Source organism: Sphingomonas sp. YR710, assembly GCF_900101455.1.
GTDB lineage: Bacteria > Pseudomonadota > Alphaproteobacteria > Sphingomonadales > Sphingomonadaceae > Rhizorhabdus.
Genome location: NZ_FMZJ01000010.1, coordinates 55,783 through 113,453 on the forward strand (window position 1 = coordinate 55,783; position 57,671 = coordinate 113,453).

Annotated in this window: 49 protein-coding genes, 1 pseudogene and 1 riboswitch (1 of these 51 running past the window's edge); of the genes and pseudogenes, 21 read left to right on the forward strand and 29 right to left on the reverse strand. The window is 64.6% G+C overall.

The window, feature by feature from the left end:
- The 3 genes from addB to trxA form a co-directional block, all read left to right on the forward strand.
- Positions 1-2,447, forward strand: the 3' portion of a protein-coding gene (addB, locus tag BLS13_RS12890) for a double-strand break repair protein AddB (RefSeq protein ID WP_093452662.1). The gene continues 520 nt to the left of window position 1, outside the view; only the last 2,447 of its 2,967 coding nucleotides appear in the window; its start codon lies beyond the left edge, outside the window; the stop codon is at positions 2,445-2,447.
- A 152-nt stretch (positions 2,448-2,599) separates the two neighbouring features.
- Positions 2,600-6,022, forward strand: coding sequence for a double-strand break repair helicase AddA (addA, locus tag BLS13_RS12895; RefSeq protein WP_093452663.1), 3,423 nt, complete (start codon positions 2,600-2,602; stop codon positions 6,020-6,022).
- A 78-nt stretch (positions 6,023-6,100) separates the two neighbouring features.
- Complete coding sequence (trxA, locus tag BLS13_RS12900) at positions 6,101-6,421, forward strand: thioredoxin TrxA (RefSeq protein WP_093452665.1); 321 nt, start codon at positions 6,101-6,103, stop codon at positions 6,419-6,421.
- 143 nt (positions 6,422-6,564) lie between these two features.
- Here trxA and BLS13_RS12905 read toward each other — a convergent pair whose 3' ends face one another.
- The 3 genes from BLS13_RS12905 to argJ are packed head-to-tail and all read right to left on the reverse strand — an operon-like array spanning position 6,565 to position 9,207.
- Positions 6,565-7,365 carry an inositol monophosphatase family protein gene (locus BLS13_RS12905; protein ID WP_093452666.1) on the reverse strand — a complete coding sequence of 267 codons (801 nt, stop codon included), beginning with the start codon at positions 7,363-7,365 and terminating at the stop codon, positions 6,565-6,567.
- A gap of 3 nt (positions 7,366-7,368) precedes the next feature.
- Positions 7,369-7,980, reverse strand: coding sequence for a glutathione S-transferase family protein (locus tag BLS13_RS12910; RefSeq protein ID WP_093452668.1), 612 nt, complete (start codon positions 7,978-7,980; stop codon positions 7,369-7,371).
- 3 nt (positions 7,981-7,983) lie between these two features.
- A complete protein-coding gene (gene argJ / locus BLS13_RS12915) occupies positions 7,984-9,207 on the reverse strand; it encodes a bifunctional glutamate N-acetyltransferase/amino-acid acetyltransferase ArgJ (protein WP_093452669.1) in 1,224 nt (407 codons plus the stop codon).
- Between the two features lie 72 nt (positions 9,208-9,279).
- On the opposite strand from argJ, the gene BLS13_RS12920 reads away from it, so the two are divergent.
- Positions 9,280-10,386, forward strand: coding sequence for a hypothetical protein (locus BLS13_RS12920; protein WP_093452828.1), 1,107 nt, complete (start codon positions 9,280-9,282; stop codon positions 10,384-10,386).
- On the opposite strand, the gene BLS13_RS12925 is transcribed toward BLS13_RS12920, so the two are convergent.
- The 7 genes from BLS13_RS12925 to BLS13_RS12955 form a co-directional block, all read right to left on the reverse strand.
- Entirely contained in the window at positions 10,375-11,112 is a 738-nt protein-coding gene (locus tag BLS13_RS12925) for a Fic family protein (RefSeq protein ID WP_093452671.1), read from the reverse strand. The two genes, BLS13_RS12920 and BLS13_RS12925, sit on opposite strands and share 12 nt — an antisense overlap.
- Before the next feature lie 56 nt (positions 11,113-11,168).
- A complete protein-coding gene (locus BLS13_RS12930; protein ID WP_093452672.1) occupies positions 11,169-11,774 on the reverse strand; it encodes a DUF938 domain-containing protein in 606 nt (201 codons plus the stop codon).
- Positions 11,771-13,339 carry an aminomethyl-transferring glycine dehydrogenase subunit GcvPB gene (gene gcvPB / locus BLS13_RS12935; RefSeq protein WP_093452674.1) on the reverse strand — a complete coding sequence of 523 codons (1,569 nt, stop codon included), beginning with the start codon at positions 13,337-13,339 and terminating at the stop codon, positions 11,771-11,773. Before gcvPB ends, BLS13_RS12930 begins: the two co-directional genes overlap by 4 nt.
- The gene (gene gcvPA, locus BLS13_RS12940) at positions 13,336-14,706 is read right to left on the reverse strand and encodes an aminomethyl-transferring glycine dehydrogenase subunit GcvPA (protein WP_093452675.1); all 1,371 of its coding nucleotides are present in this window, start codon (positions 14,704-14,706) and stop codon (positions 13,336-13,338) included. Before gcvPA ends, gcvPB begins: the two co-directional genes overlap by 4 nt.
- 159 nt (positions 14,707-14,865) lie before the next feature.
- Entirely contained in the window at positions 14,866-15,237 is a 372-nt protein-coding gene (gcvH, locus tag BLS13_RS12945; protein ID WP_093452677.1) for a glycine cleavage system protein GcvH, read from the reverse strand.
- 1 nt (position 15,238) lies between these two features.
- Positions 15,239-16,357, reverse strand: a complete 1,119-nt coding sequence (gene gcvT / locus BLS13_RS12950; RefSeq protein WP_093452678.1) for a glycine cleavage system aminomethyltransferase GcvT — start codon at positions 16,355-16,357, stop codon at positions 15,239-15,241.
- 178 nt (positions 16,358-16,535) lie between these two features.
- Positions 16,536-16,631, reverse strand: a riboswitch (glycine riboswitch).
- A gap of 215 nt (positions 16,632-16,846) precedes the next feature.
- The gene (locus tag BLS13_RS12955; RefSeq protein WP_256325858.1) at positions 16,847-17,503 is read right to left on the reverse strand and encodes a hypothetical protein; all 657 of its coding nucleotides are present in this window, start codon (positions 17,501-17,503) and stop codon (positions 16,847-16,849) included.
- 189 nt (positions 17,504-17,692) lie between these two features.
- Here BLS13_RS12955 and ispH point away from each other — a divergent pair, with 189 nt between their 5' ends.
- The 3 genes from ispH to rnhA are packed head-to-tail and all read left to right on the forward strand — an operon-like array spanning position 17,693 to position 20,067.
- Positions 17,693-18,649, forward strand: a complete 957-nt coding sequence (ispH, locus tag BLS13_RS12960) for a 4-hydroxy-3-methylbut-2-enyl diphosphate reductase (RefSeq protein WP_093452680.1) — start codon at positions 17,693-17,695, stop codon at positions 18,647-18,649.
- A gap of 3 nt (positions 18,650-18,652) precedes the next feature.
- Positions 18,653-19,615 (forward strand): homoserine kinase, encoded by a 963-nt coding sequence (thrB, locus tag BLS13_RS12965; RefSeq protein ID WP_093452681.1) that lies wholly within the window; start codon positions 18,653-18,655, stop codon positions 19,613-19,615.
- A complete protein-coding gene (gene rnhA, locus BLS13_RS12970) occupies positions 19,612-20,067 on the forward strand; it encodes a ribonuclease HI (protein ID WP_037522655.1) in 456 nt (151 codons plus the stop codon). The genes thrB and rnhA overlap by 4 nt, the downstream gene beginning before the upstream one ends.
- Here the strand turns inward: rnhA and BLS13_RS12975 are convergent.
- The 6 genes from BLS13_RS12975 to BLS13_RS13000 form a co-directional block, all read right to left on the reverse strand.
- Positions 20,055-22,100: an ATP-binding protein gene (locus BLS13_RS12975; RefSeq protein WP_256325859.1), complete on the reverse strand. Its 2,046-nt coding sequence runs from the start codon at positions 22,098-22,100 to the stop codon at positions 20,055-20,057. The two genes, rnhA and BLS13_RS12975, sit on opposite strands and share 13 nt — an antisense overlap.
- A gap of 135 nt (positions 22,101-22,235) precedes the next feature.
- The gene (locus tag BLS13_RS12980; RefSeq protein ID WP_176943577.1) at positions 22,236-22,595 is read right to left on the reverse strand and encodes a YbaN family protein; all 360 of its coding nucleotides are present in this window, start codon (positions 22,593-22,595) and stop codon (positions 22,236-22,238) included.
- A gap of 13 nt (positions 22,596-22,608) precedes the next feature.
- A complete protein-coding gene (secA, locus tag BLS13_RS12985) occupies positions 22,609-25,323 on the reverse strand; it encodes a preprotein translocase subunit SecA (protein ID WP_093452833.1) in 2,715 nt (904 codons plus the stop codon).
- A gap of 123 nt (positions 25,324-25,446) precedes the next feature.
- Positions 25,447-25,995, reverse strand: a complete 549-nt coding sequence (gene rsmD, locus BLS13_RS12990) for a 16S rRNA (guanine(966)-N(2))-methyltransferase RsmD (protein WP_093452683.1) — start codon at positions 25,993-25,995, stop codon at positions 25,447-25,449.
- Between the two features lie 5 nt (positions 25,996-26,000).
- A complete protein-coding gene (locus tag BLS13_RS12995; protein WP_037522966.1) occupies positions 26,001-26,747 on the reverse strand; it encodes a pseudouridine synthase in 747 nt (248 codons plus the stop codon).
- 114 nt (positions 26,748-26,861) lie between these two features.
- Positions 26,862-27,923 (reverse strand): cache domain-containing protein, encoded by a 1,062-nt coding sequence (locus BLS13_RS13000; protein ID WP_093452684.1) that lies wholly within the window; start codon positions 27,921-27,923, stop codon positions 26,862-26,864.
- A gap of 168 nt (positions 27,924-28,091) precedes the next feature.
- On the opposite strand from BLS13_RS13000, the gene pgi reads away from it, so the two are divergent.
- A complete protein-coding gene (gene pgi, locus BLS13_RS13005; RefSeq protein ID WP_093452686.1) occupies positions 28,092-29,591 on the forward strand; it encodes a glucose-6-phosphate isomerase in 1,500 nt (499 codons plus the stop codon).
- A 120-nt stretch (positions 29,592-29,711) separates the two neighbouring features.
- Positions 29,712-31,058 (forward strand): glutathione-disulfide reductase, encoded by a 1,347-nt coding sequence (gene gor, locus BLS13_RS13010; RefSeq protein ID WP_093452687.1) that lies wholly within the window; start codon positions 29,712-29,714, stop codon positions 31,056-31,058.
- Between the two features lie 102 nt (positions 31,059-31,160).
- Here gor and BLS13_RS21215 read toward each other — a convergent pair.
- The 6 genes and pseudogenes from BLS13_RS21215 to BLS13_RS13040 form a co-directional block, all read right to left on the reverse strand.
- A pseudogene (locus tag BLS13_RS21215) lies at positions 31,161-31,235 on the reverse strand (glutamate synthase central domain-containing protein); the annotation flags it as partial.
- 384 nt (positions 31,236-31,619) lie between these two features.
- A complete protein-coding gene (locus BLS13_RS13020) occupies positions 31,620-31,829 on the reverse strand; it encodes a hypothetical protein (protein WP_037522672.1) in 210 nt (69 codons plus the stop codon).
- Between the two features lie 12 nt (positions 31,830-31,841).
- Entirely contained in the window at positions 31,842-32,387 is a 546-nt protein-coding gene (locus tag BLS13_RS21055; RefSeq protein ID WP_256325861.1) for a hypothetical protein, read from the reverse strand.
- Positions 32,335-33,960, reverse strand: a complete 1,626-nt coding sequence (gene groL, locus BLS13_RS13030) for a chaperonin GroEL (protein ID WP_093452690.1) — start codon at positions 33,958-33,960, stop codon at positions 32,335-32,337. The genes BLS13_RS21055 and groL overlap by 53 nt, the downstream gene beginning before the upstream one ends.
- 44 nt (positions 33,961-34,004) lie before the next feature.
- Positions 34,005-34,292, reverse strand: coding sequence for a co-chaperone GroES (locus BLS13_RS13035; protein ID WP_093452692.1), 288 nt, complete (start codon positions 34,290-34,292; stop codon positions 34,005-34,007).
- 423 nt (positions 34,293-34,715) lie between these two features.
- Positions 34,716-35,537, reverse strand: coding sequence for a transglutaminase-like domain-containing protein (locus tag BLS13_RS13040; RefSeq protein WP_093452836.1), 822 nt, complete (start codon positions 35,535-35,537; stop codon positions 34,716-34,718).
- 199 nt (positions 35,538-35,736) lie between these two features.
- On the opposite strand from BLS13_RS13040, the gene BLS13_RS13045 reads away from it, so the two are divergent.
- Together BLS13_RS13045 and BLS13_RS13050 are read left to right on the forward strand one after the other, a co-directional pair.
- Positions 35,737-36,480 carry an SDR family oxidoreductase gene (locus BLS13_RS13045; protein ID WP_093452693.1) on the forward strand — a complete coding sequence of 248 codons (744 nt, stop codon included), beginning with the start codon at positions 35,737-35,739 and terminating at the stop codon, positions 36,478-36,480.
- 119 nt (positions 36,481-36,599) lie between these two features.
- Positions 36,600-37,370, forward strand: coding sequence for a hypothetical protein (locus tag BLS13_RS13050; RefSeq protein ID WP_256325862.1), 771 nt, complete (start codon positions 36,600-36,602; stop codon positions 37,368-37,370).
- A 12-nt stretch (positions 37,371-37,382) separates the two neighbouring features.
- On the opposite strand, the gene BLS13_RS13055 is transcribed toward BLS13_RS13050, so the two are convergent.
- The 4 genes from BLS13_RS13055 to acs all read right to left on the reverse strand — a co-directional run bounded on the left by BLS13_RS13055 (position 37,383) and on the right by acs (position 42,543).
- Complete coding sequence (locus tag BLS13_RS13055; protein ID WP_093452695.1) at positions 37,383-37,799, reverse strand: c-type cytochrome; 417 nt, start codon at positions 37,797-37,799, stop codon at positions 37,383-37,385.
- Positions 37,799-39,385, reverse strand: a complete 1,587-nt coding sequence (locus BLS13_RS13060) for a flavin monoamine oxidase family protein (RefSeq protein WP_093452696.1) — start codon at positions 39,383-39,385, stop codon at positions 37,799-37,801. The genes BLS13_RS13055 and BLS13_RS13060 overlap by 1 nt, the downstream gene beginning before the upstream one ends.
- 51 nt (positions 39,386-39,436) lie before the next feature.
- Positions 39,437-39,931, reverse strand: coding sequence for a RidA family protein (locus tag BLS13_RS13065; protein ID WP_218123287.1), 495 nt, complete (start codon positions 39,929-39,931; stop codon positions 39,437-39,439).
- 677 nt (positions 39,932-40,608) lie between these two features.
- Positions 40,609-42,543: an acetate--CoA ligase gene (gene acs, locus BLS13_RS13075; RefSeq protein ID WP_093452701.1), complete on the reverse strand. Its 1,935-nt coding sequence runs from the start codon at positions 42,541-42,543 to the stop codon at positions 40,609-40,611.
- A 183-nt stretch (positions 42,544-42,726) separates the two neighbouring features.
- Between acs and BLS13_RS13080 the strand changes: the two genes are divergently transcribed.
- From BLS13_RS13080 to BLS13_RS13090, 3 genes are read left to right on the forward strand one after another with little or no spacing between them, the layout of a single operon-like run.
- Complete coding sequence (locus BLS13_RS13080; RefSeq protein ID WP_093452840.1) at positions 42,727-44,595, forward strand: ABC-F family ATP-binding cassette domain-containing protein; 1,869 nt, start codon at positions 42,727-42,729, stop codon at positions 44,593-44,595.
- 55 nt (positions 44,596-44,650) lie between these two features.
- The gene (locus BLS13_RS13085) at positions 44,651-44,941 is read left to right on the forward strand and encodes a type II toxin-antitoxin system ParD family antitoxin (protein WP_093452702.1); all 291 of its coding nucleotides are present in this window, start codon (positions 44,651-44,653) and stop codon (positions 44,939-44,941) included.
- Positions 44,938-45,222 (forward strand): type II toxin-antitoxin system RelE/ParE family toxin, encoded by a 285-nt coding sequence (locus BLS13_RS13090; protein WP_176943578.1) that lies wholly within the window; start codon positions 44,938-44,940, stop codon positions 45,220-45,222. Before BLS13_RS13085 ends, BLS13_RS13090 begins: the two co-directional genes overlap by 4 nt.
- Positions 45,223-45,238: 16 nt before the next feature.
- Here the strand turns inward: BLS13_RS13090 and BLS13_RS13095 are convergent, their stop codons facing one another.
- Positions 45,239-45,694 (reverse strand): YaiI/YqxD family protein, encoded by a 456-nt coding sequence (locus BLS13_RS13095; protein ID WP_093452704.1) that lies wholly within the window; start codon positions 45,692-45,694, stop codon positions 45,239-45,241.
- Positions 45,691-47,469: a DEAD/DEAH box helicase gene (locus BLS13_RS13100; RefSeq protein WP_093452705.1), complete on the reverse strand. Its 1,779-nt coding sequence runs from the start codon at positions 47,467-47,469 to the stop codon at positions 45,691-45,693. Before BLS13_RS13100 ends, BLS13_RS13095 begins: the two co-directional genes overlap by 4 nt.
- A gap of 183 nt (positions 47,470-47,652) precedes the next feature.
- On the opposite strand from BLS13_RS13100, the gene BLS13_RS13105 reads away from it, so the two are divergent.
- Positions 47,653-49,122 (forward strand): pyruvate kinase, encoded by a 1,470-nt coding sequence (locus BLS13_RS13105; protein ID WP_093452707.1) that lies wholly within the window; start codon positions 47,653-47,655, stop codon positions 49,120-49,122.
- 80 nt (positions 49,123-49,202) lie between these two features.
- Positions 49,203-50,330 carry an acyltransferase family protein gene (locus tag BLS13_RS13110; RefSeq protein ID WP_256325863.1) on the forward strand — a complete coding sequence of 376 codons (1,128 nt, stop codon included), beginning with the start codon at positions 49,203-49,205 and terminating at the stop codon, positions 50,328-50,330.
- On the opposite strand, the gene BLS13_RS13115 is transcribed toward BLS13_RS13110, so the two are convergent.
- Positions 50,325-51,527 carry a BaiN/RdsA family NAD(P)/FAD-dependent oxidoreductase gene (locus BLS13_RS13115; protein ID WP_093452708.1) on the reverse strand — a complete coding sequence of 401 codons (1,203 nt, stop codon included), beginning with the start codon at positions 51,525-51,527 and terminating at the stop codon, positions 50,325-50,327. The two genes, BLS13_RS13110 and BLS13_RS13115, sit on opposite strands and share 6 nt — an antisense overlap.
- 215 nt (positions 51,528-51,742) lie before the next feature.
- Between BLS13_RS13115 and BLS13_RS13120 the strand changes: the two genes are divergently transcribed.
- The 5 genes from BLS13_RS13120 (at position 51,743) to BLS13_RS13140 (ending at position 57,636) form a co-directional block, all read left to right on the forward strand.
- On the forward strand, positions 51,743-52,570 hold the full coding sequence (locus BLS13_RS13120; protein WP_093452710.1) for an alpha/beta fold hydrolase: 828 nt from the start codon (positions 51,743-51,745) through the stop codon (positions 52,568-52,570).
- A gap of 93 nt (positions 52,571-52,663) precedes the next feature.
- Complete coding sequence (locus BLS13_RS13125; protein WP_093452711.1) at positions 52,664-54,247, forward strand: peptide chain release factor 3; 1,584 nt, start codon at positions 52,664-52,666, stop codon at positions 54,245-54,247.
- Positions 54,248-54,376: 129 nt separating this feature from the next.
- Positions 54,377-55,867, forward strand: a complete 1,491-nt coding sequence (locus BLS13_RS13130) for a methyl-accepting chemotaxis protein (RefSeq protein WP_093452713.1) — start codon at positions 54,377-54,379, stop codon at positions 55,865-55,867.
- 165 nt (positions 55,868-56,032) lie between these two features.
- Complete coding sequence (locus BLS13_RS13135; protein ID WP_371128204.1) at positions 56,033-57,043, forward strand: L,D-transpeptidase family protein; 1,011 nt, start codon at positions 56,033-56,035, stop codon at positions 57,041-57,043.
- The gene (locus BLS13_RS13140; RefSeq protein ID WP_093452716.1) at positions 57,040-57,636 is read left to right on the forward strand and encodes a M23 family metallopeptidase; all 597 of its coding nucleotides are present in this window, start codon (positions 57,040-57,042) and stop codon (positions 57,634-57,636) included. Before BLS13_RS13135 ends, BLS13_RS13140 begins: the two co-directional genes overlap by 4 nt.
- Positions 57,637-57,671 lie beyond the last annotated feature (35 nt).

Here is a 57,671-nt window from a genome sequence, read left to right on the forward strand (position 1 = left end):
TCCTGACCCGCTGGCCGGCCGAACTGGCTTTGCGCGGCCGGATCGACGCGGCGGACCGGCGCAATCGCCTGCTCGATCGTGTTGTCCGCCGCTGGCGCGCTCAGCCGCCGGCAGGGTTCATTGTTGCGGCCGGTATCACCGCGACCTCGCCTGCCGTTGCGCGCCTGCTCGGCGTCGTTGCCCGCCTGCCGGGCGCTATGGTCGTGCTGCCCGGGGTCGACATCGTCTCGCCATCTGCGGAATGGGATGCGCTCGGTCCGCACGAACCGCCGCAGGACGGCATGGCCGCGCGGCGATCGATCGAAACCCACCCGCAGTTTCAGCTGAAGCTGCTGCTTGACCGGATGGGGGTTGGCCGCGCCGAAATTCAGCGCTGGCAGTGGGGCGGCGGACAGGGCCGCGATGCTCGGCCGGTGCGGACGCGGGCGATCGCCAATGCGCTGGCACCGGCCGAGTTCACCAACAAGTGGCAGGATCTCAAGCCGGTCGAGCGGCGTGCGAGCGGGATCCGTGCGATCGAACTGGCGACACCGGCGGAGGAGGCGCAGACGATCGCGCTCGCGCTGCGTCAGGCGATCGAGACGCCGGGCCGCACGGCGGCGTTGGTGACGCCCGATCGCACGCTGGCGCGGCGGGTCGCGGCGCATCTCGCGCGCTGGAACATCGTGGCGGACGACAGCGCCGGCACGCCATTGTCGCTGATGCCGGCCGGCACGCTGCTGCTGGGGATCGCCGAATCCGCCGCCGAATCCTTCGCGCCCGTGCCGCTGCTGGCGCTTCTCAAGCATCCGCTGGTGCGCCGTGGCCCGGCCCGCGGGGCGTGGCTCGATGGCGTTCGGCTGCTCGATCGCGCGCTGCGCGGGCCGCGCCCGCCGGCCGGACTCGACGGCATCAGCCGCTATCTTGCGGATGGCGATCGCCACGCGCAGCGCGCCCGGGCGCCGGCGCAAAGCTGGTGGGGCGAAGTGCGCGAATTGCTGGCGCCGCTGGAGCAATTCTATTCGTCGGCGGGAGATCTGGGCGCGCTGCTTGCCGCGATCCGCGAAGCCGCGACCCTGCTCGCGGGCGATGCCGCCTGGTCCGGACCCGATGGTCGCGGTGCGGCGGATCTGCTTGCCGATCTCGAATCGTCCGCACCGCTCGGTCCGCCCACGTGCGAGCCGGCGGCTCTGGCGCCGATCCTGCGCCGGATGATGGACAGGGTTGCGATCCGGCCGCCGCAGGGCGGGCATCCCCGCCTCTCGATCTGGGGTCTGCTCGAGGCGCGGCTGCAGCATGCCGATCTGATGGTGTTGGGCGGGCTCAACGAAGGCATCTGGCCGGCGGCGCCCAGCCCCGATCCGTGGCTCGCGCCGCGCGTCCGCGCCGAGCTTGGCCTGCCTGGCCTCGATCGGCGCATCGGATTGTCGGCGCACGATCTTGCGATGGCGCTGGGCGCGCGGGATGTGATCATCACCCGCGCCCGGCGCGATGATCGCGCGCCCACCATCGCCTCGCGCTTCTGGCTGCGGTTCGAGGCAATGACCGGTGGGATGACGCGCGAACATCGGCTGAAAGGCTGGGCATCGGCGCTTGACCGCCCGATGGACTATATGCCGGCGGCCCGCCCGGCCCCGAGCCCCCCGGTTGCCGATCGCCCGACCCGGATCGCCGTCACCAAGCTCGACCGGCTCAAGGCCGATCCGTTCGCTTTCTATGCCGATACGATGCTCCATCTCTATCCGATGGACGCGGTCGACGCCGATCCCAGCCCCGCGTGGCGGGGCAGCGCGGTTCATGCGGTGTTCGAGGCGTGGATGAAGGAGGATGGCTGCGATCCCGATCGCCTGCTGTCGCGCGCGCATCGCCTGCTCGACGATATGGCGGCGCATGTCGTGATGAAGGCGCTGTGGGAGCCGCGGCTGATCGAGGCGCTCGAATGGGTCGCGGCGCGGATGCGCGAGCTGCAGGCCGAGGGGCGCCGGCCGATCGCCGCCGAGATCGAAGGGCGTACCGATATTGCCGGGATCATCCTCACCGGCAAGGTCGACCGTATCGATCGGATGGCCGACGGGAGCCTCGCGATCGTCGATTACAAGACCGGCGTTCCGCCCAGCGCCGCGCAGGTCGAGGCCGGCTATTCGATGCAGCTTGGACTGCTCGGGCTGATCGCGGAGAAGCATGGCTTCAAGGATATCGACGGGCTGCCGACCGCCTTCGAATATTGGTCGCTCGGCCGCTCGCGCGATGGCCGGCTCGGCTATGATGCGAGCCCGGTGGGCAAGAAGGATGGCGTCGCGGCGGCGGACTTCACGGCGCTGTCTGCGCGCGTGCTCACCGAGGCGGTCGAAAAATGGCTGACCGGATCGGCGCCGTTTACCGCCAAACTGATCGCGGACTATGCGCCTTATGCGGACTACGACCAGTTGATGCGGCTCGACGAATGGTATGGCCGCGCCGATGGCTGAGCGTCTTTTTCATTGCTCCCCGAGCTTGCTCGGGGAGGGGGACCGCTCGAAGAGCGGTGGAGGGACATGCGGAACCGCTTCGCAAACCCCTCCGTCAGCGCTTCGCGCTGCCACATCCCCGAGCAAGCTCGGGGATGGATGGGGAGGACCGCATGGCTAACCGTCTCAAGCGCCTCATTCCGCTCAAGGGCGAGCAGCTTGCCGCGTCCAACCCCGATGACCTCGTCTGGCTTTCGGCATCGGCCGGCACCGGCAAGACGCATGTGCTGACCGCGCGCGTGTTGCGGCTGCTGCTCGATGGTGTGCGCCCCGAAACGATCCTGTGTCTCACCTTCACCAAGGCGGGGGCCGCCGAAATGGCGGATCGCATCCATGCGCGTCTGGCGCATTGGGCGCGGCTCGATGACAAAAGGCTGCGCAGCGACCTGCTCAGCCTCAGCGATCGCGCGCCCGAGGACGACAAGGTCGCCGAGGCGCGCCGGCTGTTCGCGCGCGTGCTCGACGCACCGGGCGGCGGTCTGCGGATCCAGACGATCCATGCCTTCTGCCAGACCCTGCTCGCCGGATTTCCCGACGAAGCGGGGCTCGTGCCCGGCTTTCGCCCGCTTGAAGGGCGGGAGGAGGTGGCGCTGGCACGACGCACTTTGGCCGAGATGCTGGCGTCGGCGGAGCGCGGGGGCGATCTGCCGCTGATCCGCGACGTGCAGGCGCTCAGCCGGCGGCTCGGCGAGCAGAAGGCCGAAAGCTATCTGATGGCCTGCGCCCGCGCGCCCGATGCGATGGCGGCGCTGGGCGTGCGCGAGGGGATAGAGCCGCGGCTGAAAATGGCGCTCGGCGTGCCGCTTGGCGATGTCGAAGCTGTGATCGAGGCCGGCTGCGCCGACGATGCGTTCGATCTCGCCTGCCTGCGTGCGATCGCCACCGCCAATGCGGCATGGGGCACGAAGACCGGGCTGGCCGATGCCGATCGCGCGGTCGCCTTCCTGCTGGCGTCGCCGTCGGCGCGCGCGGCGATGCTCGACGACATCATCGGGCTCGCGCTGACCAAGGCGGGCGAGCCGCGCAAATATTCGCAGAAGCTGATCGATGCCGAGCCGCTTTATGCCGATCATTGCGGCCGGCTTGCGGCCAGCGTTCGGCATCTCACCGGGTTGCGCCTGCGCGCGGCGCTTGCGATCGTGCTGGCGGCCGGGTTGCGGGCCGGGCAGACCTATGCCGCGGCCTATGCTTCGGCCAAACGCACCGCCGGTGTCGTCGATTTCGACGATCTGATCCGCAAGACGGTTGCTTTGCTCGATACGCCGGGCATGGGTGACTGGGTTCGCTACAAGCTCGATCAGGCGACCGATCATATCCTCGTCGATGAGGCGCAGGATACCAACGTCAATCAATGGTCGATCGTCGCCGCGCTCGCCGCCGAATATTTCGCGGGTGAAGGCGCGCGTGGCTGGGCCAACCGCACGATTTTCACCGTCGGCGATTTCAAGCAGGCTATCTTCGGCTTCCAGGGCACCGATCCGGCGGCGTTCAGCGCCGCCCGCATCGGTTTCGGCCGCAAGGCCGAGGAAGGCGGGCGCGAATTTCTTGATCTCTCGCTCGATCGCAGCTTCCGTTCGACACCGCCGATCCTCGAGCTGGTCGACCAGATCATCACCGATCTCGGCGGCGAGCAGCTGGGGCTGGACATCTATCCGGAACCGCATCTGAGCGCGCGCGCGCATTTGCCGGGCACCGTCACCTTGTGGAAGCCGCTGTCGATCTTGGCCAGCGATGATGGCGAGGATGCGGGCGAAGAAGGCTGGATCGACGATGCCACGCGCATCTACGCCACCCGGCTGGCGCGACAGATCCGGCAGTGGCTCGATGCACGGCTGTGGCTCGCGGGCAAGGGCCGCGCGCTGCGGCCCGAGGACATATTGATCCTCGTGCGCCGCCGCGCCGGGCTCGCCTCGCTGATCGTCGCGCGGCTGCATGCCGAGGGGGTGCCGGTCGCCGGCGTCGATCGGCTGCGGCTGACCGCGCCGCTGGCGGTCCGCGATCTGCTGGCGGCGATCCGCTTCGCGGTCCAGCGCGAGGATGATCTGAGCCTCGCGTCGCTGCTGGTTTCGCCCTTATTTGGTTGGAGCCAGGACGATCTCTACCGCGTCGGCTTCGGCCGCAAGGGCAGCCTGATCGATGCGATCCGGGCGAGCGGCGTTCATGCCGACACGCTCGCCGGGCTGGATGACATATTGGGCCGCGCCGATTTCACGACGCCCTATCGCTTCCTCGAACATATCCTCACCGGTCCGCTCCAGGGCCGCCACAAGCTGCTGCGCCGGCTGGGGCAGGAGGCGCGCGATCCGATTGAGGAATTGCTCAACGCCGCGCTCCAGTTCGAATCGGGGGTGACGGCCTCGCTGCAGCGCTTCCTCGACTGGTTCGATCGCGGCGACGTCGAGATCACCCGCGATCCCTCCGCACCGATGGATGCGGTGCGGGTGATGACGGTGCACGGCTCGAAAGGATTGCAGGCGCCTCTGGTGATCCTCGCCGATGCGACCGGCAATCCCGATGCCAATCCCGGATCGACCTTGCGCTGGCAGGTTGCCGATGGCGAGCCGGCCGTGCCGATCTTCCGCCCCAAAAAGGCCGAGATGGTCGAGGAACTGCGTCGCGATGCCGACATCGCCGAGGCCCGCGAGAAGCAGGAACATTGGCGCCTGCTCTATGTCGCGCTCACCCGCGCCGAAGAGCATCTCGTCATTGGCGGCCCGCTGGGCGTGCGTGCCAAAGGCGTGCCGCCGGCATCGAGCTGGTATCAGGCCGTCGAGAACGCGATGGCGGCGCTTGGATGCGAAGCGGCAGACGACGATATCTGGGAGGAGGCCCGGCATTTTCATGGCCGCGACCGGGTTGTCGCGGTCGAACGCATCACCGCCCGTCCGCCGCAAGCGCCGATCCTGATCGCGGAGCCCGACTGGTTGCGCAGGCCGGCGCCGATCGAGGCGCGCCCGCCGCGCCCGCTCGCACCTTCATCGCTCGGAACCGATGACGTCGCCGATCCGCCGCCCGGCCCGGCGATGCGCGAGGCGGCACGGCGCGGCGCGCTGTTGCACGGTCTGTTCGAACGGCTGCCCGCGGTCGCGCCGTCGGCCCGCGCCGCCGCGGCCGATCGCTGGCTCGCGGGCTCGGCCGGCGTTGCCGACGCCGCTTATCGCGCATCGATGGTCGACGATGCCTGCCGCATCATCGCCGATCCCGCCTTTGCCGGGATTTTCAGCCCTGAGGCGCTGGCCGAGGCGCCGATCGCCGCAGTCGTCGGCGGTGACGTGGTGGCGGGCACGGTCGATCGCCTGCTCGTTTCCGACGCGCGTGTGCTGGTCGTCGATTTCAAGACCGGCCGGCGCGTGCCTCGCTCGGCCGAATCGGCACCTCACCATCACCTGCGCCAGATGGCGGCCTATGTCGCTGCCTTGCAGGTGGTGTTTCCCGGTCGCGCGGTGGAGGCGGCATTGCTCTACACGGCGGGGCCGGTGCTGCTTGCGCTGCCGCACGACCTGATCGAACGCCACAAGCCCGGCTTGGGCGCCTGAGAGCAAAAGCTTGGCGATGCGCCCGTTGAGCCAAAGGCGTCTCCATCCTACATCGGTTGCGTAACCAAGGAGCGTTTCATGCCCAGCAAAGCCATTACCGATTCGTCTTTTGAAAGCGATGTGATCAACGCCAGCGGCCCCGTGCTCGTCGATTTCTGGGCCGAATGGTGCGGCCCGTGCAAGATGATCGGCCCGTCGCTCGAGGAGATTTCGGAGGAGCTGGGCGAAAAGGTGACGATCGCCAAGCTGAACATCGATGAGAATCCCGATGCTCCGGGCCGCTACGGCGTGCGCGGCATCCCGACGATGATCCTGTTCAAAAACGGCCAGCCCGCCGCCACCAAGGTCGGCGCTGCTCCTAAGAGCCAGCTCAAGAGCTGGCTGGAAGGCGAACTCTGATCAATTCCTCCCCGAGCTTGCTCGGGGAGGTGGCAGCGCGAAGCGCTGACGGAGGGGCGACCCGACGGTTCCGCATGCCCCTCCACCACCCGCTGCGCGGGGCGGTCCCCCTTCCCGCGACAAGCACGGGGAGGAATTTGGTTTCACTCGAACAATATCTCCGCCGCCATATCCCATAAAGCGGGCGTGGCGGCGGCGATCGCGCCGGTGCCGGGTACGTCGAGCCGATAGGGCGCGCCATCGTTGCGCGCGATCTTCCCGCCCGCTTCCTCCAGCATCAACGCGCCCGGCGCATGGTCCCACGGATGGGTGCGTTCGAACAGCGCAATGTCGTTCGCGCCCAGGAACAGCCGGGGATATTGCTCGCCGGCGCAGCGCGGGATGTCGACGATCTCGAGCTTGCCCTCGGCGCGGGCGCGGATGTCCGCCTGCCGGGCTTCGGGCATAAAATAGGTCGCGATCGCCGCCTTGGGTAACGCGCCGCGTGATCCCGACGAATGGACGCGTCCCCCGTCCACCCAACATCCGCCGCCGCGCACCGCATGGCACATCCGGTTGCCGACCGGATCGTAGATCCAGCCGGCCTCGCGCACGCCGTCGATCGTCAGGCCGATCATGATCGCGAACGGCGCCTTGCCCTCGGTAAAATTGTTCGTGCCATCGAGCGGATCGATGATCCAGGCGGGCCCCTCGGCGATCCGCGACACGATCGTCGGATCCTCGGCCGCGGCCTCCTCGCCCACGATCCGCGCCTCGGGCAGCAGGGCTGCCAGTTCGGCTTCGATGCGCGCTTCGGATTCGCGATCGACGATGGTCACATAGTCGCCCGGTGTCTTCTCGCTCACTTCATGGGAGGCAAGCTGGCGGAAACGCGGCATCATGATGTCGCGCGCGACATCGCGCATCAGCGCGGCGACGGGATCGTACAGACGGTGCATCGGCATACCTCAGGTCAGCGGGATCATCACCTTGGCCGCGAAGCCGGGGCGCGTGCGGAGCCGGCCATACCAGGCCGCGACATGCGGCAGGTCAGGCCGTGGGATATCGATCGTGAACCACGTATGCGCGTAAACGCCCATCGGTATGTCGCCGATCCCGAACCGGTCGCCGGAAAGCCACGGCTGGCGGGCCAGTGCATCTTCAAGGATCGTCATCTGTTTGGCACAGGCCGCAGCCGACCTTGCAATCACGGCCCGATCGCGCGCTTCCGGCGCATAGCGGACCATGTTGAGGAAGGCATCGCGCTGCGCGTCGGCATAGCCGGCCTGCCAGTCCATCCATTTGTCGCCGATCGCGCGCACCGCCGGATCGGCGGGCCAATAGTCGGCGGGTGCATGGCGCGCCGCCAGATAGCGCAGGATCGCGTTCGATTCCCACAGCACCAGCCCGTCATCCTCGATCGTCGGGATCAGCGCGTTGGGGTTGAGCGCATGGTAGGCGGCATCCATGCCGAACTGGCCGCCGACATCGTGGCGGACATAGGGAATGCCGATTTCCTCGGCGAACCAGGCGACCTTCTTCACATTGTGCGAATTAAGCCGGCCCCAGATCGTCAGCATGGTTCAGCTCCGATAATCGGCGTTGATCGAGATGTAGCCATGGGTGAGGTCGCAGGTCCACACCGTCGCGCGGCCGGTGCCGAGTCCCAGATCGACGCCGATATCGACATTCTTGCCCTTCAGGTGCGCCGCCACCGGCGCCTCGTCATAGCCTTCGGCCGCGAGCCCGCCCGTCGCCACCTGCGTCGCACCGAAGCGGATCGAGAGCAGATCGCGCTCGGCCGGTTCGCCCGCCTTGCCGACCGCCATCACCACCCGTCCCCAATTGGCATCCTCGCCGGCGATTGCGGTTTTCACCAGCGGTGAATTGGCGATCGACAGCGCCACGGTGCGCGCGCTTTCGTCCGACACCGCGTTTTCGACGGTAATCGTGATGAATTTCGACGCACCCTCGCCATCGCGCACGACGAGCTGGGCGAGCTGCGTGCACAGATCGGTGAGCGCCGCCTGGAAGGCATCGCCGCCGGCGTCGTCGAAGCTCCCAAGAGGTGCGTTGCCGGCCTTACCGGTGGCGAAGGCGAGCACGGTGTCGCTGGTCGATGTGTCGCCATCGACGGTGATGCACGAAAAGCTCTTCGCATTGGCCGCTGCCAGCATCGTCTGGAGGAAAGCGGGGGCCACGGCGGCGTCTGTGAAGATGAAGCCCAGCATCGTCGCCATGTCGGGCGCGATCATGCCCGAACCCTTGATGATCCCGACCAGATTGACCGTCCGCCCGTCCACCACCGCGCGGGTGACGGCGGCCTTGGCGAAGGTGTCGGTCGTCATGATCGTCGCGGCGGCCTCTTCCCAGCTCGCCGCCGGCGCCGCCAGCACCGCATCGATCCCGGCCTCGGCCTTGTCGATCGGCAGCGGCACGCCGATCACGCCGGTCGACGCGACATAGACGTCGGACGGTTCGCAGCCGATGGCACCCGCCACCTTGGCGGCGATCGCCTCGACTGCGGCGCGGCCGCGATGGCCGGTAAAGGCATTACTGTTGCCCGCATTCACCACCAGCGCCCGCGCGCGGCCGAGCGGCAGCGCAGCACGGCACCATTCGACCTCGGGCGACGGGCATTTGCTCTTCGTCGTGACACCGGCCACCGCGGTGCCCTCGTCGAACGCGGCAAAGGTCAAATCGCAGCGGTCCCATGTCTTGTAATGGGCCTGGGCTACGGCGATTCGCACGCCCGAAATGGCGGGCAGATCAGGGAAGGCGGCGGGGGCGAGGGGCGACTTTTCCATGCGCGCCCGCTTAGCGAAGGCGCGGGGCCAAGTCGACAAGACATGCTATGCGCGCGTCCGAAGGATGGAATGATGCGAATAGAGTCCGGCGCGATCGTAGCGATCCGCCTTTTCACGGCAGCCAACGAGATCGACCTGCGACAGGCCGAGACATTGTGGGCCGAGCGCACCGGCGGCATCGGCGCGCGCAACCGGCTCGATGCGACGCCGGCCAAGGCGGTGTCGTTCGTCATTCCGCCATTGATGCTCGATCTCGGGGAGACGGCGGCGATCATCGCCGGCGCGGCCGAGAAATTGTCCTGTAGCGCCAGGCTCTATGATTTCGGCGTCGTGGCGCTGTCGCTCCGCATGCCGGCCGTCGATATCAGCTGGGAGACGTTCAGCGCCCGGATCGATCAGTTCGAGGCGGCGGTGGGGCCGGCGGCCGAAGCGGTGATCTGGCAGCAGCAGCTTGCGATCCTGACCGGGCTGGTCGGCAGCGCTTTCGAGCGGCCGGTCGAGCAGCCGCTGCAGGAGGACTATCTGATCTCGCTCGTCGAAAGTTTCGACGGGGACGTTTCGGCAGAGGCGCTGCAGGCGCAGGTCGATCTTGCGCCTTTGCTGTCCGGCCGTTCGCGGCCTTTGTCCCCCGGCGCCCGGCAGGATCTGCTGCGGCAGAGCTTTTCTTATTATGCCGACGATCTTGCGGTGATCACATGGGATCGCGCCTTCCTCTACGAGCCGCGCGGCGAGACCGATGTCGCGGACGTGCTAGAACTGGCCAACGCCCAATTGCTCGAGATGCGCGCTTATGATGAGTTGCTGAACGCCGAAATGCCGCGCATGCGGGCACTGGCCGAGGCCGAACGCCCGCGTTTCAGCGCGCTCGCGGGCCGGCGGTACACCCGCCTCGCCCGCCGGCTGCGCGCACTGGTGGCCGAGATCACCGAACTGACCGAACGGGTCGACAATGCCCTGCACGTCACCGAGGACGTCTATCTCGCGCGGGTCTATGCGGCGGCGATCGAGTTGCTGCGCGTGCCCAAGGTCGGCGACGCGGTCGATCGCAAGCTGGCGATCATCCGCGAAACCTATGCGGCGTTGCAGAGCGAAGCCGAAGGCAGCCGCGCCGAACTGCTCGAAATCGCGGTCATCGCGCTGATCGCGAGCGAGATATTGGTGTCACTGCTACGGCGCTAGCGCGGCGAGATAGGCATCGAGGGTCGCGAGCAGCCGGCTTGCCATGAACGTCTCGAACATATCGGTGTCGCCCGTGAGCGAACCAGCTTCGAGCGCCGCCAGATAGTCCTTGCGATCCTCCGGGCGCACGGCGATCGGCGGATAGCCGCCGCGAATCAGCATCAGATTCATTAGCAACCGCGCCGTCCGGCCGTTGCCGTCGCCGAATGGGTGGATTGCGGTCAGCCGGAAATGGGCGTCGAAGGCGGCGTGCGGCGTCGGCGGCGCGGCTTCGATCAGGGCGCCGAGCTCTGCCATCAACGCCGGAATCTTCATCGCATTGGGAAAAATCACCGGCGATCCCGCGATCCGCCGCGGATGCGAACTGTAGATGCCGGCAATCTCCGGCCGTGAGCGGAGCACGATCCGCCGGTGCAGTTCGGTGATCACATTTTCGCCGATCGGCGTTTCGCTCGCCGCCAACGCCCGCATCCACAGCACCGCGTCATAATGATCGAGCGCTTCCAGATGGTCGCCGAGCGGTTTGCCGCCCACGGTGATGCCATGCTCGATCACCTCGGCCGTCTCGCGATGGCTGAGCGTATTCCCCTCGATCGCGTTCGATGTGTAGGTCAGCTCGACGTCATAATAGGTCTGGAGCTGGGCGAGCGCGCCTTCGGACAGCGGCCGCAAGGCGTCCAAGGCCCGCTTCCGATCGGCAATGAGCTGGTCCAGATCGTCAGACATGGTGGCCCGTGGTGGGGCAAATGGCGATCGATTCCAACAAAAAAGGCGACGTGACCCTAGCCCTGCCGCCTGAACACCACCGACAGGTTGTTCGCCGGCATTTCGATGACACGCTCCAGCGCCAGCCGACAGCTTGCCGCGCGTGCCACCACGGCATCGACGTCGCGCAGGCCCCAGCGGGAATCGCGGGCCTTGAGGCTCTGGTCGAAGGCCAGGTTGCTCGGCGCGGTCGGCACGTCGCCGCGCAGGTAAGGGCCGTAGAAGAACAGCGGTGCGCCAGGCGGGAGCAGTTTTTCTGCCCCCGCCAGCAAGCCTTCGGTCGATTCCCACGGGCTGATATGAACCATGTTGATGCACAGGATTGCGTCAGCCCCGGTGACCGGCCAGCTATCGCTCGCCGCATCGAGATCGCTCGCCGCGGCGACGTTCGGCAGCCGGGCATGCGCCACCCAGGCGTCGATCGACGCGCGGGATTGCGCGTCGGGATCGCTGGGCTGCCATGAAAGCGCCGGCAGCGCCCCTGCGAAGTGGACGATATGCTCTCCGGTGCCGCTCGCCACCTCCAGCACCGTGCCGCTTGTCGGAAGCACCGTCCGCAATACCGCCAGGATCGGATCGCGATTGCGCTCCGTCGCTGGCGCGTTGCGGCGGGAATCGGTCACTCGGCGGCCTGCGGCAGATCCGCGTCGCGCCAGACGAGCACCGGCTTGCGGGCTGCCGCGGTCTCGTCGAGCCGGCGGCGGGGGGCCAGCATCGGCGCGGCCTTGAGTGCCGGGTCGCCGGCCTTGGCGCGGGTGGCCAGCGATCGCAGCGCGCCAATGAACTGGTCGAGCGTCGCCTTGCCCTCGGTTTCGGTCGGTTCGATCAGCATGGCGCCGTGGACGACGAGCGGGAAATACATCGTCATCGGGTGGAAGCCCTCGTCGATCAGCCCTTTAGCGAGATCGAGCGTGGTGAAGCCATCGGCGAATCCGTCATCGCTGAACAGGGCCTCATGCATGCACGGCCCCGATCCGCCGAACGGCGCGACCAGCACGTCCTCGAGGCTGCGCAGCATGTAATTGGCGTTGAGCACCGCATCCTCGGCCACCTGCCGCAGGCCGTCGGCGCCGTGGCTCAGGATATAGGTGAGCGCGCGCGTGAACATGCCCATCTGGCCGTGGAACGCCGCCATCCGGCCGAAGGTGCTTGCATGATGCTCGCCAGCGGTCTCTTCCTCGACCAGCACATAATGATCGCCCTGCTTGTCGACGAATGGCAGCGGCGCGAAAGGCGCGAGTGCGGCCGACAGCACCACCGGCCCCGAACCGGGACCGCCGCCGCCATGCGGGGTGGAGAAAGTCTTGTGCAGGTTGATATGCATTGCATCGATGCCGAGATCGCCGGGGCGGACCCGGCCGACGATCGCGTTGAAGTTCGCGCCGTCGCAATAAACGAGCCCGCCGGCGGCGTGGACCGCCTCGGAAATCTGGCTCATCTCGCGCTCGAACAGGCCACACGTATTGGGATTGGTGATCATCACCCCCGCGACATCGGGGCCCAATCGCGCCTTCAGCGCCGCCAGGTCGACGCGCCCATCCTCGGTCGCCGGGATGTTCTCGACCGCGTAGCCGCAGAAGGCGGCCGTCGCCGGGTTGGTGCCGTGCGCGCTGGTCGGCACCAGAATCACCGAACGGGCATCGCCGCGCGCCTCCAGCGCCGCGCGAATCGCCAGCAGGCCGCACAGCTCGCCATGCGCGCCGGCCTTGGGCGCCATCGCCACCGCCGCCATGCCGGTCAGGGTCTTCAACCATTCGCCGAGCTGGTGGATCACCGCCAGCGCGCCCTGCACCGTATCGACCGGTGCCAGCGGATGAATATCGGCAAAGCCGGGCAGGCGGGCCATCTTTTCGTTCAGCCGCGGATTATGCTTCATCGTGCAGCTGCCAAGCGGGAACAGGCCGAGGTCGATCGCATAATTCTGCCGGCTGAGCCGCGTATAATGGCGGACCATCTCGGGCTCGGGCAGGCCGGGCAGGCCGATCGGCCGGTTGCGCTCAAGCCCACCGAGCCGCGACGCGACCGCGGGTGCGGCCGGGATATCGACGCCGGTGCGCGCATAGTCGCCCTGCTCGAAAATCAGCGCCTCTTCGAGCATCAAGGCGCGATTGCCGGTGAAGGTGGTCACAGCCGCCGCGCCGCCGTCGGTTTCGGGCCGGGTCACCCGGCCTTCGCTGTTCATGCTCATGCTGCCAACTCCGCTTCGAGCGCTTGCGCGAATGTTTCGACATCCTCCGGCGTCACCGTTTCGGTGACGGCCACGACGAGGCCCTTCTCCAGTGCCGCGACACCCGGATAGAGCCGGCCGAGCGAGACGCCGCCGAGTATGCCTTTTTCGGCGAGCGCACGAACCAGCGGCCGTGCCTCCTTCGAGAGCCGCAGGGTGAATTCGTTGAAGAACGTGCCGTTGACGAGTTCGACACCCGGCACCCGCGCCAGCCGCTCGGCCGCCGCGACCGCGCCGGCATGGTTGAGCGCCGCCAATTGGCGCAGCCCGGTTTCGCCGAGCAGGGTCATGTGCGCGGTGAAGGCCAAGGCGCACAGGCCCGAATTGGTGCAGATGTTCGACGTCGCCTTCTCGCGGCGGATATGCTGCTCGCGGGTGCTCAGGGTCAGCACGAAGCCGCGCTTGCCATCGGCATCCTGCGTAACCCCTGCGAGCCGGCCCGGCATCTGGCGGACATATTTCTCGGCGCAGGCAAACAGCCCCACATAGGGGCCGCCGAAATTGAGGCCGACGCCGATCGACTGGCCCTCGCCGACGACGATATCGGCACCCATTTCGCCGGGACTGCGGATCGCGCCCAAAGCCACCGGCTCGGTGACGACCGCGATCAGCAGCGCGCCCTTCGCATGGCAACGCGCGGCGAGTTCGCTAAGATCGGCGATATGGCCGAAGATGTTGGGATTCTGCACCACCACGCAGCTCGTATCGCCGTCGATCGCATCGAGCAGGCGGGCCATATCGTCGCCCGGCGCGCCGTCGGTCAGCGCCGGGGTTGCGATATCGAGCACGTCGCCGGTGAACTTCGCCATCGTTTTCGACAGCGACACATAATGCGGGTGAAGGCCCGCCGACAGGATCGCCTTGGCGCGCTTTGTCACGCGGCGCGACATCGTGATCGCCTCCCAGCAGGCGGTCGACCCGTCATACATCGACGCATTGGCGACATCGCAGCCGAACAGCCGTGCGACCTGCGTCTGGAACTCGAACAGCGCCTGCAAGGTGCCTTGCGCGATTTCGGGCTGATAAGGCGTGTAGCTGGTCAGGAATTCGCCGCGCTGGATCAGATGATCGACGCTGGCCGGCACATGATGGCGATAGGCTCCACAGCCGAGGAAGAAAGGGGCATCGCCGGCGGCGATATTCTGCCGCGCGAGCGCCGACATATGGCGTTCGACGGCGAGTTCGGATGCGTGCATCGGCAGGCCGGCGATCGGACCCGACAAGCGGGCTTCGGCGGGCACGTCGACGAACAGATCGTCGATCGATGACGCGCCGATCGATGCCAGCATCGCGCTGCGATCGGCGTCGGTGAGGGGAAGGTAACGCATCTTTTTTCTCCACCCCTCCCTGCAAGGGAGGGGAAGGGGGTGGGTGGCGCCCGGAGCGGCTCGATGCCGCTCCGGCCGCTTTTGCGGTGAGGTCGGAGGCTCGCATGCGCTCGCCACCCACCCCTTCCCCCTCCCTTGCAGGGAGGGGCTTATTCAGTCTTAAAGCCCGTCGCAGAACGCCTTGTACGCCGCGGCATCCATCAGGCCTTCCAGCTCGGCCGGATCGGCGAGGGTCAGCCGGAAGAACCAGCCGTCGGTCTCGGGCGCGCTGTTTACCAGCGCCGGATCATCCTCGAGCGCCGGGTTGGATTCGGTCACGGTGCCGGTCACCGGTGCATAGACGTCCGATGCGGCCTTGACCGATTCGACGACCGCGGCCTCGCCGCCCTTCGACAGCGTGGCGCCGGTGGCCGGCAGTTCGACGAACACGATGTCGCCAAGCTGGCCCTGCGCATAATCGGTGATGCCGACGGTGGCGCTGCCGCCCTCGACCGAAATCCATTCATGTTCGTCGGTGAAATACAGGGTCATGTCAGGCTCCCTTGCGGACATAGCGATGTGGGACAAACGGCATCGGGCTGACGACGGCATCGAGCCGCTTCCCCCGGACTTCGATCTGGAGCGCGGTGCCGTTGGCGGCGCGGCCGGCGGAGACATAGCCCATCGCGATCGGCCGCTGCAGCGAGGGGCTGAAACCGCCCGACGTCACCGTGCCGACCAGCGTATCGCCGTCGAAGATCTGGGCGCCTTCGCGGGCCGGCAGCCGGCCGGCGACGAGCAGACCGATGCGCCTGGCGGGCGGGCCTTCCGCGAAATGGCGGCAGATCGTGATCGCGCCCGGAAATCCGCCCTCGGCGCGGCGGCGCTTCGGGACCGCGAAGCCTAAGCCGGCCATTGCCGGATCGCTCTTCGGATCGAGATCATGGCCATAGAGCGGCAGGCCGGCTTCGAGCCGCAGCGAATCGCGGGCGCCGAGGCCGATCGGCTTCACCTCGGGCTGTTCGGCGAGCAGATTCGCGACCTTCGTGGCCGCGTCCGCCGGAATCGAAATCTCGAACCCATCCTCGCCGGTATAGCCCGACCGGCTGATCCAGGCTGGCACGCCGGCAATCTCGAACGCGCCCGCCGTCATGAATATGAGATTTTCGACATCGGGAACGAGCCGCGACAGGGCCGTCACCGCCTCGGGGCCCTGCAGCGCGAGCAGCGCATGGTCGTCGAGATGGTTGAGCGTGAGCTCTTCGGGGAGATGCTCGTGCAGATGGGCGATATCGTCGGCCTTGGTCGCGCCGTTCACGACCAGGTAAAAATCGCCGGTGCGCCTTGTTACCATCAGATCGTCGAGAATCCCGCCTTGCTCATCGAGCAGCAGCGAGTAGCGCATCTTGTCCACGCCGAGGCCGATGATGTCGCCCGGCAGCAGCTTTTCGAGTTCGATGTCGACGGCGCCGCCGCTGATCAGCAGCTGGCCCATATGCGATACGTCGAACAGGCCGGCATGCTCGCGCGTCCACAGATGCTCGGCGACGATGCCGTCATATTGGATCGGCATCTGATAGCCTGCGAACGGCACCATGCGGGCGCCGCGCGTGCGGTGCCACTCATCAAGCGGCAGGGTCTGGATGATATCTTCGGGTTCGTCGTCGCTCAAGATCAGGCCCTTTTCGTGACAGGTGACAGGTTTCCACGCCGCATCGGCGGCGCTTCGATCCTGCCCCCTCTGTCACGGAAACCTGAGAGCTTTCACACAGGACCATGATGGTCCCGGCTTACCCCTTCGGTGGGGCGATCCGGCCTGAGCCGGTTCGCCCGCTTTCCAGAGTGTCGACCCTGTCCATGCGGTCCTTTGACCTGAGAGATTCCGGGGCGGTTGCTCCTTCGGCGGCCTCGGGCTTCCGCCCGCTGCACTCTCCCGCATGGCCATCCACCGGTTGCCCGGCGGCGACTGAATTACCGATTGGCCCGCGCCGCCGCCCAAGTCAATCGCGTATATTGCGACGCAGCGCGTTGTGACCCTAAAGCCCTTCCCCTTCAGGGGAGGGGGTGGGGTGGGGCCTATCCTCCTCACCGGCGCTGGTCTCAGTGAGACTGGACTGCCCCACCCCCAACCCCTCCCCTGAAGGGGAGGGGCTTTAGAAGCCTACCGCGTGGCGTTATAGGAGAGCTGGCTTTCGCTGAGCTGGAAGCCGATCAGCATCTCGAAATTCGCCTTGTTGACCGCATCGCGGACCGCGGGCTGGGTCATTGGATCGAGCGCGGCATCCTCGTCGCCGACCTTGCGCTTGCGCGTGATGCGCTGGAGGATTTCCGGGGGCAGGGTGGCCGCGACACGTGAAACGCTGCCGGTTGCCGAGGCATGGCTGGCTGCGCGGATCTGGCCATCGGCGAAATCGATCGTCACCTGGCCGAGCTGTTTCGACTGGAGATCGGTGCCCGCGCGCAGAATGGTCGCGAAATAGGGCAACGTCACCTGACGCGGTCCGGCGGCGTTGGCGCGCCGTGCCTGGACGTCGAAGCTGGCCACCACCTGGATGCGATCGCCGACGTCGGTGCAGGTCGTGCGCATGTTGGTGATGGTCGCGGTGACGTCGAGGGCTGCCAGCGTGCGTTCGCCCAGCGGATTGAACAGCGTGACGTCGCCGGTATAGGCCGGGATCGCCACGGCCGGGCACGACGAGCGTGCGATCTTGACCCCGCCGGTCTCATCAAATTCGGTACCATGCGAGCAGGCGCCGAGCGCCAGTGCCGCGAGGAGGATTGCCGCCGTACGTATCTTGGGGGTCTTCAAATTGGGCACGTGGCAAGCATCCTTAGCCTATCGTCCGGATGCTGATCGACCCGGCAGTCGGCGGCGATCATAGAAAGCGGGTGGGGCGCAGGCAAGCAATCGCGACAAAGCGGCGGACACAATCGATTTGCAGCAAAGCTGTGATACAAAAAATCTCAATGGTTTCGTCCTTCGAAAATGTCTTCTAAGGCGCCTTTCATGTTTGGTTCAGCTTCGCCACCGCCGCTCACGCTTCTGGTCGCTGCCCCGCGGGGCTTTTGCGCCGGGGTGGATCGGGCGATCCGCATCGTCGAGCTCGCGATCGAGAAATTCGGCCGCCCCGTCTATGTCCGCCATGAAATCGTGCATAATCGATTCGTGGTCGATGATCTGAAAGCCAAAGGGGCGATCTTCATCGATGAGCTAGCCGAGGTTCCCGATGGTGCCGCCGTCGTCTTTTCGGCGCATGGCGTTCCCAAGCTGGTGGTTGGAGATGCCGAGCAGCGCGGTCTCGATTATCTTGACGCGACCTGCCCGCTGGTCTCGAAGGTCCATCGCCAGGCCGAGCGGCTCGTGTCCACGGGCCACCATATCTTTTTCATCGGACATCGCGGCCATCCGGAAGTGATCGGGACCTTTGGCCAGGTAGCGGACGGGGAGATGACCCTTGTCGAAACGGCGGCGGATGTCGAACGGGTCGATTGCCCGCACGATCGACATCCGGCCTTTCTCACCCAGACCACCTTGTCGGTCGACGATACGGCGGAGATCATCGCGGCGCTGCGGCGGCGCTTTCCGACGATCGTCATGCCGCGCGGCGAGGATATCTGTTACGCCACGTCCAACCGCCAGGCGGCGGTAAAGGCCATGGCGTCGCGGTGTGACGCGCTGCTCGTGGTCGGGGCGCCCAACAGTTCGAACTCGCTGCGCCTCGTCGAGGTCGGGCAGCGGTGCGGCGTCAAGGCGCGGTTGGTGCAGGCAGCGGCCGACGTTGATTTTGCCTGGCTCGATGGCGTTTCCACGCTTGGCATCACCGCCGGCGCATCCGCCCCGGAAATCCTGGTGCGGCAGATCGTTGCGGCATTGGCCACGCGCTTCACGATCACCGAACAGGAGGTCGAATCGGCGAAGGAGGATATGGTGTTCAAATTGCCCCGCGGGCTGGCGGCGGCCTGATCGATGGCCGTCTATACCCAGGTTCCCACCGAGGAGATGGAGGCCTTTCTCCATCGCTACAATCACGGCGCGCTGATTTCCGCCAAGGGAATCGCCGAGGGTGTCGAGAACAGCAATTATCTGATCGAAACGACCACCAGCCGTTTCATCCTGACGCTCTATGAAAAACGCGTCGATGTCGGCGACCTGCCATTCTTTTTCGCGCTGCTCGATCATCTCGCGGCCAAGGGGCTCAACATTCCCCGGGTGTTGCCCGATCGGCTTGGGCAGCAGTTGCAGACACTCGCAGGCCGCCCGGCCTGCCTGATCGAGTTTCTGAGCGGGCTGTCGGTGACGCATCCGACGCCGGCGCAGGCGCGCGCCGCTGGTGGCGCATTGGGAGACATGCATAAGGCGCTGGCCGATTTCGGGCTGTCGCGGCCCAACAATCTCGGCCTGGCGGGATGGCATGCGCTTGCCGGGCGGTGCGGCGTCGATCTCGATACCATCGCGCCGGGCCTTGGCGATCGGGTGGCACGCGAACTGGCCTTCCTCGACGCGAACTGGCCGCATCATCTGCCGACATCGGTGATCCATGCCGATATGTTTCCGGATAATGTGCTGTTGCTGGGGGACGCCGTCAGCGGAGTGATCGATTTCTATTTCGCCTGTACCGATATCCGCGCCTGGGATCTGGCGGTCACCCATACGGCCTGGTGCTTCGAAAGTGATGGGACCCGTTATCATGCAGACGTCGGCGCTGCCTTGATCGCCGGCTATCATGCGCATTTCGGCCTGTCCGATCTCGAGCGCGCGGCGTTTGCGATCCTGGCCCGTGGCGCCTGCCTGCGCTTCCTGCTGACGCGCGCCTGGGATTGGTTGAATACCCCTCCTTCGGCGATCGTCACCCGCAAGGACCCGCTCGCCTTTCTGCGGCGGCTCGATTTCTATGCGGAAGTCGACTCCGCGGCGCTGGTGGGCGCATGACCGAACTACCGTTCGTCGAGATTGCGACCGATGGAGCGTGCAAGGGCAATCCGGGCCCGGGCGGCTGGGGCGCGCTCATTCGCTTTGGGGCGCACGAAAAGGAGCTTTCGGGGGCAGAGAATCCGAGCACCAACAACCGAATGGAATTGATGGCGGCAATCAGCGCGCTGAAGGCGCTTAACCGGCCGTGCCGGGTGAAACTGTCGACCGACAGCCGTTACGTCATGGATGGACTCACCAAGTGGATCCACGGCTGGCGCAAGAATGGCTGGAAGACCGCGGACAAGAAGCCGGTCAAAAATGCCGAACTGTGGCAGGAACTGGTGGCGGCTGCCGCTCCGCATCGGGTCGAATGGATCTGGGTGAAGGGGCATGCTGGCCATCCGGACAATGAACGCGCGGACCGGTTGGCGAGCGATGCGGCGTTGGGCGTGCGGCTTCAGCCTTCCTGAGAGCGTGGGGTAAAATCGGTTTCGACGACATTGTCGATCGCCCGCGCGATCGGCTTCGGCATGCCGCCAATTTGGTGCCGGAGGAACTCCGAAAGCGCGGCGGCCTGCGCGACCATATCGCCAATGATAGCCGGCGGGCAGGCGCGCTGGCTGCATTGACGCGCGATGGACGCGAGCAGTCGCGATAGCGCGAAATTGCCAAAATTATCGAGCAATGCGCGCAACGCCTCCGCCTCGGCCGCCGCCAGATCCCAGGCCGTGGCGCGGATCGCCGCGGCAATCCGCACGGGCCGATCGGTGACATCGAACAGCAGCATTTTCATCAACACCCCGGCTTCCTCGAAGCCGGCCTGTTCGACCAGCCAATTGAGCCGTTCGCGATTGAAATGATCGGCGGGCTGTTCGGCTTGTGAAATGGCGCCGCGGCGCATCTTCTCGACCATATCGAGCAATTGGCTGGAGACGATCGGCTTCGGCAGGAAACTGTCGATCCCGGCCTCGAAATAGGCACGGCGGCGTTCAGGCTGGCCGTCGGCGCTGATGGCCAGGATCGGCGTCTGGGACGCCGGCGGATCGAGCGCGCGAATCGCCCGTGTGGCCGCGAGCCCATCCAGTTCGGGCATCTGCATGTCCATCAGGATCAGATCGAAGCGCTGGCCGGTGGTGGCGCTGAGCGCCTTCAACCCGTCTTCGACAGCCACTACTTCGTGCCCCTGCCGGGTCAGCAACGCGGACATCAAGCGCCGGTTTACAGGATTATCCTCGGCCAGCAGGATGCGCAGCGGGCCAAGTGGCTGACCATCAGTGTGTTGCCCGGATGCCGTTGGGCTCATGCTGATCGCGAATGGCAGTTCGATGCTGAATGTGCTTCCGCGGCCCGGATCGCTCGAAACAGCGATCGATCCTCCCATCGCCTCGGCAAGCTGCTGGCTGATTGCCAGGCCGAGCCCGCTTCTGCCCTCTAGCCGTGCCCGCGCCGCATCGACCTGCTCATAGCGCGAGAATATCCGTCCTAGCGCCTCCTGACCGATGCCGATCCCGCTGTCCTGCACCACCACCATCCAGTAATCGGTGCCAGGCTCGCTACGCGATATCGAGGCGGAGATCGAAATTCGTCCCGTCTCGGTATATTTGATCGCGTTACCGATCAGGTTGGAAAAGATCTGCTGCACACGGGCCGAATCGCCATGGACGATGGCGGGTGCGCCATCCAGCCCATGGGCATCGAGGTGGAGCGCCTTGTTCTGGGCGGTCGATTGGAACAGATCGACCGTAGTGCGAATCAGTGCCTTCAGATCGAAGGGGCGGCTTTCCAGCACCATGCGGCCGGTGCCCACGCGGGACAGATCAAGCATGTCGTCCAGCACGGCGGTGAGCGTGCAGGCCGACTGCGACAGGCTTTCGAGCAAATGGGATCGTTGTCCGTCCGCGGGATCGGCACGCAGCAGATCGATCGTCGCCAAAATGCCTGTCATCGGTGTGCGGATTTCGTTGGAAATGACCGCTATGAAATCGGCATATGCGCGTTCCGCAGCCTTGGCCTGATCGCGCGCGAGGATCAGTGCCCGCTCTGCCTCGACCTCCTGCGTCACTTCGCGCATGATCCCGAACATGGCATTCCGCCCGTCCATGCGGCCGCTCGTCACGACATAGATGATGCGTCCGTCGGCCCGTACCATTCGCAGTCTGGTGGGCTGGAGAATTCCCGTTTGCTCAACCTGATCGCCGGCCGCGTCGACGATCGGGCGGTCGTCCGGGAGAAAGAAGGCGGATAGGTCGTCGCGGGTCAGCGCCCGGTCCGGCGCAATCCCGACCATGGCATAAAGCGTGGGGGACCAGGAAACGTCATGCGTGACAAGATTGATCCGCCAATGGCCGATACCTGCATCGGCCTCGGCCATCGTGAGCAGTCGATTCTCTTCGGAGAGTTGATTTTCCGGAATCGTCTCTGCCCCTGTCCGTTCGTCTCTACCGCCGCACTCTGCTCGCGGCGGCAACACGCTTTTGCCGCCGTCGGCCATATTAACCGTCATGAGGGCGCGCCGCCACTCTTTCCGCAACGCTGAGGTGTTTTGCGTATGATCAAGGGGCTGTTGCCAATTCCGTCGATTCGCCACCGGTGGGCGGGCCGGGCAGGGGGCTGGTGAAGCCCAGCCTCGGAAAATACGCTAACGCCCTGGCCGGCTGCCGACGAAAAGGGCCGATGCCAGGATTGCTCCCCCCACGAGCAGCGCCAGCCATGGCCAAGGGTGCACGGCCAATAGGAATATCGCATATCCCCCGGCCATGCTGCCGATCGCCAAGATCTTTGCTTTGATCGGTATAGCGCCGCGTTCACGCCAGTTGCGCACAGGCGGCCCGAGCCAGCGATGATCGAGCAGCCAGCGTTCGAAGCGTGGCGATGATTTCGTGAAGCAGCCAGCCGCGCCGATCAGGAACACCGTTGTCGGCATCACCGGCAACAACGCCCCGATAACGCCCAAGGCGATCAGGAACCAGCCGAGCCCGAACCAGACCCAGCGGATCATGGCGCCGGCGCGATCAGAGCGCCCCGTGGCAGTGCTTGTACTTCTTGCCCGACCCGCAGGGGCAGGGCGAGTTCCGGCTGAGCGTCGCCGTCAGCGCCGGATCGAGCGCCAGGCCGGCGCCGCCGGTCATCTCGGGAAGCCGGGTGGTCACCAGCCCGCCACCGTTCCAGCCGTCGTCTTCGCCGGTCAACGGATCGACGTGGCTGGTGATGAAATCCGGCATCGGCGGCAATTCGGCCATTTCCGGTGCGAAGCCGAAGCGCGCATGCGCCAGGATTCGGGTCACTTCCTCGCGGATCGCGCCGAGCATCCGCTCGAACAAGGCGAAGGCTTCCTGCTTATATTCGTTGAGCGGTGTCTTCTGGGCATAGGCCCGCAGGTGGATCACCTGCCTCAGCGCGTCGAGCGTCGCCAGATGCTCCTTCCAGTGATGGTCGAGCGACTGCAGCAGCACGCTCTTCTCGATGCCATGCCAGCTCGGCTCGTCGATCGCCGCACGCTTCTCGGCGATCAGCGCATCCGCAGCGGCCAGGGTTCGCTCGGCCAGCGTCTCGGGGTCGAGTCCGTCCTCGGCCAGCCATGCGTCGATCGGCAGGTCGAGGCCGAGCGTCTCCATCGCGCGGGCTTTCAGCATCTCGACATTCCATTGTTCGGGATAGCTGTTGGGCGGGCAGGCTTCGCCGACGATCGCGTTGGCGGTCTCGGCGCGCATGTCGGCGACAACGTCGTCGACGGTTTCGGCATCCATGATGTCGGCGCGCTGTTCGTAGATCACCTTGCGCTGATCGTTCATCACGTCGTCATATTCGACGACCTGCTTGCGGATATCGTAGTTGCGGGCCTCGACCTTCTTCTGCGCGGTCTCGATCGCCTTGGAGATCCATGGTGACACGATGGCCTCGCCATCCGCCAGATTCTTGTTCATCATCTTCGCGAACATCGTCTGCGGCCCGAAGATTCGCAGCAGATCGTCGTCGAGCGACAGATAGAAGCGGCTGAGGCCGGGATCGCCCTGCCGGCCCGAACGGCCGCGCAGCTGATTGTCGATGCGTCGGCTCTCATGGCGCTCGGTGCCGAGCACGAACAGGCCGCCGGCCTCTAGCACCTTCTGCTTTTCGTCGGCGATCTCGGTGACGATGCGGCTGGCGACCGCCTCATATTCCGGCGTGCCGGCAACCAGATCGGGATGTTCGTCCAGCATGCGGAATTCGAGGTTGCCGCCCAGTTGGATGTCGGTGCCGCGCCCTGCCATGTTGGTGGCGATCGTCACGGCTGCAAGCCGGCCGGCCTGTGCCACGATATGCGCTTCCTGCTCATGGTAGCGCGCGTTGAGCACCTTGTGCGGTACGCCCTCCTTGATCAGGAATTCGGACAGCATCTCCGATTTCTCGATCGATACGGTACCCACCAGCACCGGCTGGTTGCGGGCCGCCGCCTCGCGGATCGCGACCGTGATCGCGCCGAATTTATCGTTGATGTTCTTGTAGAATTCGTCGTCCTCATCGATTCGCTTGACCGGTACGTTGGTGGGGATGGTGACGACATTCATCTTGTAGATCTGGTAGAATTCCGGGGCCTCGGTGGCCGCGGTGCCGGTCATGCCGCCCAGCTTGGGGTACATGCGGAAATAATTCTGGAAGGTGATCGAGGCCAGTGTCTGATTCTCGGGCTCGATATGAACGCCTTCCTTGGCCTCGACCGCCTGGTGAAGCCCGTCGGACCAGCGGCGCCCATCCATCATGCGGCCCGTGAATTCGTCGATAATGACGACCTTGCCGTCTTTGACGATGTAATCGGTGTCGAGCTTGAACACGATGTTCGCGCGCATCGCCTGGTTCAGGTGGTGGACGACCTGGGTATTCTCGAAATCGTAGAGATTGGCGCCTTCGAGCAGGCCCGCATCTTCGAGCAACCGCTCGATCCGCTCGGTGCCGTCCTCAGTGAGCACTACCGATCGCTGCTTCTCGTCGAGCTCATAATCCGCCGGCAGAACCTGCTTCACGATCAGATCGACCTGCTTGTACAGTTCCGATTTGTCGTCGGTCGGTCCCGAGATGATAAGCGGCGTGCGCGCTTCGTCGATCAGGATCGAATCGACCTCGTCGACGATCGCGAAATTGAACGGCCGCTGTACCATCAGCGCGCGTTCATATTTCATATTGTCGCGCAGATAATCGAAGCCGAACTCGTTGTTCGTGCCGTAAGTGATGTCGGCGGCGTAGGAATCTCGCCGTTCCTCGTCGGTCAGGTGCGGGATGATCACGCCGGTGGTCAGCCCCAGGAAGCGATAAACCCGGCCCATCCATTCGGCATCGCGCGCTGCCAGATAGTCATTGACTGTCACGACATGCACGCCCTTGCCGGGAAGTGCGTTCAGATAGGTGGCCAACGTCGCCACCAGCGTCTTGCCTTCACCCGTTCGCATCTCGGCAATTTCACCGCGATGGAGGACGATGCCGCCAATCATCTGCACATCGTAATGGCGCTGGCCCAGCACGCGCTTGGCCGCCTCGCGGACCGTGGCAAAGGCCTCTGGCAGAATCGCATCGAGGGTCTGACCTTCGGCAAGCCGCTGCCGAAACAGGACCGTCTGATTCGCCAGTTCGTCGTCGGACATCGCCGAAATCACGGGCTCGAAACCGTTGATCCGGTTCACGATAGGCCGCAGCGACTTCACGTAGCGATCGTTGGACGATCCGAAAATGGCTTTGGCGATCCCGCCGAGCATGGGCATTCCTTATGGATTATCAGATGTGGAGCAGGCTTCCCCGCTCGCAGACCGGTTCGCGGCGGAGATAGGGTTTGACCTTGGCCACGTCAATTGAGCCCGCAAACTTGCGGGTAGATGGATTCAGGACCTCTCAACGTCGCTTGTGGCGAGAAGGTCCGCGCGGAGCAGCGTGATCTTCGCCTTGCCATGCACTCGCTCGGCTTCGACCGCGAATCCGGGAACGGAGACGGCCTCTGCTTTGCCGGTCTCGATGCTGACCCAGCCCCCAGGTGCAAGCTTGATGGTGCCGAGCACTTTCTGGCCCAGCCCCGTGCCGTAAGGCGGATCGATCAGCACGAGATCGAACGGCCCGCCGGAGAAGCCTTCGGCGGCCGTCGCCCGAATTTCGGCATTCGCTCCCAGTTTGGCGATGTTGGTCTTGAGCGCCGCGATCGCCTCGCGTTCGCGTTCGACGAAGGTGCAATGGGCGGCGCCGCGCGAGAGCGCCTCGAGCCCGAGCGCGCCGGTGCCGGCGCAGATGTCGGCGACTCGCAGCCCTTCGAAGCTGCCGAGCCGGCTGGTCAGCATCGAGAACAGCGCCTCGCGCGTCCGGTCGCTCGTCGGGCGGGTGGCGAGGCCTTCGGGGGCAATTATCGGTCGGCCGCGCCAGGCCCCGGATATGATTCGCATCGCTCTTATTTCGGTTTCTTCAATGTCTTGCGGAATGCCACCAGCTGATTCTGGAGGATCTCGCCGACTTCGCCGGGCGCGAGATCGCCAAGCACGAACGGGCCGTATGCAGTGCGAATCAACCGCGAAACTTTCAGGCCGAGATGTTCGAGAACACGTCGCACTTCGCGATTCTTGCCCTCTTTCAGCTTCATCTCGATCCAGGTGTTGGCGCCAGTGCGCCGTTCGAGATTGGCGTCGATCGATCCGTAGCGGACGCCCTCGATCTCGACGCCTTCGATCAGGTCCTCGAGTTGTTCCTGGGTGACATTGCCATAAGCCCGGGCGCGGTAGGTGCGCTCGACGCCGGTGGCGGGCAGTTCGAGCTGGCGCTTGAATTCTCCGTCGGTGGTCAGCAGCAACAGACCTTCGGTTCCAAGATCGAGCCGGCCAACCGGGATCACGCGCGGAAGGTCCTTGGGCAGGCGATCGTAGATCGTCGGCCGGCCCTTGGGATCGCGTTCGGCTGTCAGCAGGCCGGCTGGCTTGTGATACAGGAACAGCCGGGTGGGCTCGGGCGCGGCGACCGGCTTGCCATCGACGGTGACGTTCTGCAGCGAGGCGAGCAAGGTTGCTGGCGTTTCGATCGGCACGCCATTGACTGCGATCCGACGCTCGATGATCATCCGTTCGATTTCGCGGCGTGATGCGATGCCGGCGCGTGCCAGCAGTTTGGCGATGCGTTGGGGATCGCTGGCGGACTTGCGGATCACCGGCTCCGACGAGCGGGCAGGCGGCGCGGTCTTGCCGCGCGACGGCCGCCGGGACGGTTTCGCGGGCGAAAATTTCGCGGGTGGTGATTTCGAGGGTGGGCGCATGCACCGCGCTTAGCCGGATGCGGCGCGAAGCGCCAGCGGCGCCTCCTCTCCATCCTGTTGCAGGCTTTCGATGCATCCGTACCAGCCGAGGCCGCGATAGGTTTCGTAGCCCGGGGTTTCGGCAAAAGCGACGAGCATGCCCTCGCGCTCATAATAGCCGCTGGCGCGGCCATCGAGTCGCAGCGGATAGCGTTCCGTGCAGACACCTTTGCCGTCGGAAGAAGCGATGACCCGACGATCGGCATCGAGCAGCATCAACCGCGCCATTCCCCGCTCGGCGGCGGACAGGCCGATGCCGTCGAGTACGGCCTGTGCCTGCGGTTGCCAGTCGAAGAATATGCCGAGCGCGCCAATCGCGGCGCCGCGTGTGTCGCCATTGGCCCGGACCGCCGTTGAATAGGTCGCGACCTGCGCGCCGTTGAGGGCCGGGGCGGTGCTGATATCGCAGACCCGAAAGTCATCCCCGCTCTGCGTTCGCATCGCGGTCTGGAACCATGGTTCGCGCGATACATCCTGCCGGGCTGCGGCCGGATAACGGTCGGGCCGGCCGGTGGCGATGATTCGGCCATTTTTGTCGGCGATCCACAGGTCGAGATAGACGGTATAGGATCGCAATATCGTTGCCAGCCGGTCCTGCGCATGGCGCGCCGTTTCGGGCGACGGACTTTGCAGCGCGTCGACGACCGAGCTATCAGTAGCCCACCAGCGGACGTCGCAGGACCGCTCATAAAGGTTGCGATCGATGATTTCGACAGCCGAGCGAGCAAGGTCGGTATAGCGCGTTCCCTTGAACTCGGTCATCATCTGGCTACCGGCGCTTTGCAGCAGGGCGATGTTGGCGGAGACGGCGCTGCGCAATTCGCTACCGATCGAGGAGATCGACGTCGCCAGCACGCCCAGCTCTTGCGCCACGACCGAAAATGCCCGCCCGGCCTCGCCGGCCCGCGCCGCTTCCAGCCGCGCGTTGATGGCGAGCATGCCGGTCTGGCGCATTACCAGATCGATGCGGTCGACCTTTTCTTCGGTTATCCGAGAGACTTCGTAGGCCAGTTGTAAGATATCGTCCTGCATGTGCGTCCCCCAGTTCGACCCATCCGCGAAACTCTCCCATCGAAGCTGTGGCAATTGGCCGCTCTTTCGAGGCATGATGCGGGCAATGTGATGAATCAATCGTAACCGTCGGCGCAACAATCGGCGGATTTTTCGGGTTTTCGGTGCAAAACGGAGTCAATTTCGACAATGATCAATGACACAGCCTGGAACCGGCTTTTGGCGGTTGCCCCGCAGCGACTGGCCGATCTGTTCGTCGCCGAGCCGGATCGCCTGTCGCGCTTGTCGATCGAAGAGGCAGGGCTCCTGTTCGATTTTTCGAAGACGCACCTTTCGGCCGGCCTGATCGACGGATTCCTGGCGCTGGCCGAGGAACGTGGGTTCGCCGCGCACCGCGAGGCGCTGTTTTCGGGGGCGGCCGTGAACGTGACCGAGGGCCGCGCGGCCGAGCACCCCGCGGAGCGCGGGCAGGGCACGCCGGAGAGTGTTGCCCGCGCCCGCGCGTTCCAGGCCCGGATGCGGGCGATGATCGACGCGATCGAGGCTGGCGCGCTGGGCCCGATCCGCCACGTCCTCCATGTCGGTATCGGCGGATCGGCGCTGGGCCCCGATCTGCTGATGGATGCGCTGGGGCGCGATACCGATCGTTATGATGTCGCGATCGTCTCGAATGTCGACGGCGCGGCGCTGGAAGAGGTGTTCAAGCGATTCGATCCTGCCGCGACCCTGCTGGTCATCGCGTCGAAAACCTTCACGACCACCGAGACGATGCTCAACGCCAATAGCGTTCTCGCCTGGATGGAAGAGGCGAACGTCGAGGATCCTTATGCACAGGTCGTCGCGCTGACCGCGTCGCCCGAAAAGGCGATCGAATGGGGTGTCGATGAAACCCGCATCCTGCCCTTTTCGGAAAGTGTCGGCGGTCGCTACTCCTTATGGTCCTCGATCGGCTTCCCGGCGGCGCTTGGCCTCGGTTGGGATGCTTTCGAGGAATTGCTCGAGGGCGCGGCGGCGATGGACCGGCATTTCCGGCTGGCCCCGCCCGAGCGCAACCTGCCGTTGCTCGCGGCGTTCGTCGATCAATATTATTCGGTCGTGCGCAAGGCCGAGACGCGCGCAGTGTTCGCCTATGACGAGCGGCTCCGTCTGCTGCCATCCTATCTTCAGCAGCTCGAAATGGAGTCGAACGGCAAGAGCGTGAAGGCCGATGGCTCGGCGGTAGAGGGCCCTACCGCTGCGATCACCTGGGGCGGGGTCGGCACCGATGCACAGCATGCGGTGTTCCAGCTGCTCCATCAGGGCACGCGACTGGTCCCTGTCGAATTCATCGCCGCGGTCGAGCCTGGCGATGCACTCGACGAGGCGCATCATCGTGCGTTGCTGATCAACTGTTTCGCGCAAGGGGCGGCATTGATGGCCGGCAAGGCCAATGGCGATCCGGCGCGGGCTTATGCCGGCGATCGGCCGTCGACCACGATCCTGATCGATCGGGTAGATCCCGCCCGCCTCGGCGCGCTGCTGGCCTTCTACGAACACCGGACCTTCGCCAATGCCGTGTTGATGGGGGTCAACCCGTTCGACCAGTTCGGTGTCGAGCTGGGCAAGGAGATTGCTAGGTCCATCGAGGCCGAAGGCACCGATCGGTTCGATGCTTCCACCCGAGCGCTGATCGCTCGCGCCTTTGGATGATGCGATCCTGAATTGTTAGTCAGTCGATCACTCTGATGACCATTGTGCGTTTGCATCGATCACAGCGCGACGCCATATCGCCATGCATATCAACCCAAATGTTATGAAGGCTCGGGACCGATGGCCGAATTCGATTATGATCTGTTCGTGATTGGCGCCGGCTCGGGCGGCGTCCGCGCGTCGCGCGTTTCGGCCGCTTATGGCGCGAAGGTTGCGGTGGCCGAAGAGTATAAAGTAGGCGGCACCTGCGTCATCCGTGGCTGCGTGCCCAAGAAGATGCTCGTCTATGGATCGCATTTCGCCGAAGATCTGCACGATGCCGCACGTTATGGCTGGACTCTGGGCGAGACCAGCTTCGACTGGCCTACTCTGCGCGACAATGTGCAGGACGATGTGGCGCGGCTTGAAGGGCTCTATACGAACACGCTCGACAACAATAAGGTCGAGATCTTCCGCGAGCGCGCCACCGTGTCGGGGCCCAACGAGATCACGCTGGCGAGCGGCCGTACCGTCACCGCGAAGACGATCCTGATCGCCACCGGGGCATGGCCGGTGGTGCCGGACGTCCCCGGCGCCGAACATGGCATCACCTCGAACGAGGTGTTCCACCTCGAAACCTTCCCGAAGCGGGTTGTGATCGCCGGGGCGGGCTATATCGCCAACGAGTTCGCCGGCATTTTTCACGCGCTGGGCAGCAAGGTCACCGTCGTCAACCGGTCGGACCAGATCCTGCGCGGCTATGACGAGCAGATCCGCGACCGGCTGTTCCAGATATCGACCGCCAAGGGCATCGAATTTCTATTCAACGTCCAGTTCGACAATATCGAAAAGAAGGCGGATGGCGCGCTGACCATCCATTTCAAGGATCATGAGTCGCTCGACGCCGATGTCCTGCTATTCGCGATCGGCCGCAACCCGCACAGCAAGGGACTCGGACTCGAAACCGCGGGCGTCGAACTCGACGAGAAGGGCGCCATCAAGGTCGGTGACGATAATCGCACCAATATCCCCAGCATCTATGCCGTCGGAGACGTGACGAACCGGGTGCAGCTGACTCCGGTCGCGATTCGCGAGGGGCAGGCCTTTGCCGACACCGTGTTCGGCAACAAGCCGCACGTCGTCGATTATGATTGCATCCCGTCGGCGGTGTTCAGCAACCCGCCGATGGCCGGCGTGGGCCTCACCGAGCGCCAGGCGCGCGAACAATATGGCGCTGTGAAGATCTTCACCTCCGATTTCCGGCCGATGCGCAACGTGCTGGCCGGCAAGGCCGAACGCTCGCTCTACAAGCTGATCGTCCATGCGGAGACCGACGTCGTGCTCGGCATCCACATGATCAGCCCGGACGCGCCCGAAATCCTGCAGGCGGCGGCGATCGCGGTGAAGGCGAAGCTGACGAAGGCGCAGTTCGATGACACCGTCGCGTTGCATCCGTCGATGGCGGAAGAACTCGTGCTAATGAAGTGATTTGCCAATTTTAGCGCAGATTCGTATAGTGCGCTTAGGGCAGAGATGAACATCTCGCTCCCCGACGCGCTCAAGGCCTGGGCCGAACAGCGCGTTGCCGAGGGACGCTACCGCGATCCCCATCTTCGACATGATCTTGAGCAGCCCGTCGTCGATCGCCTTGCGATGGCGCTTGAGCGCCTAGCTGGCGTGGGCGTGACGCGGGTGAAGCCGGCTATCCGTTGCCTCTCCTATCGCAGCCATCGAATTTTCTATGTTTTCGGTGCGGCCGAGGAGCGGATCGTCCGTATTCTCCATCACGCCATGAATGCCCATCGGCACTTGTTGCAATCGGTCACCGTTAGGCCGCTAGCTATTTGATATCGACCGGAAAGCATCAATACGGCCGGCCTGTTTTGTCGAATGCTTCGCTTTCGACGGCAGCAGAATACGTCTGATGCGACCTCGGATCCGAACCTTTACCCTTGATCTGCATGCGCGCGGGAACTGGCGTTCCCGTTCGTGAACGGAAACGTCCCATTGCCCGATAGCTGGGGGAGGCAACTCCCGTATCGTCGTCTTTTACTTGGTCGCGTACTGCCCCGGCTCGGCGCCGAAGAATTCGCGGGCGAAGGCGCGGGTGGCGGCCATCGTCTTGAATGTCTCGTCCTGCAGGGTGGCGGTGACCAAAGGATAATTTTGCGAATTGAAGCGGGTGACGCGCACCGTCAGCCGGAACATGCCCTGTTCGTCCTTGGTGATCAGGAAGGGCTTGACGGGTATTCTGGACATTCTGGTCTCCGATTAAATATTGGTCGTGCCGCGCGCCTTCGCGGCTTCGTTCACGCCGGCGCGGGCGATCGTATCAGCGGCAGCTTCAGCCATCGCTTCCCAGCTCTCCGCCGATCGTTCGTGCATCGCGCGACGGTTCGGCAGGTTGGTCAGATCGGCGGCGGCGCGCTGGGCGGCGGCATTGGCGCGAAAGATCTCAAGATTCGACATGCTTACTCCTTCTCCCGGCTCCACAACAGGGCGTCGTGTGGAAGCGGCCGGGGTGAGGCCGCGGACACCGACCTCGCCCAGTGCACCGTCGATCATGGCCGACCAGACGCCGTCCACCGCTACCCGGCCGATCCGATCGACATGATCGGCGCCGGCTTCGGCCATCGCATCGGTCGGATCGCGCAACAGCACGAGCAGGTCGACAACGTCCTGCCGGCCGGCGTCCACGCCCGTCAGAGCGTGGAGCCATTGCCCGATGCGGGCGGCAAACCCGCCGTCATCGGGCAGGGCCGCGTCAATAGTCGCTGCTGCCGTAGGTTTTTGGTGCTTCGCTGGCACCGTCGACATAGTCGGCAATGCCGGCTTCGGTGGTGATCAGCAGGCCGGCGACCGATGCCGCATCCTGCAGCGCCGAACGGACGACCTTGGTCGGATCGATCACGCCGGCCGTCACCAGATTTTCATAGGCGTCCGTCTGCGCATTGAAGCCGAGCAGCTGATCGTTGCCGTCGATCAGCCGACCCGCGACGACGGCGCCGTCATGGCCCGCATTTTCTGCAATCTGGCGGATCGGCGCCTGCAGTGCACGACGGATGATGTCGATGCCGCGGGTCTGATCGTCATTGGCGCCCTTCATTGCGTCGAGCGCATGCGATGCATAGAGCAACGCGCAGCCGCCGCCGGGGACGATACCTTCCTCCACAGCCGCGCGGGTCGCATGAAGCGCGTCGTCGACGCGATCCTTGCGCTCCTTGACCTCGAGCTCGGTCGAACCGCCGACCTTGATGATCGCGACGCCGCCAGCGAGCTTGGCAAGGCGCTCCTGAAGCTTTTCCTTGTCATAGTCGCTGGTGGTGCCCTCGATCTGCTGGCGGATCGCATCGACCCTTGCCTTGATCGCATCGGCCGCACCGGCGCCATCGACGAGGACGGTATTGTCCTTGTCGATCGTCACCCGCTTGGCGGTGCCGAGCGTGTCGATCGTGACATTTTCGAGCTTGATGCCGAGATCCTCGGAGATGACCTGGCCGGCGGTCAGGATCGCGATATCCTCGAGCATCGCCTTGCGGCGATCGCCGAAGCCCGGCGCCTTGACGGCTGCGACCTTCAGGCCGCCGCGCAATTTGTTGACGACGAGCGTGGCCAAAGCCTCGCCTTCGATGTCCTCCGCGATGATCAGCAGCGGACGTCCGGACTGAACGACCGCTTCGAGGATCGGCAGGATCGCCTGCAGGTTGCTGAGCTTCTTCTCATGGATCAGGATGTACGGATCGGTGAGCTCGACCGCCATCTTCTCGGGGTTGGTCACGAAGTACGGCGACAGATAGCCGCGATCGAACTGCATGCCTTCGACGACGTCTATCTCGAATTCGAGGCCGGTGGCCTCTTCGATCGTGATCACGCCTTCCTTGCCGACCTTCTCCATCGCTTCGGCGATCTTGCGGCCGACGACTTCGTCGCCATTGGCCGAAACGATGCCGACCTGCGCGATTTCCTCATTGTTGGAAACGGCCCGCGAGCGCGCCTTGAGATCTGCGACGACGGCCAGAACGGCCATATCGATGCCGCGCTTGAGATCCATCGGGTTCATGCCGGCGGAGACCGACTTCATGCCTTCGCGCACGATCGCCTGGGCGAGCACGGTTGCGGTGGTGGTGCCATCGCCGGCATGGCCGTGCGTCTTCGACGCGACCTCGCGCAGCATCTGCGCGCCCATGTTCTCGAACTTGTCCTTGAGTTCGATCTCCTTGGCGACGGTGACGCCGTCCTTGGTGATGCGCGGTGCCCCATAACCCTTGTCGAGCACGACGTTGCGGCCCTTGGGGCCGAGCGTCACTTTCACCGCATTGGCGAGGATATCGACACCGCGGATGATGGCTTCGCGCGCGTCGCGCGAAAATCTTACGTCTTTAGCTGCCATGATGATGGCCTTTATTCCGGAGGAAATTCAGTAAGAAAGCGGGTTCAGCCAACGATGCCGAGCACGTCGCTTTCCTTCATGATGATCAAATCTTCACCGTCGATCTTGATCTCGGTGCCGGACCATTTGCCGAACAGGATCTTGTCGCCGGCCTTGACGTCGAGCGGCGTGATCGTGCCGTCCTCGGCGCGGATGCCGGTGCCCGCGGAGACGACTTCGCCTTCCTGCGGCTTTTCCTTGGCGCTGTCCGGAATGATGATGCCACCGGGCGTTTTCGCGACGGCTTCGATGCGACGCACGAGCACGCGATCGTGCAGGGGGCGGAATGTCATAAAGGGCGCAATCCTGTCGCTGGGTCGCGACGGCAAGCGGCGCTCACACAAGCGGAGCCAGCGCTGCCGGATTGCGATTGGCAGTCTTCTTATAAGAGTGCCAACACTTGTGATATCGGCCTTCGAAGGCAAAACGTCAAGGTGCGGATGTGCGCATCGTTGATGTTCGCGCTGGTTGTTTGCCCGGCGAACCGCTATCTTCGGTATGCTGCTCCACCCCGGATCAGAGCGTTGGCCGTCGGGCTCGAACGCCGCCGGAGACCAGATATGGCCAAGAGTCAGCGAAAGAGCAGCAAGGAAATTCGCAAACCCAAGAAGGAAGCCCCGCCAAAGGCCAATGCCTCGCAGGCATCGACCAAGGGCACGGTGCTCGGCAAGAGCCTTTAGCGCCTTTCCGGGTGAGGTTGAGGCACCGCGCCGCCGTCAGCCGGGCGTCCCCAGTCGGTCTTCATCGGTATAGACGTTGAAGCGGCTGAGGATCGCGGGCCCGAAAGCGTTGGTCAGCGCGGCATCGGTCGCATCGCGGCCGCGTGCCATCAGGATGCGCCCGCGCCGCGGCCGATTGTGCCGCGCATCGAACACATACCAGCGCCCGCCGAGATACGCCTCGAACCAGGCCGAGAAATCCATCTCGCCGACCAGTTCGGGCAGGTCCATATCGCCCATGTAACCGGTGCAATAGCGGGCGGGGATGTTCATACAGCGGCACAAGGCGATCGCGAGATGCGCGTAATCGCGGCACACGCCCCATTGCTCTTGATGCGCATCCCATGCGGTCTTGGTGGGCCGGGCGGACATATAATCGAAACGGATGCGATTATGCGCATAGGCCACGATCGTTTGTACCATCTCCCATCCGGGCGGGACCTTGCCGAACAGATCCCATGCGACCTCGGATAGCCGATCGGTTTCGCAATAGCGGCTGCCGAGCAGGAACAGCATCACCTCGTCGGGGAGTTGTTCGACCGGTACGGCCTGCGCGTCGGGAGCGACGATATCGGGCGCAAACGGATCTTCTATGACGAAGCCGCACGAGATGGTGATGCCGCCCTCGGGGATCGTGAAGCGCGAGCAGATATTCCCGAAACCGTCGATATAGTCGTAGATCGGCACGTCAGGCGTGGTGTAGATTCGTTGCGCCGTCCGCAGATCCCTGTTGCGCGACGAATGCACGCTCAGATTGGCGAGCATCGGCACGCGTTGTTGTGTTGTGAAACCGATGTCGTAACCGGCGCGGATCAGCATATGCATCGACCTTGGGCAAGAGGGCTGACGCGGGGCGACCGAATCAGGACACGGGTCCGTGATGCACACATCCTAGTCGTTGTGCACCTGCGAAGAAAATGGTGAACAGGGGTCTTTGTTCCGTGGGTGGATCATTGGCGATACGGCGCTTGCCTCTGGCCGCTCCGGCGCCGAAGCTCCCCTGATCAAGGGGATAAGTATGGCGGGATCATTATCGGGGAAGGTGGCGCTGGTCGTCGGCGGGACGCGGGGCATCGGCGGAGCGATCAGCCGGCGGATGGCGGCTGACGGCGCTTCGGTCGCGATGATCCATCTGGGCCGGACCGAAGACGCCGCCGCTATCACTGCCACGCTGGAGGCAGCCGCCACGCAGACTCTGGCGATCCAGGCAGACGCCGCAGACCCGGTGGCTTTGCTCGCGGCGATCGATCGGGCGTTTGCGCATTTCGGTCGGCTCGACATTCTCGTCAACAATGCTGGCCTATCTATCCTCGGGCCGCTCGAAGATTATGCTTCCGATGCCTTCGACCGCATTTTCGCTGCCAATGTCCGGGCGCCGTTCCTGGCGTCACAAAAGGCTGCCGGGCTGATGACCGATGGCGGCCGCATCATCTCGATCGGCAGCATCGTGGCAACCCGCATCCCCGGCGACGGTGGCACGCTCTATGCAGCCAGCAAGTCGGCGCTCGGCGGCATGACCCGCGGCCTCGCACGCGATCTGGGACCACGCGGCATTACCGCAAACCTCGTCCAGCCCGGCCCGATCGATACCGAACGCAACCCCGCAGAGGGACCTGGTGCGGAGGCCAATCGCGCGCCACTGGCGATCCGACGGCATGGTACGGCGCAGGAGGTCGCGGCTCTGGTTGCCTATCTTGCTTCGGAGGAGGCGGCTTTTGTAACCGGCGCGGTTTATAATATCGATGGTGGCTGGAGTGCTTGAAGCGGCCGGCCGCCGATCAGCATCGCTGGACTGACACATATGCGACGCATAGTGCCAGGTGCGATCTGCGCGGCGATATGATAGGTTTATCGCGGGTAATTCGAAGGGGGAGTTGCGATATGGCAACATTCGCGGGCACGCAGCCAGTCGTGGCGTCGGGCGAGAAATTTTTCCTGATCACCGCCATATTGATGGCGCTCGTGTTGGTGTGCGGCTTTTCGCTCCAGCTGGCGATGGGACGGTCGAGCTTCGCATCGCCGCTCCCTGTCCACATGCACGCTTTGTTGTTCTTCGGCTGGACCACGCTCTACGTGCTGCAGAACGCGCTGGCGGCGACGGGGTCGTTTGCCACCCACCGCCGGCTCGGCTGGCTGGCGACGATCTGGATCCCGTGCATGGTGGCGGCGGGCTTGGTGGTGACTGTCGCGATGGTACGGCGGGGCGGCACGCCCTTCTTCTTCCAGCCACTCTACTTCCTCATCATGGATTCGCTGGCATTGTTGAGCTTCGCGGGGCTTGCCGCGGCGGCGATTGTGATGCGACGGAAGACCGAGTGGCACCGCCGGTTGATGTTCTGCGGTATGGCGATGCTTACGGGCCCCGGCTTCGGGCGGCTGCTACCGATGCCGTTCCTGATTCCGTTCGCGGGTGAGACCGTGTTTGCCGCGCTGATGTTGTTTCCGCTGGCCGGCGTCATCCGCGAGCTACGCCGCAGCGGGGGCGTCCACCCGGCCTGGTGGTGGGGCATCGCCGTGATGATCGGCGCGCAGGCCTCGATCGACCTGATCTCGCACAGCCCGATCGGAACTGCGGTTTATGAGGCTGTGACGCGGGGATCGCCGGGCTCTGCGATCGCGCCAATGGTCTATCCGCCCTTTCCGGGCGGGTAATTCGGCGACGCGTCACTCCCCGCTTTCGAGTCCTGCCGACAGCCGTTTCACATCCTCCACCGACACCGGCTTTGCATAATCATTGCCGAAATGCGTGCGGACATAGCCGGCGACGGCAGCGACCTGCTCCGAGCTCAGCATCCCGACGAAAGCCGGCATCCCGCCCTGGCCACGCAACAGCCGGTTGAGCACGAAATCCGGATCGGCCAGATGCGGATTGGCGGCGAGCGCCGGGACATTACCCGCGCCGGTGCCGCCTTCGGCATGCGCCATGTGGCACGCCTGACAGATTTCGCGATAGACCTGTTCGCCGCCCGATCCGCCTGCGGTGGCGTGCCCGCTTCCCGACGTATCGCCCATGCCCTGCGCCAGCGCCGCGCCCGCGACGGCGCCGACCGCGAGGGTCGCCATCACAGCCAACCGCTGCATCAGGCCGCCTGCGCCCGCTGATGCAGCCGGGTGACCGCATCGAGCGAGGAAAGCAACGCCGCCTCCATCCACGCGCCCACATAAGACGCATGCTCGCCGGCCAGCACGACCCGGCCATCGATCCCAACCAGATTTTGATAATGGGTCTTGCGGATGTCGTCCGTCCAGGAGGACGCGCAGCCGAGGATCCAGGGCAATCGGCTCCACGCCACCGCCACGCCGTTCGAATATTCGGCGCGATATTGCTTGTGGAACACCGATCCCTGCTTGAGCGCTTCCTCGATCCGCTCCTCGGGCGTCATCCCACCGAACTGGAACGCCGCCGCGCCGCCGGCATAGGCACCGAGCACCACCGCCGGCCCTTTCTTGAAGAAGCCGCTGCTCGGATAGGAAAGCTGCGAGATCGATTGCGAGGTGAAGCTGTGTCCGCCGTAGATCTGCTCGTCTTCCTCCCAGAAGCGTCGCTTCATCTCCAGCCCGATCTTGCAGGACGAATGATACGGCACGCTCTTGATCGCGGTCTGCATCGGCGCGGAGGCCTGTACCTCGATCTGGCTGAGAATCGGCAGCGGGATCGTGCAGACGCACCAGTCGGCTTTCGCCTCGCCTTTTGCGCCGGTTGCGGTATCTTCGTATGAAATCGTCACGCCACTGTCGCCCTGGGCGATCTTCGTGACCTTGCTGCTATAGCGGATCTTGCCGGTGAGTTGCTTCGCGAAGCCCTTGCCGATCATGTCCATGCCGCCCACCGGCTGGAACATCGTCGTCTGCATCACATTGTTGAAATAGAAGGATATCGTCTGCCACATCCGCGGATCGAGCACGTCGTCGAGTCCGAAGATATCCGACGGCGTCGGCGCACCGCCCACCCCGCCGCCCGGTGGCCGGTCGAAACCGCGCTGGGCGGAAACCTTGAGGCTGCTCTTATAGGCCATATCCTTGTCGAGCACGCCCCACCCGCGCATCGCCTCGACCAATTTGTCGCGATCCTCCTTGTTGATCGTGTCGTCGAGCGCATTCTTGTTCGCCGCCTTGGCGAGCAGCTCGGCGATGTGGCCCTTGAAGTCGGTCGCCACTTCGCCATAACGCTGCGGCTTGCCGCCGAAAGCCTTGTCGCTGTGGACATAGCCATTGTAGTTGAGCTGGACGAACGGCTCCAGCGCGACCCCGAATTCCTGGCAATAATGCAGCAAAGCCTGGTGGTGGTAGGGGATGCGCCATGGGCCCGGATTGAGATAATTGCCGGGCGCGAACTTCACCTGCTGGATAGCGCCGCCGACCTCCTTGACGACATCGCCGCCGCGCAGCGAATAATTCCGTCCGCCGGGCCGGTTCTGATATTCGATCACCTGCACCGAATAACCGGCCTTCGACAGCTCGTAAGCAGCGAGCATCCCGGCGAGCCCGGCGCCGAGCACGACCACCGAAGCGCCTTTGCGCGCGCCGCTCAATTTGGGCGGGCCGTTGAACTGGGTCGGCGCGGCATGGCCGAGCGCAGTCATCGCATGATAAAGCGCGGCGGCCCCGCCGGCCTTGCCGATCGCGGTGAGCAATTGGCGGCGGCTGGGTGCAGTGAATTCGGTCATCGTCCTGTCCTTCGGGAAATTTGCGCAGATCCGGTCGCGTTGGGAAGGGGCTCAGGGCGCCTTCGCGGCGATCGCCTCGATCTCGATCAGCGTCTGCGGCCGGCCGAGCGCCGCGACCTGCACGGTCGATCGCGTCGGCAGGTTGGGCTGGTCGGGCGTACCGAAGAACATCTTGTAGGACGCGGTCATCCCCTCGCGATCCATCTTCCCACCCGTCGCCGGATCACCGACCATGAACACGGTGAGCTTGACGATATCGCCCATCGTCAGTCCGAGCTCGGCAAGCTGCGTCTTCATCTTGGTCAGAATGCTGAGCGTCTGCGCCTTGGTATCGCCAAACGCGCCGGGGCTGTCTGTATCCTTGGGATCGATCGGCGAGGCGGTGGTGCCGGAAATGAAGAACAATTTGCTGCCGACGGGAACCGCCGCCGAACTGGCGATCGCCGCATTAGGGGCGGCCTTGCGCTCGATGCCGGCGGCGCTGGCGGTGGTGGCAAAGATGGCTGCGGCCGTCATCAGCAAAGCGGTGGCGTTCTTGGTGATCATGATTGTCTCCCCGTGGCGTGCATCTGGATGATGGCAGCGCTCCCCCCAAGCTCAACCACCGGGGCATCCGCACCATCGCACCCGATCCGGCGGTGGTTTGGTATCCCTTGGCAATAGACGGATAAGGCGGGCTTTCCCGCTAGCTCTCGATGCGCCTGCATCTGATCGTAATATTTGGGCGGGGCGGAGCCTATGCGGACGATCTCAATGTCCGTCAGTCAGCGGTTGCAATGACCTGTTCGGGCGACGTGGCTGAACCAGCCGACCCCAAGTGCTGCCGCAACAGCGCCAGCGATTTGAAGCGCCGACGTGAATCCTGTTTTCACAACCATCGGCGCACCCGGCGTTCCGATCCAGAAGGCAAAATATGTGAAAGCCGCTATACTTGCGGCGGCAGTCAGGATTGACGCATATTCAACGACACCACGTTGACGTGCCAGCAACAGCGTAAACGCGCAGCTGATTGCGCAGCATATGGCGAGCCAGCCAACGAACTCCGACAATCCCAGCCAGCCCCTGGGGCCGGCATAATCTGCAAGGCCAGCGAACCCGATTACGCTGGCGGGGATCAACGCAGCGCAGCCGATGCTTCTCGTAACAGGTCCTGGCACAACAGCCTTCTGCCTCCCCTTGCCAGGTGGCCCACGACCAACAATGCGCAGCAATGCCTGTCGGTCTCACCCCACCCGGTTCGCCACCAGATCATCCACCACCGCCGGATCAGCCAAGGTGCTGGTATCGCCCAGGCTCGACACATCGCCCTCGGCAATCTTGCGCAATATCCGCCGCATGATCTTGCCGCTGCGCGTCTTCGGCAGGCCCGGCGCGAACTGGATCGCATCCGGGGTGGCGATCGGGCCGATTTCGGTGCGGACCCAGTTGCGCAGTTCGGTGCGCAGCGGCTCGCTGCTCTCAATGCCGGCGTTGAGCGTCACATAAGCATAGATGCCCTGGCCCTTGATATCGTGCGGGAAGCCAACGACGGCCGCTTCGGCGACTTGCGGGTGGAGGACGAGCGCGGATTCGACCTCGGCGGTGCCCATGCGATGGCCCGAGACGTTGATCACGTCGTCGACCCGCCCGGTGATCCAGTAATAGCCATCCTCGTCGCGGCGGCAGCCGTCGCCGGTAAAATATTTGCCGGGATAGGTGCTGAAATAGGTCTGGAAGAAGCGGTCATGATCGCCCCATACGGTGCGCATCTGCCCGGGCCAGCTCCGCGCGATCACCAGATTGCCCTCGGCCGCGCCTTCCAGCAATTTGCCGTCGGCATCGACGAGCTGCGGCTCGACTCCGAACAGCGGTTTGGTCGCGCTGCCCGGTTTGAGATCGGTCGCGCCGGGCAATGGCGCGATCATCGCGCCGCCGGTCTCGGTCTGCCACCATGTGTCGATGATCGGGCAACGGCCCTCGCCAACCACTTCGTGATACCAGCGCCACGCCTCGGGATTGATCGGCTCGCCAACCGTGCCAAGCAGCCGCAGCGACGTGCGCGACGTGGCGGCGACGAATGTGTCGCCATCCTTCATCAGCGCGCGCAATGCGGTCGGCGCGGTGAAGATCGTGTTGACCTGATGCCGATCGACCACCTGCCAGATCCGCGACGCATCGGGCCAGTTGGGCACGCCTTCATACATCAGCGTGGTCGCGCCATTCGCCAGCGGCCCATAGACGATATAGCTGTGGCCGGTGACCCAGCCGATATCGGCCGCGCACCAGTAGATCTCGCCCGGATTGTAATCGAAGCAGATCGTGTGGGTCAGGCTCGCCCACAACAGATAGCCGCCGGTCGTATGCAGCACGCCCTTGGGCTTGCCGGTCGATCCCGACGTATAGAGGATGAACAACGGATCCTCGGCGTTCATCGGTTCGGGGGGGCAATCCGCGGAAACCCCGGCGGCGGCCTCATGATACCAGACGTCGCGGCCGGGCTGGATCGCCACGTCCTTGCCCGTCGCCTTGACGACGAGCACGGTCTTTAGCCCCGGGCAGTGCGCGGCTGCAGCATCGACATTCACCTTGAGCGGGACATGCTTGCCGGCGCGACGGCCTTCGTCGGCGGTGATCACGATCGTCGAATCGCAATCGGTTATGCGCCCGGCCAGCGCCTCGGGCGAGAAGCCGCCAAACACCACCGAATGGATCGCGCCGATCCGCGCGCAGGCGAGCAAGGCGAGCGCCGCCTCCGGGATCATCGGCATGTAGATGGTAACGCGGTCGCCCTTCCGCACGCCCTGGCCCTTCAGGACATTGGCGAAACGACAGACCTCTTCGTGAAGCTGGGCAAAGGTGAAATATCGCGGCGTCTCGGTCGGGACGTCGGGTTCCCAGATGATCGCGATTTCGTCGGCGCGCGTGGGGAGGTGGCGATCGATGCAATTGGCCGAGACGTTGAGGATGCCGTCGGCGAACCATTTGACCCCAAAATCGGCTTCGTCGAACGAGCTTTCGTCCGCGCGGGTCGGCATCTGGATCCAGTTGAGCCTCCGCGCATGGTCGAGCCAGAACTTCTCCGGATCGTTCAGGGACTGCCGATAGAGCGATGCATATTTCTCCTTCGTCACCTTCGCGCGCGCCGCCCATGAAGCGGGTACAGGGAAGATGTCGCTCATCGGGGAAGGCCTCTCTCTCAGGGGTAGAATTTGCCCAAAGCATAGGGCTGCGCCGGCCCTTGCCGCAAGCCTGCACGCCTGTCTTCCCGGCAATCGGCGTTGCAAGATATGCATCTCGGCAGTGCAGCATAAAATCGGCGGGCGATATGGCGTCAGCGGCGCATGGCTGCTATCGGCGCGACCATGCTGAACTTCTCGAACATCACGATCCGGCTGGGCGGCCGGGCCATCCTCGATCGCGCGTCCGCCGCGCTGCCGTCGCGCGCCCGTGTCGGACTGATCGGCCGCAACGGCGCCGGCAAGTCGACATTGATGAAGGCGTTGATCGGATCGATCGATCCCGACGATGGCGAAATCGAAATGCCGCGCTCCACCCGGATCGGCTATATCGCGCAGGAAGCCCCCGCGGGAGACTCTACGCCGTTCGAAACGGTGCTTGCCGCCGACGTCGAACGCGCAGCCTTGCTCGATGAAAGCGAGACCTGCGAGGATCCCGATCGCGTCGGCGAAATCCACGAGCGGCTGATGGCGATCGATGCCTATACCGCGCCGGCGCGCGCGGCGCGCATCCTCGTCGGCCTGGGTTTCGACGAAGAGATGCAGGGCCGCACGCTCGACAGCTATTCTGGGGGCTGGAAGATGCGGGTTGCGCTCGCGGCTTTGCTGTTTTCGGAGCCCGATCTGCTGCTGCTCGACGAGCCTTCTAACCATCTCGATCTCGAAGCGACCTTGTGGCTCGAAAATTTCCTGAAGAGCTATCCGGCGATGATGGTCGTGATCAGCCATGAGCGCGATCTGCTCAACAATGTCGTCGATCATATCCTCCACCTCGATGGCGGCAAGACGATCCTCTACACCGGCGGCTATGATTCGTTCGAGCGCCAGCGCGCCGAACGCGCGGCTCAGCTCGCCGCCGCAAAGGCTTCGCAGGATGCCCAGCGCGCCAAGCTGCAGGATTATATCGCCCGCAACAGCGCCCGCGCCTCGACCGCCAAGCAGGCGCAGTCGCGCGCCAAGGCCTTGGCACGGATGCAGCCGATCGCGGCGATGGCCGAGGATCCCAGCCTGTCGTTTGACTTCCCGAGCCCCACGGACGAACTCAAGCCGCCGTTGGTGACGCTCGATCTCGCCAGCGTCGGCTACACGCCCGGCAAGCCGATCCTGTCGCGGCTCAACCTGCGCCTCGATCCCGATGACCGCATCGCCTTGCTGGGCCGCAACGGCAACGGCAAGACCACGCTCGCCCGCCTGCTCGCGGCCCAGCTCAAGCCGATGGACGGCGAGATTTCGGTCTCGGGCAAGATGCGGGTCGGCTATTTCACCCAATATCAGGTCGAGGAACTCGACGGCGACGATACGCCGCTCGAACATATGACCCGGCTGATGCGCGGCATGACCCCGGCGGCGGTGCGCGCCCAGCTCGGCCGCTTCGGTTTTTCGGGCGCCAAGGCGACCACCAAGGTCGGCAAATTATCGGGCGGCGAACGCGCGCGGCTCGCGCTCGCGCTCATCACGCGCGAGGCCCCGCACATGCTGATCCTCGATGAGCCCACCAACCACCTTGACGTCGATACCCGCGAGGCTTTGGTCCAAGCGCTCAACGCATTCGAGGGCGCGGTTGTTCTCGTCAGCCACGATCGCCACATGATAGAGTTGACCGCCGACCGGCTGATCCTCGTCGATGCCGGTGTCGCCGAGGAATTCCGCGGCAGCCTGGAGGAATATACCGATCTGATTCTCGGCAAGAATCAGCCGAAGGGCGAAGGCGGCGCCAAGGTCAGCAAGAAGGACAAGAAGGCGGCGCAGCAGGCCCGCGAGCGCGAACAGGCTTTGCGCAAGACCGTCAAGGCGATGGAGGAAAAGCTCGCGAAGCTCACGGCGCGCCGCAACGAGATCGACCGTGCGATGTTCGATCCGAAGACCGCGGCCCCGCAGGACGCGAAACGCACGACGACAGAGCTGATGAAGCTGCGTGCCGACGTGGTGAAGGAACTCGAGGCGCTCGAGATCGAATGGCTCGAGGCGTGCGAGACCTTGGAAGGGGCGAGCTGATCGGGCTGGCACTTTTTGCCATTTTATGTCATAAGCGCCCCCAGGAGACTGCTTCATGGCTTCGATGAACATTTCGGTTCCGGATCCGATGCGCGATTGGGTCCAGTCGCGCGTCGATAGTGGCAAATATGGCAGTGTCAGCGATTATGTGCGCGATCTGATCCGCAAGGACCAGACCGAGGCGGACGAAAAAGCGGATCAGCAACGCTGGCTGGACGCGATTGATGCCGCGATCGAACGCGGCCTGGCCGATGTCACAGCCGGCCGGGTGCACGATATCGATACCGTTTTCGATGCCTTGGACGCGCGCTACGCCAACTGGCCGGAGGCGCGCGACAAAAGGTGAAGGTGAGGCTCACCAGTGAAGCATGGCACGATATTCTCGCGATCGGCGATCATATTGCGATGGATAATCCGGTGCGGGCGCGCACCTTCATGCGGGAATTGCGGAGCAAGGCCCATGACCTCGCCGATATGCCCTATGCTTTTCCCCTTGTGCCGAGGTTCGAACGATATGGCATTCGTCGCCGGGCGCACGGGCCATATCTGATCTTCTATATTGTCGAGGAGGCAAATGTGGCCGTCCTCCGCATTCTGCATGCGCCCGCGATTATGGGCGACTGCTGATACCAGAGGGCTGATTTCAAACCCGCCGCCTGATCCGCACCACCGCCTCGTCGAGCGCCTGCAGGAACCGCGACCGATCGGCCTTCGCGAACGGCGCCGGCCCGCCTGTGACATCGCCCATCGCCCGCAGATCGACCATCAGCGCCCGCGTGGCGACGGCGGAGCCGATCGAGGCGGCGGTAAACGGCCGGCCATTATTGCCGATCACGGTCGCGCCAGCCTTCACGCAGCGGTCGGCGAGCAGGATATCGGCGGTGATCACGATCGTCGTGGGCCCCGCGGCCTCGGCGATCCAATCATCGGCGGCATCGAAGCCCGATCCCACCAGCACGCGGCGAAACAGGGGATGCGCAGGCACCCGGATCGTCGCATTGGCGACGATCGCGACTTTTATCTGATGCCGCTCGGCAACGCGATAGACCTCGTCCTTGACCGGACAGGCATCCGCATCGACCAGTATCTCCGGCGTCAGGGGCGGCGGCCTTTGTTATAGGGTTTCGGCGCATAGCGCTTGGGGGCTCCGCGCGGGCTATCGGCGCGGGGGGCGCCATCGCGCGGTCCCGAGCGCGGCGCGCCGTCGCGTGGCGGGCCCTTGCGGCGCAGGCCGGCGGCGGCCGGAGGCGGTGCGTCGCCGGCGGGCTCGATCGTCACGCCATCCTCTTCGCCCGCGCTACGCTTGACCGCTTCGGCGAATTGCGCGGCAACGGCACGGGGAACTTCGAAGCGGGTTTCGCCGGGGAAGATGCGGATCGCGCCGATGTCGCGCTTGGTGATGTGCCCGCGGCGACAGAGCAAGGGCAGCAGCCAGCGCGCATCGGCATTGCCGTCGCGACCGATGTCCATGCGAAACCACACCGTATCCTCGAAGCCGGGGCGCGGGCCGCTGTCCTGCGGCGACTGACGATCGGAGCCGGCCTGGCGGTCGGGCCGCATCGCGGGGCCGGCATCGAACAGTTCCTCGGGCGCGGGCAGGCTCTGGCGCTGCGCGCGGACGAAGGCTGCGGCGATCTCCTCGGCGCTGCGCGTCTCGAGCAGCTTGCGGGCGACCACCAGATCCTCTTCGGAGACTTCGCCGATCGTCAGGCTTTCGAGCAGCCGCTCCTGATCGCGCGCGTGAATGTCGTCGGGGGACGGCACGGGATCCCAGCGGATCTGGACATTGGCGGCACGCAGCAGGCGTTCGGCGTGGCGGCGGCGTGGATAGGGGGCGATCAGGACGCAGGTGCCCTTCTTGCCCGCGCGACCGGTACGGCCCGAACGGTGCTGGAGCGTTTCGGGATCGATTGGCAGCTCGGCGTGGATCACCAGCTCGAGCCCGGGCAGATCGATGCCCCGTGCGGCCACGTCGGTCGCCACGCAGACGCGGGCGCGGCGATCGCGCAACGCCTGCAGCGCATGGTTGCGCTCATTCTGGCTGAGCTCGCCCGACAAGGTAACGGCGGAGAAGCCGCGTTCGGTCAGGGTCGCCGACAGCCGGCGGACATTTTCGCGGGTCGCGCAGAATACCAGGGCACCGCTGGCTTCGTGGAAGCGCAGCACGTTGACGACGGCATGTTCGATATCGGCAGGGGCCACGGCCATCGCGCGGTAGTCGATGTCTGTATGCTGCGACTGGCGCGATGTGGTGGTGATGCGCAGCGCGTCGCGCTGGTAGCGCTTGGCCATCAGTTCGATCGGCTTCGGCATCGTCGCCGAGAACAAAAGGGTGCGGCGCTCGGGCGGGGTCAGGTCGAGAATCTCCTCGAGATCCTCACGGAAGCCGAGGTCGAGCATTTCGTCGGCCTCGTCGAGGATCACCGCGCGCAGCGACCCGGTCTGGAGCGTCCCGCGCTCGAGATGGTCGCGCAGGCGCCCCGGGGTGCCGACGACGATATGGCAGCCGTGCGACAGGGCGCGCTGTTCCATGCGGACGTTCATCCCGCCGACGCAGCTGGCGACGCGCGCGCCGAGCTTGGCGTAGAGCCATTGCAGTTCGCGCTCGACCTGCAGCGCCAGTTCGCGCGTCGGCGCGATGATCAGCGCCAGCGGCTCGCGCGGCGGGGGGAGCTTTTCGGCGCCCTTCAGCAGGGTTTCGGCAATAGCCAGCCCATAAGCGACGGTCTTGCCGGATCCGGTCTGCGCGGAGACGATCAGATCGCGATCGTTCGCTTCGGCGGCAATGACCTCGGCCTGGACGGGGGTCGGCGCGTCATATCCACGCTCGGCGAGTGCCTCGGCGACAAGCCGCGGCAGGGAAGAAAAGGGCATCTGTTATCCGGATCAATAAGGGTGGCGGGGCGCAGGGCGCCGGGCAATCCCGATCGCCTTAGCGGGAGATGCGAAAAAAAGCCAGCGCTGCTTTGATCGGGAGCAAGGCGCCTCTTGGGTTCGATCGGCACGGTCCGCAGGCGCGCTTCATCAAACTGACTTGGGCCCGCTTTAGGAAGAACCATGCACAAGATCGCCACGCTCCGCCGGCAGCTCGAAAGCCTTGCGCGGGAGGTGGAGCGGGAAGGCGATGAACAGACCAAAGCATGGGGGCCGTCCATCGACGATCCGCGCTTTGCACCGAGCGCCCACAACCTCGCCTGCTATCTCGCGCTGCGGCGGCGCGATGTCCGGCCGATCCAGCGTTCGCTGATGGCGCTGGGCCTGTCCTCGCTCGGTCGGCTCGAAAGCCGTGTTCTTCCGACGCTGGCGGCCGTGCAGGCCTCGCTTGCGGCGATTGCGGGGGACGCCTCCATCGCCAGGCCGTCGGAGAACGCGTTTTTTGCCGGCGAGCACTGGCTGGCAGAACGGCGCGCCGATGTGCTGGGGGCATCCAGCGCCGATCGTCCCGTGGCGCTGCTCGTCACATGTCCGAGCGAAGCGGCGGATGATGCACCCTTCATGCTGAACCTCGCCGAACGCGGTGTGGAGGCCATCCGCATCAATTGCGCCCATGACGACGCCGCCGGATGGCAGCGCATGATCGATCATGCGCACTCGGCCGAGGCGATCACCGGCCGGCGGATGCGGATATTCATGGATCTGGCGGGCCCCAAGATCCGGACGGGGATGGTCCATCATCCCAAGGCGCATCGCCGGATCGGTGAGGGGGATCTCCTGGTCGTCGTGCCGTCCGGCGGGCTCGCATCGATCGACCTGAATCACGATCATTTCGCGGTGGAATGCACGCTCGGCGAAGCCATCTCGGCCACGGGCGTCGGCGACCAGATTTTCTATGATGACGGAAAACTGGGGGCGAAGGTCGAGCGGGTCGAACCGTGGGGGATCGTCGCCCGCGCCGTCACCTGTCCGGCGGACGGCGCCAAGCTCAAGCCGGAAAAGGGATTGAACTTTCCGGATGCCGAGCTGGGGATTGCTGCGCTCACCGAGAAGGATCGCGCCGATCTCGATTTCGTCGCCGCGCATGCCGATGGCATCGGCTATTCGTTCGTCCAGTCGGCGCGCGATGTCGCCGTGCTGCAGGACGCGCTTGCCGAGCGGCGCGACGATTGGCGCAAGCTGGCGCTCATCCTGAAGATCGAGACACCCAAGGGCGTTGCCAATCTGCCCGAAATCGTGGTGCGGGCGGCCGGCCGCCAGCCGACCGCGATCATGATCGCGCGGGGCGATCTAGCAGTCGAGATCGGCTTTGCCCGGACCGCGGAGATGCAGGAGGAGATCCTGTGGATGGGGGAGGCGGCGCATGTGCCCGTGATCTGGGCGACGCAGGTCCTCGAACATCTCGTGTGCGAAGGTCTGCCCTCGCGCGGCGAGATGACCGATGCGGCGATGGCCGCGCGCGCCGAATGCGTGATGCTCAACAAGGGGCCATATCTGCTGGCGGCGGTTGACATGCTCGGTCAGCTGTTCCGTCGGATGGATGAGCACCAGCACAAGAAGACACCGCAGTTGCGTGCGCTCAAAAGCTGGTGATCGTCTGACCGTGCGTTTCGGACGGCAGATGGTTGGCCACCGGCTGTCCATCGCGCCAACCCGATGGTAACCCTCTGGCGATGAAGGCTGTTTTTGGACTCGACGCGCCGGGTTGGCGGGCCTCCTGTTCGATGGGCCTTCCGATCTCGGGGGCGATCGGCACGGCCCGGCTGATCTGCATCCTCGGCATCGTCTATGTCCACGGCTGGACGGGCCTGCCGGGTTCCGATCTGGCCGCGCGCGACGAAACCACGCAAGGGATCATGCGCTGGGCTTTGATCGAGCTGTGTGGGCGCAGCGCGGTGCCTTTGCTCAGCCTGATCTCGGGCTGGCTGGTGGTGCGATCCGCGCGCCAGCGCCGTTATGGTGCGTTCGTGGCGGGCAAGCTGCGCGTCATCCTCCTGCCGATGCTGGTGTGGAATATGATCGCGCTGATTCTGGTCATCGGTGCTGCGCGGCTCGGCTGGATCGCTGCGCCACAGCCGTCCGGCATCGCCTCCCTTCTCAACGAGCTGGTCAGCCTGTCCGGGCCGGCTGAGATCGATGTCCAGATGGGGTTCCTGCGCGATCTGTTCCTGTGCATGTTGCTGGCCCCCCTACTCGCGCGAATGCCGACGGTGATCCTGCTGGCGGTCGTCGCGCTGGCGATGGCCTGGGACGTCGGCGGTTGGACGTCGGTGATCCTGCTGCGTCCGGCAATCCTGTTGTTCTTCGTCGGGGGCATGCTGGCCGCGCGCTACCGGGTGGCGGAGCAGGTGGGGGTGATGCCGATATGGCTCGCGGTGCTGCCTTTCCTGCTGGTGCTGCCGTTCAAGCTGGGCCTGTCGATTGCCGGGGACGCCACGGCCGTCCAGGAAGGCCATCTGGTGGCGCTGATCGATCTCATGTTGCGGGTGGCGGCTGCGATTCTGGTCTGGCGCATCTCGATCCTGATCGCGTTGAAATCGGGAGGTGGGTGGATGCGGGCGCTGGAACCCTACGTGTTCCTGCTGTTCTGCTCCCACGTCCTGTTCATGTGGTTGCTCGGGCCGATGATCGGCCGGCTGACCGGGCCGATGGGGAGCGCCGCATGGCCGGCCTATTTCGTGGTTCAGCCATTGCTTGCGCTCGGCTTCGCGATCCTGCTCGGGGTGACGTTGGCCGCTTTGTCGCCGGCGCTGGCGCGGGTGCTGAGCGGCGGACGGCTCGGGCGAGTCTCGCGGTTATAGCGCCTCGCCGGCCGCGCGGCCGCTGGCCCAGGCCCACTGGAAATTATAGCCGCCGAGCCAACCGGTGACGTCGACCGCCTCGCCGACGAAGTGGAGCCCGGGTAAGCGCTTCGCCGCCAGTGTCTTCTGGTCGAGCCCGTCGGTGGCAACTCCACCGATCGTGACCTCTGCCTTGGCGAAGCCTTCGGATCCGCTCGGGCAGAAATCCCAGCCGTTGAGTCGCCGTCCGGCCTCGATCAGCGCCTGATCCTTATGCGCCACCATCTGCCCGGCCAGGCCGATCCGTTCGGCCAGCGCATCGGCCACGCGCTGGGGAAGATGCTCGCGCAGGATCGTCTTTGCCTCGGCTTTTGGGCGATCGCGCTTCGCCTGCGTCAGCAGCGCCGCGGCATCCTTGTCCGGCAGCAGATCGAGGGAGATCGTGCCGCCATTGCGCCAATAGCTGCTGATCTGCAGGATCGCGGGTCCCGATAACCCCCGATGCGTGAACAGGGCCGCCTCGCGGAAGGTGGTTTTGCCGGCGCGCGCGACCACCTCGAGCGCGACACCGGACAGGCTTTCGAACATGCGGTCGTCGGCGCCCAGCGTCAGCGGCACCAAAGCCGGCCGCGGCTCGACCACTTTGAGGCCGAACTGCCGCGCGACATCATAGGCAAGGCCGGTCGCGCCCATTTTCGGGATCGACGGACCTCCGGTGGCCATCACCAGCGCCGGCGCGACGAAATCGCCCCCCGGTGTTTCGATGCGGAAGTTTTCGTCGGGTTTCGAAATGCCGGTAATCCGCGCCAGCAACCGCGTCTCCACGCCGCCCTTCGCGCATTCGTCTTCCAACATCGCCACGATCTGCTTTGCCGATCCGTCGCAGAATAGCTGGCCCAGCGTCTTTTCATGCCAGGCGATACCATGGGCATCGACCATCGCGATGAAATCGGCCGGGCTGTACCGCCCGAGTGCAGACTTGGCGAAATGCGGATTGGCCGCCAGATAGCGATCGGCCATCGCCCCGTTCACATTGGTGAAGTTGCAGCGCCCGCCGCCCGAAATCAGGATCTTCGCGCCCGTGCGATCGAGGTGATCGAGCAGCAGGATCCTGCGCCCGCGTTGCCCTGCCGTGAGCGCACACATCATCCCCGCGGCACCGGCGCCGATGATGATCGCATCGAAGGAGGACGTTCGTGTCAGTTTATGTCCCGGCATCAGAGCATGTTCGATCGCGCCTTAGCCGCTCCTGCCGGCTGATATCAATGTCGCCCCTCAGGACTAGGCGGCTCTGAGCGCAAATTTTGGAAACGATGGTATTCCAATGTTTCTATTTTACCGAATGCAGCGTCGCTGCATTGTCTCTGCATCGGGGCACGATGCCCCGCCTATGAGAGTTTCGCCATTATCACCGCTCACAAAGGGAAGACGCCATGCCCAGGATCACCACGCGCGACGGTACCGAGATTTTCTACAAGGATTGGGGCGCTCGCGATGCCCGGCCGATCATGTTCCACCACGGCTGGCCGCTCAGCTCCGACGATTGGGACGCGCAGATGATGTTCTTCCTCGGCCAGGGCTACCGGGTCATCGCGCATGATCGGCGCGGCCACGGCCGGTCGAGCCAGGCGGCGAACGGTCATGACATGGAGACCTATGTCGCGGATGTGTTCGCGTTGACCGACGCGCTCGATCTGCAGGGCGCGATCCATATCGGCCATTCGACCGGCGGCGGTGAAGTGGCGCGCTATGTCGCGCAGGCGAAGCCGGGCCGGGTCGCGAAGGCCGTTCTGGTAAGCGCGGTTGCGCCGATCATGGTGAAGACCGCCGCCAATCCCGATGGCGTGCCGATGGAGGTGTTCGATCAGGTGCGCGAACAGACCGCCGTCAACCGCGCACAATTCTTCTACGATTTCACCATGCCCTTCTTCGGATATAATCGGGACGGTGCCGAGGTGAAGGAAGGCGTGCGCCGCAACTGGTGGCGGCAGGGCATGATGGGCGCTGTGCTCGCCCATTATCACGGCATCGCCGCTTTCTCGGAAACCGACTTCACCGACGATCTCAGGCGGATCGCGGTGCCAACCCTGGTGATGCATGGCGAAGATGATCAGGTCGTGCCCTTTGCCACCACGGGCCGCAAGTCCGCCGAACTGATCGCTGGCGCGGTACTCAAATCCTATCCCGGCTATCCGCATGGCATGCCGACCACCCACGCCGAGCAGATCAATGCCGATCTGCTGGATTTCATCCGGGGCTGACCCTCGATCCGGTGCGTGGCAAGTCCGGGGCGGCGGGCCACGCACCACATCATTTGGGCTTTCGGCAAAGGGCTGCTATCGGCCCGGCCCATCATGAGCAAAGACAACCGCCCCGACCGCCGCACCTTCGCGATCATCTCGCACCCCGACGCGGGCAAGACCACCCTGACGGAGAAACTGCTCTATTTCGGCGGCGCCATCCATCTTGCCGGCGAGGTGAAAGCCCGCGGGCAGACGCGGCGCGCGCGATCGGACTGGATGAAGATCGAGCAGCAGCGCGGCATTTCGGTGACGTCGTCGGTGATGACGTTCGAACGCGACGGTGTGACGTTCAACCTGCTCGATACGCCGGGCCACGAGGATTTCTCGGAAGATACCTATCGCACGCTTACAGCGGTCGACAGCGCGGTGATGGTGATCGATGCCGCGCGCGGCATTGAGGCGCAGACCCGCAAATTGTTCGAAGTGTGCCGGATGCGATCGGTGCCGATCATCACCTTCGTCAACAAGGTCGATCGCGAGGGCCGCGGGCCGTTCGAACTGCTCGACGAGATTGCCGATGCGCTCGCGCTTGATGTCGTGCCGATGAGCTGGCCGGTCGGCATGGGCGGAACGTTCGAAGGCATCTACGATCTTGCCCGTGATCGCCTCTATCGCCCCGCCGCCGATGCGACCGGCGCCTATGAAGGCGATGCGGTATCGGTTGCCGGCCTTGGCGACAGCCAGCTCGATGATATGCTCTCGGCCGATGGCCTCGCCTTGCTGCGCGAGGAGGCTGAGCTCGCGCAGGGCGGCTATACGCCGTTCGACGAGGCGGCCTATCTCAGCGGCGATCTGACCCCGGTCTATTTCGGGTCGGCGCTCAAGGATTTCGGGGTCGAGCAGCTGATCGATGCGCTCGCCGATTATGCGCCTTCGCCGCGTCCGCAGCCCGGTGAGCCGCGCGATGTCGATCCGTCCGAGCCTAATGTCGCCGGCTTCATCTTCAAGGTGCAGGCGAATATGAACCCGCAACACCGCGACCGCGTCGCTTTCATGCGGCTATGCTCGGGCAAGTTCCGGCGCGGCATGAAGCTCAACCAGGTCGGCACTGGCAAGGCGATCGCGATCCACAGCCCGATCCTGTTCTTCGCGCAAAATCGCGAACTCGCCGAAGAAGCCTTTCCCGGTGACATCATCGGTATCCCGAATCATGGCACCCTGCGCGTCGGCGACACGCTGACCGAAGGCGAGATGATCCGCTTCACCGGGCTCCCCAACTTCGCCCCCGAAATCCTGCGCCGCGTGAAGCTTGGCGATCCGACCAAGACCAAGCAGCTCCGCAACGCGCTCAACGACATGGCGGAGGAGGGGATCATGCAGGTGTTTCACCCTTCGATCGGATCGCAATGGATCGTCGGCGTGGTCGGCCAGCTCCAGCTCGAAGTGATGATCTCGCGGCTGCAGGTCGAATATAAGGTTGATGCCGGGTTCGAACCGTCGCCCTGGGATACGGCGCGCTGGGTGGCAGCCGATGACACAAAGGCGCTCGAGGAGTTCAAGGGGCTGCATCGCAGCGCGATGGCCGAGGATCGCGATGGCGCCCCGGTGTTCCTGGCGAAGGACATGTGGGAACTGAACTATATCACACAGCGCTTCCCCCAGATCCGGTTCACGGCGACGAAGGATCGGCGTTAGGCCTTTCCGATCAACCATTTCGGAAGAGGGCTAGCGCACATCACCCATGGCGCATCAGGCGGACCGGCTGTTAACCTGTCACGAACATACTCGGCTTAATCATGGGGCTCATAATAACAAGGTGAGACCATGATCATGTTTAGGCGATTCGAGCGCGACCTGCCAATTCGCCGGAAACTTACGATCGCCTTCGGTCTTCTTGTTGCCATCGTGATCACGCTTGCAGCTGCCCAGGCATTCGTCGTCACCTCGGTCGGCAACGCCGTGGCCAATGGCGATACCGCGATGTTGCAATCGGCCCAGGGCAGCTTCAAGACTATGATGATGATCGGGATCGGCATGGCGATTTTCTCGGTCATCGTCGCCTTGGTGATGCGGTCATTGATCGCCAACCCCTATGTCGCCACCGTGCTCGACATGGAGGCGCTGGCGGCAGGCAAGATCGACGGGCCGATCCTGCGGGCTGGTCACAATGATTGCGTCGGCAGGTTGAGCAAGGCGATGATATCGTTCCGCGATACCGCCGTGGCTCAGCGGGCGCTTTCCGAACAGTTACGGGTCCAGTCGAACGAGCAGACTGAAGTGGTCGGAATCCTTGCGAGCGCACTCAACAGGCTCGCCGATGGCGATATCGTGCATACCATCGATGCCGCGCTTCCCGAGCAGTATGAGCGGCTGCGCCAGGAGTTCAATCGCGCCAAGCAGTCACTGGGCCAGACCTTGGGTGCCGTGGCGATTACGGCGCAGGGCATAGGGACCGGATCTGGCGAGATCAGCGCCGCTGCCGACGATCTTTCACTCCGCACCGAACAGCAGGCCGCGTCGCTCCAGGAAACGGTCGGAGCGATGAATGCGGTCACGGCCGGCGTAAAGCAAACCGCCAGTCGCGCCGAAACGGCCGCGACATCGGTCGATTCGGCCCGGAACGATGCCAATGAAGGCGGCGTCGTCGTTCGCGATGCGATCGAGGCGATGGGAAGAATCGAGAAGTCGTCGCAGGAAATTTCGCAGATCGTCAGCGTAATGGATGCGATCGCCTTCCAGACCAATTTGCTCGCGCTGAATGCAGGTGTCGAGGCGGCGCGCGCCGGCGATTCGGGCAGGGGTTTCGCGGTTGTCGCGAATGAGGTGCGTGCGCTGGCACAGCGATCAGCCAATGCCGCGAAGGACATAACGGCGCTGATTTCCGAAAGCTCGCGGCATGTCGGCAGCGGCGTCGGCCTCGTGCAGCGAACCGGAGATGTGCTTTCGCGGATCGTCGATAGTGTCGGTGTTATCAGCAAGCTGGTGACCGAAATATCGGCGGCGACGCAAACCCAGGCGACCAGTCTGCAACAGGTCAACACTGCTGTCAGCGACATGGATCAGATGACGCAGCAAAATGCCGCGATGGTCGAACAATCGACAGCCGCCGCCCGCAGTCTGACCAACGAGGCTCAACATCTCACCGCGCTGGTGGTGAACTTCAAGCTTCCGGACGGTGGTTTGGTGCAGTCGAGGCGCAATGATGCCCGCCCACCGGTCCGCGCATCCGCCGATGTGGTTCGGCCAAAGCGCAAGGCGAGCAGGGGAAACCTTGCTCTGGTCCAAGCCGACGATCAGCAGTGGAACGAATTCTGATGCCTGGAGCGCGCTTCGATGGCTTCGGGCTGAAAGAATCCCATCCTGCCCCACTGGCGCTTTGGAGCGTTAGTCATTTCGGGAATTCGGCGTTTCGGCGCGGGCGGGGATAGAAATGGGCACATGCACGTTCTGGGTTCGTTACGACCCAGAAGGAGTGCTTGCGTGCAGAATATCTCGAAGGCTTTTTTGGCTGTTCTCGCGGGCTCGACGCTCCTTTTCGCGGAGGCGGGCGTGCCTGCCGCACCTTCGAAGGCTGTTATCGATCAGCGCATATTTGGTGCGCAGGTCCTGCTCGATCGGCTCGGTTTCGGGCCTGGTGTCATAGATGGCCGTGACGGTTCCTCGTGGACGGCGGCGCTCAGGGGCTATCAGGAAGCGAACGGGCTTTCCGTCACCGGCAAACTGGACGAGGCGACCGGGAAATTGCTCGCCGAATATCGGGGCATGCCGACGGTATTGGATGTTACATTGACGCCCGAAATGCTTGCAGGTCCCTTCGTCGGGCCGATTCCGGCCAAGGAAGACGAACAGGCAAAAATGAAGGCGCTCGGTTACGCCGACGCGATGGAAAAGCTTGCCGAGATGTATCACACGACGCCGGCGATGCTCGCCGCGCTTAACGCGTCAAACGTCGCGCCGGCGCCGGGTACCGTGCTGCACGTTCCGAATGTCGTTCCGCCTGGCGGCCCGACCCCCGCCGACCTCAAGCCTGATTGGCGCGACACGCTAGGCATGCTCAACGTTGCCGCTCTCCAGCCGAAGGCCGCGAAGATCGTCGTCGACAAATCAGACCGAGTGCTGCGCGTGCTCGACGATGCCGGCAAACTGATCGCGCAGTTTCCGGCGACGACGGGAAGCAGCCATGATCCGCTGCCGATCGGGACGTGGAAGATTCAGGGCATCTCCTACAATCCCACCTTTCACTTCAATCCCAAACTGTTCTGGGATGCCAAACCGGGTGAAACCAAGGCGCTGCTGCCCGCTGGCCCGAATGGGCCTGTCGGCGTCGTATGGATGGATCTGAACAAGGCGCATTATGGCATTCATGGCACGCCCCGGCCCGAAAATATCGGCAAGACCGAAAGCCATGGCTGCATCCGGCTGACCAATTGGGATGCGGCCCGGCTGGCGATGATGGTGAAACCGGGCACCCCGGCAATTTTCCAGAAATGATTCGTCGGATCGCCACCCTGTTGCTGTTGCTGATCGTTGGCTGGCTTGGCTGGGTGGCGATCCTGAACCTGCCCGGCCGCGGCGGGAGTGAGGTATCCGGAAAGGTTCAAAAAAATGTGGCGCCGCGGGTGTCACCGTCACCGTCGCCGCGCGCGGCTGCCGGAAAGCTGATCATTCCTGTTACGGGCGTCACATCGGCCGAACTCGTCGAAAGCTTCGCCGATCCGCGCGGCGATGGCACCCGCACGCATGGCGCGATCGACATTATGGCGCCGCGCGGAACTGCCGTGCTCGCGGCCTCGGCGGGAACGGTGGAAAAGCTGTTCGACAGCAAATTGGGAGGTCTGACGATCTATGTCCGCCGGCTGGACGGGGGCTGGATCGATTATTATGCCCACCTCTATTCGTATTCGCCGGGCCTTGCCGAGGGACAGAAGGTGGCGCAGGGACAGCCGATAGGGACAGTCGGATCGACTGGCGATGCCAGCGTTGAGGGGCCGCATCTTCATTATGAAATCAAGGTGATGGCGCCCGGCGAAGGCTGGTGGCAAGGGCGCGGTGTCGATCCCTACCCTCTTCTCGGCGGCAAATGATTGGGCCGGGGATGACATCGGCGAAAATGATGCCG

Coding starts and splice junctions, on each gene's coding strand:
- argJ (WP_093452669.1), bottom strand. CDS start 9,207: ATGGAAAAGTCGCCCCTCGCCCCCGCCGCCTTCCCTGATCTGCCCGCC.
- trxA (WP_093452665.1), top strand. CDS start 6,101: ATGCCCAGCAAAGCCATTACCGATTCGTCTTTTGAAAGCGATGTGATC.
- addA (WP_093452663.1), top strand. CDS start 2,600: ATGGCTAACCGTCTCAAGCGCCTCATTCCGCTCAAGGGCGAGCAGCTT.
- rnhA (WP_037522655.1), top strand. CDS start 19,612: ATGACCGAACTACCGTTCGTCGAGATTGCGACCGATGGAGCGTGCAAG.
- secA (WP_093452833.1), bottom strand. CDS start 25,323: ATGCTCGGCGGGATCGCCAAAGCCATTTTCGGATCGTCCAACGATCGC.
- BLS13_RS13100 (WP_093452705.1), bottom strand. CDS start 47,469: ATGCCCTTTTCTTCCCTGCCGCGGCTTGTCGCCGAGGCACTCGCCGAG.
- BLS13_RS13130 (WP_093452713.1), top strand. CDS start 54,377: ATGATCATGTTTAGGCGATTCGAGCGCGACCTGCCAATTCGCCGGAAA.
- BLS13_RS13060 (WP_093452696.1), bottom strand. CDS start 39,385: ATGACCGAATTCACTGCACCCAGCCGCCGCCAATTGCTCACCGCGATC.
- BLS13_RS13105 (WP_093452707.1), top strand. CDS start 47,653: ATGCACAAGATCGCCACGCTCCGCCGGCAGCTCGAAAGCCTTGCGCGG.
- pgi (WP_093452686.1), top strand. CDS start 28,092: ATGATCAATGACACAGCCTGGAACCGGCTTTTGGCGGTTGCCCCGCAG.
- BLS13_RS12905 (WP_093452666.1), bottom strand. CDS start 7,365: ATGCCGATGCACCGTCTGTACGATCCCGTCGCCGCGCTGATGCGCGAT.
- BLS13_RS13120 (WP_093452710.1), top strand. CDS start 51,743: ATGCCCAGGATCACCACGCGCGACGGTACCGAGATTTTCTACAAGGAT.
- BLS13_RS13050 (WP_256325862.1), top strand. CDS start 36,600: ATGGCAACATTCGCGGGCACGCAGCCAGTCGTGGCGTCGGGCGAGAAA.
- BLS13_RS12980 (WP_176943577.1), bottom strand. CDS start 22,595: ATGATCCGCTGGGTCTGGTTCGGGCTCGGCTGGTTCCTGATCGCCTTG.
- BLS13_RS12920 (WP_093452828.1), top strand. CDS start 9,280: ATGCGAATAGAGTCCGGCGCGATCGTAGCGATCCGCCTTTTCACGGCA.
- BLS13_RS13045 (WP_093452693.1), top strand. CDS start 35,737: ATGGCGGGATCATTATCGGGGAAGGTGGCGCTGGTCGTCGGCGGGACG.
- BLS13_RS12975 (WP_256325859.1), bottom strand. CDS start 22,100: ATGACGGTTAATATGGCCGACGGCGGCAAAAGCGTGTTGCCGCCGCGA.
- groL (WP_093452690.1), bottom strand. CDS start 33,960: ATGGCAGCTAAAGACGTAAGATTTTCGCGCGACGCGCGCGAAGCCATC.
- acs (WP_093452701.1), bottom strand. CDS start 42,543: ATGAGCGACATCTTCCCTGTACCCGCTTCATGGGCGGCGCGCGCGAAG.
- BLS13_RS13065 (WP_218123287.1), bottom strand. CDS start 39,931: ATGATCACCAAGAACGCCACCGCTTTGCTGATGACGGCCGCAGCCATC.
- BLS13_RS13035 (WP_093452692.1), bottom strand. CDS start 34,292: ATGACATTCCGCCCCCTGCACGATCGCGTGCTCGTGCGTCGCATCGAA.
- BLS13_RS13055 (WP_093452695.1), bottom strand. CDS start 37,799: ATGCAGCGGTTGGCTGTGATGGCGACCCTCGCGGTCGGCGCCGTCGCG.
- BLS13_RS12910 (WP_093452668.1), bottom strand. CDS start 7,980: ATGCTGACGATCTGGGGCCGGCTTAATTCGCACAATGTGAAGAAGGTC.
- BLS13_RS21055 (WP_256325861.1), bottom strand. CDS start 32,387: ATGTCGACGGTGCCAGCGAAGCACCAAAAACCTACGGCAGCAGCGACT.
- gcvPB (WP_093452674.1), bottom strand. CDS start 13,339: ATGAGCATGAACAGCGAAGGCCGGGTGACCCGGCCCGAAACCGACGGC.
- BLS13_RS13080 (WP_093452840.1), top strand. CDS start 42,727: ATGCTGAACTTCTCGAACATCACGATCCGGCTGGGCGGCCGGGCCATC.
- BLS13_RS13020 (WP_037522672.1), bottom strand. CDS start 31,829: ATGTCCAGAATACCCGTCAAGCCCTTCCTGATCACCAAGGACGAACAG.
- gcvPA (WP_093452675.1), bottom strand. CDS start 14,706: ATGCGTTACCTTCCCCTCACCGACGCCGATCGCAGCGCGATGCTGGCA.
- BLS13_RS13140 (WP_093452716.1), top strand. CDS start 57,040: ATGATTCGTCGGATCGCCACCCTGTTGCTGTTGCTGATCGTTGGCTGG.
- BLS13_RS13110 (WP_256325863.1), top strand. CDS start 49,203: ATGAAGGCTGTTTTTGGACTCGACGCGCCGGGTTGGCGGGCCTCCTGT.
- rsmD (WP_093452683.1), bottom strand. CDS start 25,995: ATGCGAATCATATCCGGGGCCTGGCGCGGCCGACCGATAATTGCCCCC.
- BLS13_RS13040 (WP_093452836.1), bottom strand. CDS start 35,537: ATGCTGATCCGCGCCGGTTACGACATCGGTTTCACAACACAACAACGC.
- BLS13_RS12925 (WP_093452671.1), bottom strand. CDS start 11,112: ATGTCTGACGATCTGGACCAGCTCATTGCCGATCGGAAGCGGGCCTTG.
- BLS13_RS13085 (WP_093452702.1), top strand. CDS start 44,651: ATGGCTTCGATGAACATTTCGGTTCCGGATCCGATGCGCGATTGGGTC.
- gor (WP_093452687.1), top strand. CDS start 29,712: ATGGCCGAATTCGATTATGATCTGTTCGTGATTGGCGCCGGCTCGGGC.
- BLS13_RS13000 (WP_093452684.1), bottom strand. CDS start 27,923: ATGCAGGACGATATCTTACAACTGGCCTACGAAGTCTCTCGGATAACC.
- thrB (WP_093452681.1), top strand. CDS start 18,653: ATGGCCGTCTATACCCAGGTTCCCACCGAGGAGATGGAGGCCTTTCTC.
- gcvH (WP_093452677.1), bottom strand. CDS start 15,237: ATGACCCTGTATTTCACCGACGAACATGAATGGATTTCGGTCGAGGGC.
- BLS13_RS13125 (WP_093452711.1), top strand. CDS start 52,664: ATGAGCAAAGACAACCGCCCCGACCGCCGCACCTTCGCGATCATCTCG.
- ispH (WP_093452680.1), top strand. CDS start 17,693: ATGTTTGGTTCAGCTTCGCCACCGCCGCTCACGCTTCTGGTCGCTGCC.
- BLS13_RS13115 (WP_093452708.1), bottom strand. CDS start 51,527: ATGCCGGGACATAAACTGACACGAACGTCCTCCTTCGATGCGATCATC.